The 53,573-nt window shown below is 69.1% G+C and carries 60 protein-coding genes and 1 rRNA gene (1 of these 61 running past the window's edge); 36 read left to right on the forward strand and 25 right to left on the reverse strand.

What is annotated here, in order from left to right; translation table 11 throughout:
- The first annotated feature begins 148 nt into the window (after positions 1-148).
- Positions 149-261, forward strand: a 5S ribosomal RNA gene (rrf, locus tag BM013_RS33410).
- A gap of 179 nt (positions 262-440) precedes the next feature.
- On the opposite strand, the gene BM013_RS33415 is transcribed toward rrf, so the two are convergent.
- From BM013_RS33415 to BM013_RS33440, 6 genes are all read right to left on the reverse strand, one after another.
- Positions 441-1,001, reverse strand: a complete 561-nt coding sequence (locus BM013_RS33415) for a ferritin-like domain-containing protein (protein WP_093133210.1) — start codon at positions 999-1,001, stop codon at positions 441-443.
- Positions 998-1,480, reverse strand: a complete 483-nt coding sequence (locus tag BM013_RS33420) for a hypothetical protein (RefSeq protein WP_256221817.1) — start codon at positions 1,478-1,480, stop codon at positions 998-1,000. Before BM013_RS33420 ends, BM013_RS33415 begins: the two co-directional genes overlap by 4 nt.
- Before the next feature lie 10 nt (positions 1,481-1,490).
- The gene (locus tag BM013_RS33425) at positions 1,491-1,874 is read right to left on the reverse strand and encodes a phage holin family protein (protein ID WP_093133215.1); all 384 of its coding nucleotides are present in this window, start codon (positions 1,872-1,874) and stop codon (positions 1,491-1,493) included.
- A gap of 38 nt (positions 1,875-1,912) precedes the next feature.
- Positions 1,913-2,287, reverse strand: a complete 375-nt coding sequence (locus BM013_RS33430; protein WP_093133217.1) for a hypothetical protein — start codon at positions 2,285-2,287, stop codon at positions 1,913-1,915.
- A 54-nt stretch (positions 2,288-2,341) separates the two neighbouring features.
- Positions 2,342-2,506 (reverse strand): DUF1328 domain-containing protein, encoded by a 165-nt coding sequence (locus tag BM013_RS33435; protein WP_093133218.1) that lies wholly within the window; start codon positions 2,504-2,506, stop codon positions 2,342-2,344.
- Positions 2,507-2,736: 230 nt separating this feature from the next.
- Positions 2,737-4,080 carry a CHASE3 domain-containing protein gene (locus tag BM013_RS33440; RefSeq protein WP_371269106.1) on the reverse strand — a complete coding sequence of 448 codons (1,344 nt, stop codon included), beginning with the start codon at positions 4,078-4,080 and terminating at the stop codon, positions 2,737-2,739.
- Positions 4,081-4,187: 107 nt separating this feature from the next.
- On the opposite strand from BM013_RS33440, the gene BM013_RS33445 reads away from it, so the two are divergent.
- Positions 4,188-4,820, forward strand: a complete 633-nt coding sequence (locus tag BM013_RS33445; RefSeq protein WP_007837167.1) for a response regulator — start codon at positions 4,188-4,190, stop codon at positions 4,818-4,820.
- Positions 4,821-4,893: 73 nt separating this feature from the next.
- Here the strand turns inward: BM013_RS33445 and BM013_RS33450 are convergent, their stop codons facing one another.
- Positions 4,894-5,283 (reverse strand): response regulator, encoded by a 390-nt coding sequence (locus BM013_RS33450; protein WP_093133491.1) that lies wholly within the window; start codon positions 5,281-5,283, stop codon positions 4,894-4,896.
- Between the two features lie 236 nt (positions 5,284-5,519).
- Between BM013_RS33450 and BM013_RS33455 the strand changes: the two genes are divergently transcribed.
- Positions 5,520-7,541: an AsmA family protein gene (locus tag BM013_RS33455; RefSeq protein WP_093133221.1), complete on the forward strand. Its 2,022-nt coding sequence runs from the start codon at positions 5,520-5,522 to the stop codon at positions 7,539-7,541.
- 15 nt (positions 7,542-7,556) lie between these two features.
- Here BM013_RS33455 and BM013_RS33460 read toward each other — a convergent pair whose 3' ends face one another.
- The 3 genes from BM013_RS33460 to gpmA all read right to left on the reverse strand — a co-directional run bounded on the left by BM013_RS33460 (position 7,557) and on the right by gpmA (position 10,616).
- Positions 7,557-8,315 carry a HesA/MoeB/ThiF family protein gene (locus BM013_RS33460; RefSeq protein ID WP_093133223.1) on the reverse strand — a complete coding sequence of 253 codons (759 nt, stop codon included), beginning with the start codon at positions 8,313-8,315 and terminating at the stop codon, positions 7,557-7,559.
- 11 nt (positions 8,316-8,326) lie between these two features.
- Entirely contained in the window at positions 8,327-9,769 is a 1,443-nt protein-coding gene (locus BM013_RS33465; RefSeq protein WP_093133494.1) for a S41 family peptidase, read from the reverse strand.
- 103 nt (positions 9,770-9,872) lie between these two features.
- Complete coding sequence (gpmA, locus tag BM013_RS33470) at positions 9,873-10,616, reverse strand: 2,3-diphosphoglycerate-dependent phosphoglycerate mutase (RefSeq protein WP_093133225.1); 744 nt, start codon at positions 10,614-10,616, stop codon at positions 9,873-9,875.
- A 105-nt stretch (positions 10,617-10,721) separates the two neighbouring features.
- Between gpmA and BM013_RS33475 the strand changes: the two genes are divergently transcribed.
- The 6 genes from BM013_RS33475 (at position 10,722) to nadA (ending at position 15,093) form a co-directional block, all read left to right on the forward strand.
- Positions 10,722-11,105, forward strand: coding sequence for a rhodanese-like domain-containing protein (locus BM013_RS33475; protein ID WP_371269123.1), 384 nt, complete (start codon positions 10,722-10,724; stop codon positions 11,103-11,105).
- A gap of 20 nt (positions 11,106-11,125) precedes the next feature.
- Positions 11,126-11,386 (forward strand): glutaredoxin 3, encoded by a 261-nt coding sequence (gene grxC, locus BM013_RS33480; protein ID WP_093133229.1) that lies wholly within the window; start codon positions 11,126-11,128, stop codon positions 11,384-11,386.
- 127 nt (positions 11,387-11,513) lie between these two features.
- Complete coding sequence (secB, locus tag BM013_RS33485; RefSeq protein ID WP_093133231.1) at positions 11,514-11,978, forward strand: protein-export chaperone SecB; 465 nt, start codon at positions 11,514-11,516, stop codon at positions 11,976-11,978.
- Between the two features lie 24 nt (positions 11,979-12,002).
- Entirely contained in the window at positions 12,003-13,046 is a 1,044-nt protein-coding gene (locus tag BM013_RS33490; protein ID WP_093133233.1) for an NAD(P)H-dependent glycerol-3-phosphate dehydrogenase, read from the forward strand.
- Between the two features lie 23 nt (positions 13,047-13,069).
- Complete coding sequence (nadC, locus tag BM013_RS33495; protein WP_093133235.1) at positions 13,070-13,942, forward strand: carboxylating nicotinate-nucleotide diphosphorylase; 873 nt, start codon at positions 13,070-13,072, stop codon at positions 13,940-13,942.
- A gap of 26 nt (positions 13,943-13,968) precedes the next feature.
- Positions 13,969-15,093 carry a quinolinate synthase NadA gene (nadA, locus tag BM013_RS33500; RefSeq protein ID WP_093133237.1) on the forward strand — a complete coding sequence of 375 codons (1,125 nt, stop codon included), beginning with the start codon at positions 13,969-13,971 and terminating at the stop codon, positions 15,091-15,093.
- A 123-nt stretch (positions 15,094-15,216) separates the two neighbouring features.
- Here the strand turns inward: nadA and BM013_RS33505 are convergent, their stop codons facing one another.
- The 7 genes from BM013_RS33505 to BM013_RS33535 form a co-directional block, all read right to left on the reverse strand.
- A complete protein-coding gene (locus BM013_RS33505; RefSeq protein WP_093133239.1) occupies positions 15,217-15,579 on the reverse strand; it encodes a 6-pyruvoyl trahydropterin synthase family protein in 363 nt (120 codons plus the stop codon).
- A 34-nt stretch (positions 15,580-15,613) separates the two neighbouring features.
- Positions 15,614-16,252, reverse strand: coding sequence for a 7-carboxy-7-deazaguanine synthase (gene queE / locus BM013_RS33510; RefSeq protein WP_093133241.1), 639 nt, complete (start codon positions 16,250-16,252; stop codon positions 15,614-15,616).
- Positions 16,253-16,259: 7 nt separating this feature from the next.
- A complete protein-coding gene (panC, locus tag BM013_RS33515; RefSeq protein WP_093133243.1) occupies positions 16,260-17,111 on the reverse strand; it encodes a pantoate--beta-alanine ligase in 852 nt (283 codons plus the stop codon).
- Positions 17,112-17,132: 21 nt separating this feature from the next.
- Positions 17,133-18,047 carry a 3-methyl-2-oxobutanoate hydroxymethyltransferase gene (panB, locus tag BM013_RS33520; RefSeq protein WP_093133245.1) on the reverse strand — a complete coding sequence of 305 codons (915 nt, stop codon included), beginning with the start codon at positions 18,045-18,047 and terminating at the stop codon, positions 17,133-17,135.
- 70 nt (positions 18,048-18,117) lie between these two features.
- Positions 18,118-19,698, reverse strand: a complete 1,581-nt coding sequence (nadB, locus tag BM013_RS33525; protein WP_093133247.1) for an L-aspartate oxidase — start codon at positions 19,696-19,698, stop codon at positions 18,118-18,120.
- Between the two features lie 33 nt (positions 19,699-19,731).
- Positions 19,732-20,568 carry a segregation and condensation protein A gene (locus BM013_RS33530; protein ID WP_093133249.1) on the reverse strand — a complete coding sequence of 279 codons (837 nt, stop codon included), beginning with the start codon at positions 20,566-20,568 and terminating at the stop codon, positions 19,732-19,734.
- Between the two features lie 75 nt (positions 20,569-20,643).
- Positions 20,644-20,850 carry a DUF3460 family protein gene (locus BM013_RS33535; protein WP_093133251.1) on the reverse strand — a complete coding sequence of 69 codons (207 nt, stop codon included), beginning with the start codon at positions 20,848-20,850 and terminating at the stop codon, positions 20,644-20,646.
- 69 nt (positions 20,851-20,919) lie between these two features.
- Between BM013_RS33535 and BM013_RS33540 the strand changes: the two genes are divergently transcribed.
- A complete protein-coding gene (locus BM013_RS33540; protein WP_093133253.1) occupies positions 20,920-21,396 on the forward strand; it encodes an outer membrane protein assembly factor BamE in 477 nt (158 codons plus the stop codon).
- 30 nt (positions 21,397-21,426) lie between these two features.
- Here the strand turns inward: BM013_RS33540 and BM013_RS33545 are convergent, their stop codons facing one another.
- Positions 21,427-22,374, reverse strand: a complete 948-nt coding sequence (locus BM013_RS33545; protein ID WP_177225640.1) for a LysR family transcriptional regulator — start codon at positions 22,372-22,374, stop codon at positions 21,427-21,429.
- A gap of 122 nt (positions 22,375-22,496) precedes the next feature.
- Here BM013_RS33545 and BM013_RS33550 point away from each other — a divergent pair, with 122 nt between their 5' ends.
- The 7 genes from BM013_RS33550 (at position 22,497) to BM013_RS33575 (ending at position 30,268) form a co-directional block, all read left to right on the forward strand.
- Positions 22,497-23,513: a Bug family tripartite tricarboxylate transporter substrate binding protein gene (locus BM013_RS33550; RefSeq protein ID WP_177225641.1), complete on the forward strand. Its 1,017-nt coding sequence runs from the start codon at positions 22,497-22,499 to the stop codon at positions 23,511-23,513.
- 9 nt (positions 23,514-23,522) lie between these two features.
- A complete protein-coding gene (locus BM013_RS33555; RefSeq protein ID WP_093133257.1) occupies positions 23,523-24,407 on the forward strand; it encodes an alpha/beta hydrolase in 885 nt (294 codons plus the stop codon).
- Between the two features lie 8 nt (positions 24,408-24,415).
- Positions 24,416-25,867, forward strand: coding sequence for an FAD-dependent oxidoreductase (locus tag BM013_RS33560; protein ID WP_093133259.1), 1,452 nt, complete (start codon positions 24,416-24,418; stop codon positions 25,865-25,867).
- Positions 25,864-26,694: a sugar phosphate isomerase/epimerase family protein gene (locus BM013_RS41460; protein ID WP_177225642.1), complete on the forward strand. Its 831-nt coding sequence runs from the start codon at positions 25,864-25,866 to the stop codon at positions 26,692-26,694. Before BM013_RS33560 ends, BM013_RS41460 begins: the two co-directional genes overlap by 4 nt.
- A complete protein-coding gene (locus BM013_RS33565) occupies positions 26,687-27,517 on the forward strand; it encodes a shikimate dehydrogenase family protein (protein ID WP_177225643.1) in 831 nt (276 codons plus the stop codon). Before BM013_RS41460 ends, BM013_RS33565 begins: the two co-directional genes overlap by 8 nt.
- Positions 27,514-28,407, forward strand: a complete 894-nt coding sequence (locus tag BM013_RS33570; protein ID WP_093133263.1) for an alpha/beta fold hydrolase — start codon at positions 27,514-27,516, stop codon at positions 28,405-28,407. Before BM013_RS33565 ends, BM013_RS33570 begins: the two co-directional genes overlap by 4 nt.
- Positions 28,408-28,543: 136 nt before the next feature.
- On the forward strand, positions 28,544-30,268 hold the full coding sequence (locus tag BM013_RS33575; protein WP_093133265.1) for a hydrogenase maturation protein: 1,725 nt from the start codon (positions 28,544-28,546) through the stop codon (positions 30,266-30,268).
- 28 nt (positions 30,269-30,296) lie between these two features.
- Here the strand turns inward: BM013_RS33575 and BM013_RS33580 are convergent, their stop codons facing one another.
- Together BM013_RS33580 and metG are read right to left on the reverse strand one after the other, a co-directional pair.
- The gene (locus BM013_RS33580) at positions 30,297-30,509 is read right to left on the reverse strand and encodes a hypothetical protein (protein ID WP_093133267.1); all 213 of its coding nucleotides are present in this window, start codon (positions 30,507-30,509) and stop codon (positions 30,297-30,299) included.
- A gap of 16 nt (positions 30,510-30,525) precedes the next feature.
- Positions 30,526-32,625: a methionine--tRNA ligase gene (gene metG, locus BM013_RS33585; protein WP_093133269.1), complete on the reverse strand. Its 2,100-nt coding sequence runs from the start codon at positions 32,623-32,625 to the stop codon at positions 30,526-30,528.
- Between the two features lie 89 nt (positions 32,626-32,714).
- Here metG and BM013_RS33590 point away from each other — a divergent pair, with 89 nt between their 5' ends.
- The 6 genes from BM013_RS33590 (at position 32,715) to BM013_RS33615 (ending at position 37,043) form a co-directional block, all read left to right on the forward strand.
- Positions 32,715-33,359, forward strand: a complete 645-nt coding sequence (locus BM013_RS33590; protein WP_093133271.1) for an LbetaH domain-containing protein — start codon at positions 32,715-32,717, stop codon at positions 33,357-33,359.
- A gap of 89 nt (positions 33,360-33,448) precedes the next feature.
- Positions 33,449-34,480 (forward strand): isocitrate/isopropylmalate dehydrogenase family protein, encoded by a 1,032-nt coding sequence (locus BM013_RS33595; protein WP_093133273.1) that lies wholly within the window; start codon positions 33,449-33,451, stop codon positions 34,478-34,480.
- 31 nt (positions 34,481-34,511) lie between these two features.
- Entirely contained in the window at positions 34,512-35,243 is a 732-nt protein-coding gene (locus BM013_RS33600) for a phosphodiester glycosidase family protein (RefSeq protein WP_093133275.1), read from the forward strand.
- Between the two features lie 53 nt (positions 35,244-35,296).
- Positions 35,297-35,983 (forward strand): YceH family protein, encoded by a 687-nt coding sequence (locus BM013_RS33605; RefSeq protein ID WP_093133276.1) that lies wholly within the window; start codon positions 35,297-35,299, stop codon positions 35,981-35,983.
- 57 nt (positions 35,984-36,040) lie between these two features.
- A complete protein-coding gene (locus tag BM013_RS33610) occupies positions 36,041-36,400 on the forward strand; it encodes a hypothetical protein (protein WP_093133278.1) in 360 nt (119 codons plus the stop codon).
- A gap of 136 nt (positions 36,401-36,536) precedes the next feature.
- Complete coding sequence (locus tag BM013_RS33615) at positions 36,537-37,043, forward strand: hypothetical protein (protein ID WP_093133280.1); 507 nt, start codon at positions 36,537-36,539, stop codon at positions 37,041-37,043.
- Here the strand turns inward: BM013_RS33615 and BM013_RS33620 are convergent.
- Positions 37,012-37,482 carry an Lrp/AsnC family transcriptional regulator gene (locus BM013_RS33620; protein ID WP_093133282.1) on the reverse strand — a complete coding sequence of 157 codons (471 nt, stop codon included), beginning with the start codon at positions 37,480-37,482 and terminating at the stop codon, positions 37,012-37,014. The genes BM013_RS33615 and BM013_RS33620 overlap by 32 nt on opposite strands.
- 120 nt (positions 37,483-37,602) lie before the next feature.
- Here BM013_RS33620 and BM013_RS33625 point away from each other — a divergent pair, with 120 nt between their 5' ends.
- The 3 genes from BM013_RS33625 (at position 37,603) to BM013_RS33635 (ending at position 41,941) form a co-directional block, all read left to right on the forward strand.
- Positions 37,603-38,772 carry a M20 aminoacylase family protein gene (locus tag BM013_RS33625; RefSeq protein WP_093133284.1) on the forward strand — a complete coding sequence of 390 codons (1,170 nt, stop codon included), beginning with the start codon at positions 37,603-37,605 and terminating at the stop codon, positions 38,770-38,772.
- Positions 38,773-38,801: 29 nt separating this feature from the next.
- Positions 38,802-40,043 carry a diaminopropionate ammonia-lyase gene (locus BM013_RS33630; RefSeq protein WP_093133286.1) on the forward strand — a complete coding sequence of 414 codons (1,242 nt, stop codon included), beginning with the start codon at positions 38,802-38,804 and terminating at the stop codon, positions 40,041-40,043.
- 65 nt (positions 40,044-40,108) lie between these two features.
- Positions 40,109-41,941, forward strand: coding sequence for an ATP-binding response regulator (locus BM013_RS33635; protein WP_093133288.1), 1,833 nt, complete (start codon positions 40,109-40,111; stop codon positions 41,939-41,941).
- Between the two features lie 37 nt (positions 41,942-41,978).
- Here the strand turns inward: BM013_RS33635 and BM013_RS33640 are convergent, their stop codons facing one another.
- A complete protein-coding gene (locus BM013_RS33640) occupies positions 41,979-43,175 on the reverse strand; it encodes a patatin-like phospholipase family protein (RefSeq protein ID WP_093133290.1) in 1,197 nt (398 codons plus the stop codon).
- Positions 43,176-43,273: 98 nt separating this feature from the next.
- On the opposite strand from BM013_RS33640, the gene apbC reads away from it, so the two are divergent.
- The 3 genes from apbC to BM013_RS33655 all read left to right on the forward strand — a co-directional run bounded on the left by apbC (position 43,274) and on the right by BM013_RS33655 (position 47,164).
- Entirely contained in the window at positions 43,274-44,365 is a 1,092-nt protein-coding gene (gene apbC, locus BM013_RS33645) for an iron-sulfur cluster carrier protein ApbC (protein ID WP_093133292.1), read from the forward strand.
- A 14-nt stretch (positions 44,366-44,379) separates the two neighbouring features.
- Complete coding sequence (locus BM013_RS33650) at positions 44,380-45,324, forward strand: LysR substrate-binding domain-containing protein (protein WP_093133294.1); 945 nt, start codon at positions 44,380-44,382, stop codon at positions 45,322-45,324.
- A gap of 142 nt (positions 45,325-45,466) precedes the next feature.
- Positions 45,467-47,164: an OFA family MFS transporter gene (locus BM013_RS33655; RefSeq protein WP_093133296.1), complete on the forward strand. Its 1,698-nt coding sequence runs from the start codon at positions 45,467-45,469 to the stop codon at positions 47,162-47,164.
- A gap of 24 nt (positions 47,165-47,188) precedes the next feature.
- Here the strand turns inward: BM013_RS33655 and BM013_RS33660 are convergent, their stop codons facing one another.
- Positions 47,189-47,773, reverse strand: coding sequence for a molybdopterin-binding protein (locus BM013_RS33660; protein ID WP_143098438.1), 585 nt, complete (start codon positions 47,771-47,773; stop codon positions 47,189-47,191).
- A 111-nt stretch (positions 47,774-47,884) separates the two neighbouring features.
- Here BM013_RS33660 and BM013_RS33665 point away from each other — a divergent pair, with 111 nt between their 5' ends.
- Positions 47,885-48,232, forward strand: coding sequence for a winged helix-turn-helix domain-containing protein (locus BM013_RS33665; protein WP_093133300.1), 348 nt, complete (start codon positions 47,885-47,887; stop codon positions 48,230-48,232).
- Positions 48,229-48,741, forward strand: coding sequence for a tRNA (N6-threonylcarbamoyladenosine(37)-N6)-methyltransferase TrmO (tsaA, locus tag BM013_RS33670; RefSeq protein WP_093133303.1), 513 nt, complete (start codon positions 48,229-48,231; stop codon positions 48,739-48,741). Before BM013_RS33665 ends, tsaA begins: the two co-directional genes overlap by 4 nt.
- Here tsaA and BM013_RS33675 read toward each other — a convergent pair.
- Positions 48,702-49,370, reverse strand: a complete 669-nt coding sequence (locus tag BM013_RS33675; protein ID WP_093133499.1) for a nitroreductase family protein — start codon at positions 49,368-49,370, stop codon at positions 48,702-48,704. The genes tsaA and BM013_RS33675 overlap by 40 nt on opposite strands.
- Positions 49,371-49,375: 5 nt before the next feature.
- Entirely contained in the window at positions 49,376-49,615 is a 240-nt protein-coding gene (locus tag BM013_RS33680; protein ID WP_093133305.1) for a hypothetical protein, read from the reverse strand.
- Positions 49,616-49,722: 107 nt separating this feature from the next.
- On the opposite strand from BM013_RS33680, the gene modB reads away from it, so the two are divergent.
- From modB to BM013_RS33705, 5 genes are all read left to right on the forward strand, one after another.
- Entirely contained in the window at positions 49,723-50,406 is a 684-nt protein-coding gene (modB, locus tag BM013_RS33685) for a molybdate ABC transporter permease subunit (RefSeq protein ID WP_093133308.1), read from the forward strand.
- 35 nt (positions 50,407-50,441) lie between these two features.
- The gene (gene modA / locus BM013_RS33690) at positions 50,442-51,191 is read left to right on the forward strand and encodes a molybdate ABC transporter substrate-binding protein (protein WP_093133310.1); all 750 of its coding nucleotides are present in this window, start codon (positions 50,442-50,444) and stop codon (positions 51,189-51,191) included.
- Complete coding sequence (locus BM013_RS33695) at positions 51,188-51,976, forward strand: ABC transporter ATP-binding protein (RefSeq protein ID WP_093133312.1); 789 nt, start codon at positions 51,188-51,190, stop codon at positions 51,974-51,976. The genes modA and BM013_RS33695 overlap by 4 nt, the downstream gene beginning before the upstream one ends.
- 68 nt (positions 51,977-52,044) lie before the next feature.
- A complete protein-coding gene (locus tag BM013_RS42010; protein ID WP_256221818.1) occupies positions 52,045-52,704 on the forward strand; it encodes a YlcI/YnfO family protein in 660 nt (219 codons plus the stop codon).
- A protein-coding gene (locus BM013_RS33705; protein WP_093133314.1) for an FdhF/YdeP family oxidoreductase crosses the window boundary here: on the forward strand, positions 52,701-53,573 show its 5' end (the start). It continues 1,476 nt past the right edge of the window; only the first 873 of its 2,349 coding nucleotides appear in the window; the start codon lies at positions 52,701-52,703; its stop codon lies off the right edge, out of view. The genes BM013_RS42010 and BM013_RS33705 overlap by 4 nt, the downstream gene beginning before the upstream one ends.

Below are 53,573 nucleotides of genomic sequence, written 5' to 3' on the forward strand. Positions count from 1 at the left end.
TGCTCGTGCGGCTTGACCCTATAACTTTGATCAGTCTGATCAAGGTGTTATGCCAAGTTGACGCATTCAAAATAATTCGCCAAAAGCTGATTCCAAACTCTATGAATTCGTTTGATTGATCACTTGATCAGTCAGACAACCCTTTATGCCTGATGACCATAGCGAGTTGGTACCACTCCTTCCCATCCCGAACAGGACAGTGAAACGACTCAGCGCCGATGATAGTGCGGGTTCCCGTGTGAAAGTAGGTCATCGTCAGGCTCTTACAGCCCAGAAAACCCCAGTCAGCATTGACTGGGGTTTTTTGCTTTGCGGGTACGGAAGCGAAAATAGAAGTGCATTGGAAATGGCGACAGGCCAATAACCAAACCGCACAACCAATAAAAAAGCCCGATGGACCATCCATCGGGCTTTTTTAGTTTGGAGCAACCGGCTAAATATCAGTGCCCAAGCCAATCCTTGAGCTCATCCGCATGTTCCTCTTCATCAGCAAGGATGTCCTCGAGCATGCGGCGGGTGGTCGGATCCTTGTCGCCGATCAGCGAGATCATCTGGCGGTACGACTCCACTGCAATGCGCTCCGCGATGAGGTTGGCGCGGACCATCGCCTGCAGGTCGGTCGATTCGTCATAGGAAGCGTGGCTGCGCTCCTGCAGGTGCGAAGGCGCAAAGTCGGGCTCACCACCCAGCTGCACGATGCGTTCGGCAATGCGGTCGGCGTGCCCCGACTCTTCATTGGCATGCACCAGGAATTCGTCCGCAATGGCGGGTGACTCCACACCGTTGGCAGTGAAGTAGTGGCGCTTGTAGCGCAGCACGCAGACCAGCTCGGTCGCCAGCGCGTCGTTCAGCAGCTTGACCACGTCGTCGCGCCAGGGGCCGTAGCTCGGCGTGACGGCGCCTTCGTCGAGGCTGTTGCGGGCGGCATCCAGGCCGCTCTGGTCGAGCACCAAGTGCTTGTGCTCCTGGGTTGCCTTGGAAGAAGAAACATCGGCTTTCATGGTGGGTCCTTTCGTGGGGGACTGGAGGTCTTCTGCATCAACGTAGTGACGATGTCTGCCACGTCGGATGTCTTGAGCACCGCTGCCAGCACGGCCGTGGCCGACAACAGGCGCCACGGCTTGACGAGCACCACCACCGCCCCGGTGGCCGCGGCGATCGCCATGAGCTTGGCTGGCTCCTTGCGCGCGTAGCGCTCGAGCAGCGGACGAGCCAACTGCCCGGCCGCGTGCGCGGGATGGCGCTGCCACCAGCGTTCCACCACATTGCGGCCGACGGAGAGCCAAACGTTCCCGCTGCCTTGGCGCCGGCGCGGGATTGCGTCCGAAGAATCGTGGGCATATTCCAGATCGTCGTCGCTCTCGTCGTAAGAGGACGGGTCCGCCGCAGCTTGGCGTGCGTACTCGCGGTCGTCCGCGCCGCCGTGAAGCTGTCGCACCAGCGCCCGACGAGAAAGAGACAGGCGCTGCTGTGGGGTCATAGGCGCCCGCTCAGCGCTGACCATGGTGACCTCCGGCTTCGTGCAAGGCTTGGAGGTCCGCGTCGAGTTGCGCACGCAGGTCGTCGAAACCGTGAGCGACATTCGGGCGCGCGGCGTACCAAGCGCAGATTGCCGCGATCACCACGGCAACGCCAGGCACGATCACCAGCACCCAGTGAAAGCTGCCGTGCAGCACACCGAGCAGCACGGCCACGCCGATGAGGCCCAGGGCCAGCATGGCGCTCGCTGCCGCCAGCACGCCCGCGACGATGCGGGCAACAATGCCGCGCCCCGCATGCGCAGTTTCCTGGCGGACGAGAGCGGCGTAATTGGCTAAGTGGTCAGCGACGAGTTCCGGATGCCCGAGCACCGTGGAAAAAATCGGATGAAGCATGGTGCCGGGAATCGGTGGAACAACAGGAACTCAGCGGATCAGTAGTCGTCCCGGCTGCGGCGGCTGGCCAGCACGATGAGCGCGGTGATGGCAGCGCCGGCAGCGGCCGCGATGAGCACCGAGCGCACCGGTTGGTCGGAGATGTAGCGGCCCGTCACGTCTGCGGCGGCCTCGAGGCGGCGTTGCGCGCGTGCGCTGGTGGTCGATGCTGCGTCCAGGCCGCGCTGAACAGCTTGCTGCACGCGGGCGGCCAGTTGTTCGACGGCCGGTTCTGCGTCACGGCGCAGTTCGCGGACCTTTTCGCCCGCCGCATTCACCGCGTTCTGTGCATAGGCGCGCGTGGATTCGACTGCTTCGTTGGCGGTCTGGCGTGCCTCGTCGGCGAGTTGCGAAGGGGTCTTGGTCGTGTTCATGTGAAAGTCCTTTACGGGAAGATGAAATGCGGGAGCCTGTTGATCGTAACGACGCTACTTGCGTCGTAGCAAGCCGGCAAGGAAGCTGGCAATCGCAAGGATGGCGAAGATCACGAAAAGGATCTTGGCGATGCCCACCGCGCTGGCGGCGATGCCGCTGAAGCCGAGCAACGCGGCGATCAGCGCAATGACCAGGAACACCACTGCGTAATGCAACATGCGGATCTCCTTCGAGGCTGCCCTCGTTGTGGTGAAGAAAAGGCCCTTCCGCCACCCCTTGCGGGGAGAACCGGATGGCACAGGTGCAACCTTAAATGGGGGCCTGCATGGGACCTGTCAGCGGTCGGGCGCGGGGTGCGTAGGAGATGGCCGAGTCACCCGGCACCAGGGTGTGCAGAAGTGCCGCGACCCTTGGCGACAGGGGCTGCGGGGCCGCGACAGGCAAGCGATCAGGCCGGCTTGACCACCGGCAGCATCGCACTCAGGCGCGTGCCCTTGCCGGGCGTGGACGCCACCGTGAGCTTGCCGCGCGCCGCCTCCACCCGGTGGCGCATGCCCGCCAGGCCGTGCGTGGACGGCCGCATGCGCTGCGTGTCGAAGCCCTTGCCGTTGTCCGCCACTTCCACGATCACGTGGTTCTCGTAGTTCTTCATCACGATGGTGGCTTCGCTCGCTTCGGCGTACTTGCCGATGTTGGTCAGGCTCTCCTGCACCATGCGGTAGATGGTGAGCTGGCGCGATTCGTCCATGGTCACCGGTTCCAGCGCCATCTCGATCTGCAGGCCCGAGCGCTCGGCGAACTCGCGGCCCAGGATCTCCAGCGACGCCACCAGCCCCAGGTTCGACAACGACGACGGCCGCAGGTCCTCGATGATGCGGCGCTTCAGCGCGATGCCGCTGTTCAGCAGCTCGGTCAAGTGCTGCAGCCGCTGGATCGCGTCGGGCGCGTCGGCCAGCCGCGACTTCAGGCGCGCCACATCGAGCTTGGCCGCAGTCAGCAGCGAGCCCAGTTCGTCGTGCAGTTCGCGCGCGAGGTAGCCGCGCTCGGTTTCGCGCACGTCCTGCAGGTGGGTGGCCAGCTCGGCCAGCGAGGCGGTGCGCTCGCGCACCTCGTCTTCGAGCGCATTGCGTTCGCGCTGCAGCGTCTCCTGCTGGCGTTCGCCGACCGAGCGCAGCGCGTGCGTCTGGCGCAGGTACAGGAAGAAGGCGATCAGCGCCGCCAGCGCGACGATGGCGGTGCCCACGCGCGCCAGTTGCAGCGAATGCAGCACCTGCCCCTGGCTCTCGTGCAGCGTGGTGTTGCTGATCTTCACCAGCTCGCCCGCGGTCGAGCGGATGGCGTCCATCTCCTCGCGGCCTACGTCGGTGGTGATCACGAACTTCCAGGCGTCTTCCTTGCCGTCCTGGCGCAGCCGCACGCTCATGTCCATCTCGGCCACCTTGCGCAGCACGTGCTTCGACAGCTCGGCCAGTTGCGTGAGTTCGGCGGGGCGACCGATATACAGCCGGCGCAGCGTGGCCAGATGGCCGTCGACCTGCTTGACCGCGTCGTCGTAGGGTTGCCTGTAGCTGACCTCGCCGGTCAGCAGGTAGCCTCGCTGTCCGGTCTCGGCGTCCAGCATGTTCTGCAGGATCTGGTTGAGCGCACCGCGAACCTGCTGTGCCTCGTCGATGTCGGCCAGGGCGCGGCTGGACTGCCGGTAGCCGGCCTCGTTGATGCCGACCAGCGCCAGCGCGGCCAGTGCCGCGAGCAGCAGGCTCACGGCCATTTTTGGAGGTGCTAACCAGTGCATGAAACTTTCAAGGATGCTTGCTGTGCAAGATCGTGAATAATTGACAACATTCAGGGACCCGGCATGTTGCGACCCGCATGTCCGCAACACAACGACGAAAGTAACAGATGATCAAAATTGGAATTGTGGACGACCACGCCATCGTGCGATCGGGCCTCCGGCAGTTCTTCTCCGAGCACGTGGACCTGCGCGTGGCGGGTGAAGCTGCCAGCGGGCGCGAAGCCATCGAACTGGTGCGCACCACGGAGCTGGACGTGCTGGTCATGGACCTTTCGATGCCCGGGCAAAGCGGTATCGACGCGCTCGCCATGATCCGCGCCAAGGCGCCGGACGTGGGCATCCTGATCCTGAGCGGCTATCCGGAAGAGCACTACGCGATGAACCTGATCCGTCAGGGCGCGAGCGGCTACCTCAACAAGGAATGCGATCCGATCGAGATCGTCAACGCCATCCGCACCATCTCGCTGGGCCGGCGCTACATCACGCCCGCCGTGGCCGAACTGCTGGCCCGCCAGCTCGACCGCAAGGACGACGCCGCACCGCACGAGCAGCTCTCGGAGCGCGAATTCCAGGTGTTCCTGAAGCTGGCCAAGGGCGAGACCGCCGGCGACATCGCCAAGACGCTGTCGCTGTCCGTGAAGACCGTGAGCACCTATCGCACGCGCCTGATGGAGAAGATGAACCTGTCCTCCAACAGCGACCTGACGTACTACGCGCTGAAGAACAAGCTGATCGATTGAGATCGGCCGGGCGGCAGGGGCAGGGGAGAGGCCCGGTGCGGCCTCTTCCCCGGCCGGCAGCCATCGCCTCGGGTCAGGAGCGCAATGCCCTGGCCTGCACGAGGCAGAAGTCGACCAGCGCGTCGATTTCGTTCGACTTGTCGAACACCGCGTCAACCCCGAACTCGGCGCAGCGGCGGCGGATGTCCGGTGTCGCATAGTTGCTGAGCACCACCACCTTCTGTGCCGGCTTGCGCTCCTGGCAGGCCTGGAGAATGCCCAGCCCGCTGCCCTGCTTGAGAAACAGGTCGACGATGACCAGGTCCCACTCGCCACCGTGGTCGCCGAGCCATGCGCGAGCGACGTTCTCGGTCTCGGCGAAACCGACGACCGTGGTACAGGTGAGCTCTTCCAGAGTGCCAATGAGGTTTTCACGGATCGTGAGGTTGTCTTCGACGACGTATGTCTGCAATCTGGAATCCATGCCGAACCGCGCTTCCTCTGTCGTTGGCAGGTGCATTCGCAGCGTCCCCGCATGGAAATGCCTGCACATGGACATTGAGGCCTTCCTGTTGCGCATCATGCAATCTTCGTGGGCCGCATGTTGTAGGCGGGTTCCGACGCATGCCCTTGCAAAGCGACTTCCGTAGGCAATGCCTCACGGTTTGTGCGGTGCATCGCCGACTCGGTGCAAGTGATTGAACGGTTAACAAGGACACCATGGCAACGAACACTCTCCGCACCCGGCCAGGCGCCTGGCCGCTATGGCAGAAGCTCCTGGCAGCGGTGGTGCTGCTGTTCGCGGCATTGGTCATCGGGCTGATCTTTTTCCCCTGGGACGTGCTTCGCGAGCCGCTGAACCGCTACGTCAGCGAGAAGACCGGGCGCAAGTTCGAGATCACGCGCAGGCTGGACGTCGGCCTCGGCTGGCGGCAGGCCACCGTGAAATTCGACGGCATCGAATTCGCCAACCCTTCCTGGGCACGCGACCCGTACTTGGTGAAGGCCGACCGCGCCGAGTTCGACATCCGCATCTGGCCACTGATCGCCAGCAAGATCGTGATCCCGCACCTGGCGCTGGTCTCGCCCACGGTGGGCTTGCAGATGGAAGCCGACGGCCGCCGCACCTGGGCGCTGGGCAAGGACACCTCCGACTCCGGAACGGTGCCCGACATCGGCCTGATCGAGATCGACACCGGGGCGGTCGACTTCCTCGCCAAGCACCTGGGCGTCGACATCCATGCCGACCTGAGCTACGACACCGGCCGCGGCGAGATGCCGCTCGACTACCGCATGAAGGGCCGCTACAAGGGTCAGCCGCTGACCGCCAGCGGGCGCGCGGGCAACGTGCTGCAGATCAACGCCAAGGGCGCGCCACCGTTCCCGATGGAGATCAACGCCGCCGCCGGCCAGACCAAGCTCAAGGCCGCCGGCACCGTGGCCGCGCTGTCGGACCTCGACGGCATCGACGCCACCTTCGAGATCAAGGGCCAGACCCTGGGCGCGCTGTTCCCGCTGCTGGGCATCGCGCTGCCGCAGACCTCGCCCTACGCGCTGAGCGGCAAGCTGGGCAAGCGCGGCAAGCTCTGGGAGGCCAATGGCCTGAAGGGCAAGCTGGGCCTCTCCGATATTTCCGGCGACATGAAATTCGACCAGGCCGGCAAGCTGCCGCACCTCGCGGGCAAGCTGCGGTCACGGGTCATGGACATGGACGACCTCGGTCCGCTGATCGGCCTGCCGCCCACGGCGCGCACGGCCAACACCATCGAGGGCGTGGCGCCGCCGCCGACCGTCACGCAGGTCAAGCGCCCGGGCGGCAAGGTGCTGCCCACCGCACCGCTGGACTTCGAGCGCCTGCGCGCCATGAACGCCGACGTCAAATACACGGCCGACAAGATCCAGAACGTGCGCGACATCCCGTTGGACAGCGGCAGCGTGCAGGTCAAGCTCGACAACGGCGTGCTCACGCTCGATCCGCTCGACCTGGGCGTGGCGGGTGGCAAGCTGGGCGGCGCGATCCGCATCGATGCCTCGAAGAATCCGGCGGACATCCGCGCCTCGCTCGACGTGCGCGCCATGAAGCTGGCCCGCCTCATCCCGAAGCTGGAGACCACGGGCAACAGCGTGGGGCGGCTGGACGGCCGCATCAACCTGTCGGGCTCGGGCAGCACCGTGGCCAACTGGCTGGGCGGCGTGTCGGGCGACGTGGCGATCATTTCGGGGCGCGGGCAGTTCGGCAACCTGCTGCCGGTGTTCGCGACGCTGGTGGGCGGCGACATCATCAAGTTCCTGCTGCGCGGCGACCGCAACGTCGAGTTGCGTTGCGCGGCCATCGCCTTCGACGTCAACAAGGGCCTGATGACCGGGCGCACGCTGGTGTTGGACACCACCAACGCGCTGTTCACGGCCACTGGGCAGGCCAACCTCGCCACCGAGTCGCTGGACTTCGTGGTCCGCCCGGAGCCCAAGAGCAAGAACATCCTGTCGATCCGCACGCCGCTGGTGGTGAGCGGCACCTTCGGCGCGCCGAAGGGCGGCGTGCAGATTGGACCCTTGGCCGAACGCGGCCTGGCGGCGCTGGCGCTGGGTGCCATCAATCCGCTGCTGGCTTTGGCCGCGACCATCGAGAACGGCCCGGGTGCGGACGCCGATTGCAAGGGCGTGCTGTCGGACGCGAACAGGCCCACGGCCGGCGCGGCGGCCAACGGCGCCGCCCGTGCCAAGGGTGCGAAGCAGCCTTGAGAAGCTTGAGAAACTTCAGACGCCCGGGCGTTGCGCGCAGACGCTGCAGTGCGGGTCGCGCGCCACGCGCAGCGTGTCGAACGAGGTGCTGCGCCCGTCGAACATCAGCAGCTTGCCTGCCAGCGACGGGCCGATGCCGGCCAGCAGCTTGAGCGCCTCGCTGGCCTGCAGCGTGCCGATGGTGCCCACCACGGGGCCGAACACGCCCAGCACCGCGCAACGCGTTTCCTCGAAGTCCGCGTCGGGCGGGAACAGGCAGGCGTAGCAGGGGGAGGCCGCATCGCGCGTGTCGTACACGCTCAGTTGCCCGTCGAAGCGGATCGCCGCGCCCGCCACCAGCGGCCTGGCATGCGCCACGCAGGCCTGGTTCACCGCCTGGCGGGTAACGAAGTTGTCGCAGCAGTCGACCACCACATCGGCCGCGGCGACCAGGCGCGACAGCAGCGCCTCGTCCGCGCGCACGGCGTGGGTCTCGACGGAAATCTGGGGATTGATGTCGCGCATGGCCTGCGCGGCGGACTCGACCTTGGCCAGCCCGACGCGCGCTTGCGTGTGGGCGACCTGGCGCTGGAGGTTGGTGAGATCGACCTCGTCGTCGTCGACCAGCGTGATGTGGCCGACCCCCGCTGCCGCGAGGTACAAGGCCACCGGCGAGCCCAGCCCGCCGGCGCCGATGACGAGAACCCGTCCGGCACTGACGCGCTCCTGCCCGTCGATGCCGAATTCCTCCAGAAGGATGTGGCGCGAGTAGCGCAGCAGCTCGCTATCTTCCATGCGCCACCGGATCAGTTTTCCTTCTTCTCTTCCTTGTTCTCGACGATCACCTGAGTCTTGCTGACCAGCACGGGCTGGCCCTTCAGGCGGTTGAGCGCCTGCACCAGCGGGAAGTCCTTGTCGGTGCCGAACTCGGGTGTCTTGCGGTCCTGCGGCGGCTTCTTGGCTTCTTCCTCGAGGCGCTTGCGGGCTTCGTCGCGGGCCTTTTCGCGTTCCGGGTCCTTGACTTCGGGGCCCTGGCCGCTGGCCAGGTGCTTCTCGAGGTCGGCCTCGCGCATGCGCAGGGCGGCGAACGGGCTGCCTTCGGCGCTTTCGTCGACCAGCACGTTGGGCACGATGCCCTTGGCCTGGATCGAGGTGCCGCTCGGCGTGTAGTAGCGCGCCGTGGTGATCTTCAGGCCGGTGTCGGGGCCGAGCGGGCGCACCGTCTGCACCGAGCCCTTGCCGAAGGTCTGGCTGCCCATGATGGTGGCGCGCTTGTGGTCCTGCAGTGCGCCGGCCACGATTTCGCTGGCCGAGGCCGAGCCTTCGTTCACCAGCACCACCAGCGGCACGTTCTTCAGCGCGGCAGGCAGGCTGCGCAGCGGGTCGCTGCCCGAACGGCGCTGGTAGAACTCCGGCGCCGCCTTGTAGACCGACTTGCTTTCGGCCAGTTGGCCGTCGGTGGTGACCACCGTGACGTTCTCCGGCAGGAAGGCCGACGACACCGCCACCGCCGCGTCGAGCAGGCCGCCCGGGTCGTTGCGCAGGTCGAGCACCAGGCCCTTCAGGTTCGGGTCTTCCTTGTACAGCTCGTCGATCTTCTTCACGAAGTCGTCGACGGTGCGTTCCTGGAACTGCGACAGGCGGATCCAGCCGTAGCCCGGCTCGATCATCTTGCCGCGTACCGACTGCGTGCGGATCTCTTCGCGCGTGATCGTCACGGGGAAGGTGCGGCTCTCGTCCTTGCGGAAGATGGTCAGCAGCACCTTGGTGTTGGCTTCGCCGCGCATGCGCTTGACCGCCTCGTTCAGCGACAGGCCGCGCACGGCGGTGTCGTCGATCTTGGTGATCAGGTCATTGGGCTTCAGGCCGGCGCGGAACGCCGGGGAGCCTTCGATGGGCGAGACGACCTTGATCAGGCCGTCTTCCTGCGAAATCTCGATGCCCACGCCGACGAACCGGCCGGTGGTGCCTTCCCGGAATTCCTTGAAGGACTTCTTGTCGAAGTACTGGGAATGCGGGTCGAGGCCGGCAACCATGCCGGAAATCGCGTCGGAGATGAGTTTTTTCTCGTCGACCGGCTCGACGTAGTCGCTCTTGACCATGCCGAAGACGGCAGCGAGCTGCTGCAATTCCTCGAGTGGCAGGGGCGCAAGCGAGCCGCGTGCGACTGTCTGCAGTGAAACGGTGGTCAGGACGCCTGCAACGGCGCCGGCGGCGACCCAGCCGGTGATCTTCAATTTCTGGCCCATCATGAGTGCTTGTCCTTGTCGGCGGCTGTCGAACCAATATACACAGCTTGGAAGCAATTTGCCTGCCGGGGTTCCACGAAGTGGCCGGCAGAAAGGGGTTTCTTCAGCCTTTACCTTGCGAAGCCACCGCGGCGGCGGCCTGTTCGGCAGCCGCGGCATCGCCGAGGTAGTAGTGGCGCAGGGGCTTCAGGTCGTCGTCGAGCTCGTAGACCAGCGGAATGCCGTTCGGGATGTTCAACCCGACGATGGCGTCGTCCGAGATGCCGTCCAGATACTTCACCAGCGCGCGGATCGAGTTGCCGTGGGCCGCCACCACCAGGCGGCGCCCGGTGCGGATGGCCGGTGCCATCGATTCGTTCCAGAACGGCAGCACGCGCGCGACCGTGTCCTTCAGGCATTCGGTCAGCGGGATCTGCTCGGGCGCCAGCTTGGCGTAGCGCACGTCGCCGCGCTCGCTGCGCGGGTCGTCCGCTTCCAGCGGCGGGGGCGGGGTGCCGTAGCTGCGGCGCCACACCAGCACCTGCTCGTCGCCGTACTTCTTGGCGGTCTCGGCCTTGTTCAGGCCCTGCAGGCCACCGTAGTGGCGTTCGTTCAGGCGCCACGAGTGCACCACCGGCAGCCAGGTGCGGTCGAGTTCGTCGAGCGTGTGCCACAGGGTGCGGGTGGCGCGCTTGAGCACGCTCGTGTAGGCGACGTCGAAGTCGTAGCCCTCGGCCTTGAGCAGCCGGCCGGCCTGCTTGGCCTGCTCCACGCCGGTCTCGGTCAGGTCGACATCGGTCCATCCAGTGAAGCGGTTTTCGAGATTCCAGGTGGATTCGCCGTGACGGATCAGTACCAGTTTGTGCATGAGGGAGGCCTTTGGCTGCGCTTGCGAAACCTCGCATTCTAAAATCCCCGGTTTGCCATTCAAGGAACCCCCGTGAAATTGATCGAATTCGTCACCGCGAACTGGATGCTGATCCTGATCGCGCTCAGCTCGGGAGCCATGCTGGCCTGGCCGCTGGTGCGGGGGGCGAGCGGCGGAACGCTCACGGCCCAGGGTGCCGTGCAGCTCATCAACCGCGAGCGCGCGGTGCTGGTCGACGTGCGCGAACCCGAGGAGTTCGCCACCGGCCACATGATCGGCGCGAAGAACGTGCCGCTGGCCCTGCTCGAGGAAAAGCTGGCCACCACCGTGAAGAACAAGAACGTGCCGCTGCTGCTGGTCTGCGCCACTGGCGCGCGCGCCCAGCGCGCCGTGGCCACTGCCAAGAAGCTCGGTTACGAGCAGGCCCAAGCCGTGGCCGGCGGACTCAAGGCCTGGAAAGACGCTAACCTGCCGGTTGAAAAAGCCTGAGTCTTCCCAAGGTAGAGAGCATGCAAGCCGTCAAGATGTACACCACCGCCGTCTGCCCGTACTGCACCCGTGCAAAGCAGATCCTGAAGTCCAAGGGTGTCGAGCAGATCGAAGAGATCCGCATCGACAGCGACCCGCAAGCGCGCGCCGCGATGATGGAGATCACCCAGCGCCGCACGGTGCCGCAGATATTCATCGGCGACACGCACGTCGGCGGCTGCGACGACCTGATCGCGCTGGACGGCCGCGGCGGCCTCGTCCCGCTGCTGCAGGCCGCCTGAAACACAAAGCAACCGGCGTCACGGGAGTGGTCCGGTCGCCGGGCGATAATCTTCAGCTCTTCCATCTGCAGCCCGCTGCGGGAACCTCTCCCCGGCGGGCATTGTTTTGATCCTCGAAAGTTCAGCCATGGCCGACCAGCAAGCCCAAGATCCCGTTTTCCAGATCCAGCGCGTCTACCTCAAGGACCTGTCGCTCGAGCAGCCCAATTCGCCCGCGATCCTGCTGGAACAAGAGCAGCCCACCGTCGACATCCAGCTCGGCGTGGACGCCCAGCCAGTCGCTGAAGGCATCTTCGAGATCACCGTGTCGGCCACTGTGCAGACCAAGATCCAGGACAAGACGGTGTTCCTGGTCGAAGCCAAGCAAGCCGGCATCTTCGAGATCCGCCACCTGCCCGAAGAGCAGATGGGCGCCATCCTCGGCATCGCCTGCCCGCAAATCGTGTACCCCTACCTGCGCGGCAACGTGGCCGACGTGATCCAGCGCGGCGGCTTCCCGCCTGTGCACCTCGCCGAAATCAACTTCCAGGCGATGTACGAACAGCAGCAAGCGCAGGCCGCCGGCCAGGCCGCTCCGACCCTCGCGCAGTAAACCGGCACGACGACGCCAACGCCGATGAAGATCTGCGTTCATGGCGCCGGTGCCTGGGGCACGGCCGTCGCAGTCAACGCGGCGGCCCGCCACGAGGTCACGCTCTGGGCGCGCGACGCCGCCCAGGCCGACGCCATGTCGGCCGCGCGTGAAAACACCCGCTACCTTCCCGGGCTGGCCCTGCCGGCCTCGCTTGCCGTGCGCGCGGGCGACATCGCCCTGGCGCAGGCCGGTGCCGACCTCGTCATCGTGGCCACCCCCATGGCGGCCCTGCGCGAACAGCTCGTCGCACTGCGCGGCACCACCGCGCAGGTGGCCTGGCTGTGCAAGGGCGTCGAGCCCGCGCTCGACACCTCCCCCGCATCCTTCGGCCTGCTTGCCCACGAGATATGGGCGCAGGTTGCTCCCGATTTGAGAGCGGGCGTGCTCAGCGGCCCCAGCTTCGCGCAAGAGGTCGCCGAAGGGCGCCCGACCGCGCTGGTGGCCGCCAGCCCGCACGCCAGCGTGCGCGACGCACTGGTCGACGCCTTCCACGGGCCCGCGCTGCGCGTCTACGCCAACGAGGACATCGTGGGCGTGGAAGTGGGCGGCGCGGTGAAGAACGTGCTCGCCATCGCCACCGGCCTGTGCGACGGCCTGGCGCTGGGCCTGAACGCCCGCGCGGCGCTCATCACCCGCGGCCTGGCCGAAATGACCCGCTTCGGCCTTGCGCTGGGTGCCCGCGCCGAGACCTTCATGGGCCTTTCGGGCCTGGGCGACCTGGTGCTGACCTCCACCGGCGACCTGTCGCGCAACCGCAAGGTCGGCCTGCTGCTGGCCCAGGGCCGCACGCTGGCCCAGGCCGTCGATTCGCTGGGCCACGTGGCCGAAGGCGTGTACTGCGCCCGCACCGTGGTGCAGCGCGCGCGCGGCCTCGGCATCGAGATGCCGATCGCCGAAGGCGTGGTCGCGCTGCTCGACGGCCGCGTGAGCCCGCAGGACGCCGTGGCCGCGCTGACCGGCCGCGACCCGGTGCCGGAATCGGTCCCGCCCGGCGCCGCGGCGGCTTCCCCTCGTCAATCCCCTTAAGAAATACAGAGACAAAGAGCGCCATGAGCCTTCGCTTTGATTTTTCAGCGTCGGCCGTGGCCGCGCTGGCCCTGTCCGACGCCACCCGCGCCCTGCAGGAAGACGTCGCCGACGGCGACCTCACCGCATCGCTGGTCGATGCCGACCGCACCGCCCGCGCCCGTGTGCTGGCGCGCGAAGCCGCCGTGGTGTGCGGCGCGCCCTGGGTCGAGGCCACGCTGCGGCAGCTCGACCCGAACGTGCGCATCCGGTGGCTCTGCGCCGAAGGCGAGCGCTGCGCGGCCGACCAGGCCGTGCTCGAGATCGAAGGCGCCGCCCGCGCGCTGCTGACGGCCGAGCGCACCTCGCTCAACTTCCTGCAGCTGCTCAGCGCGGTGGCCACCAAGACCGCGCTTTATTCCGACGCCGTTCGCGGCACGCGCGCGCGCATCGTCGACACGCGCAAGACCATTCCCGGCCTGCGCCTGGCGCAGAAGTACGCGGTGCGCACCGGCGGCGGCCTGAACCACCGCATCGGCCTGTACGACGCGGTGCTCATCAAGGAAAACCACATCGCCGCGGCCGGCGGCGTCGCTGCCGCCCTGCGCGCCGTGGCGCCGGTGGCGTCGCAGGCGGCCTTCGTTGAGGTCGAGGTCGAAACCCTGGCCCAGCTGCACGAGGCGCTGGAGGCCGGTGCGCGCATGGTGCTGCTCGACAACATGGACCTGCCCACGCTGCGCGAAGCCGTGCGCATCAACGACGCGGCAGGCGACGAACGCAAGGCCGTGCTCGAGATCTCGGGCGGCGTGACGCTCGACGGCCTGCGCGCCCTGGCCGAGACCGGTGTCGATCGCATCTCGGTCGGCGCGCTGACCAAGGACGTGAAGGCCATCGACTACTCGATGCGCTTCCAGTAAGAAAAAAAGAAGAAGAACTTTCCCCCATGACGACCGCTTCCGTCATCGACGTCGACTACGAACAGCCCGCCGACGCGCAGGCCGGCTCCGTCTGCGACACCCGCCACGCCTGGGCGCGCGTGCCGCCCGAGCCGTCACCCGACGAACGCACCGCGCTGAAAGAGCGCATCCGCCGCCTGCTGCGCGAACGCAATGCGGTGATGGTGTCGCACTTCTACGTGCATCCCGACCTGCAGGACCTGGCCGAGGAGACCGGCGGCATCGTGAGCGACTCGCTCGAAATGGCGCGCTTCGGCCGCGACCATGCCGCGCAGACGCTGGTGGTGTCGGGCGTACGCTTCATGGGCGAGACCTCGAAGATCCTGTCGCCCGAAAAGCGCGTGCTGATGCCCGACCTCGACGCGAACTGCTCGCTCGACCTGGGCTGCCCGGTCGAGCAGTTCAGCGCCTTCTGCGACCAGCACCCCGACCGCACCGTGGTGGTCTACGCCAACACCAGCGCGGCCGTGAAGGCGCGCGCCGACTGGCTCGTCACTTCGAGCTGCGCGCTCGACGTGGTGAACGCGCTGCACGCGGCGGGGCAGAAGATCCTCTGGGGCCCCGACCGCCACCTGGGCGACTACATCCAGCGCCAGACCGGCGCGGACATGGTGAGCTGGAACGGCGCCTGCATCGTGCACGACGAGTTCAAGGCGCTCGAGCTCGAGCTGCTCATGAAAGACCACCCCAAGGCCAAGGTGCTGGTGCACCCGGAGTCGCCGTCGGACGTCATTGCGCTGGCCCACGCGGTGGGTTCCACCTCGGCCATCCTGAACGCCGCGCAGCGCATGGACGCCACCGAATTCATCGTTGCCACCGACACCGGCATGCTGCACAAGCTGCGCACGCTGAACCCCGGCAAGACCTTCATCGAAGCGCCCACGGCCGGCAACGGCGGCACCTGCAAGAGCTGCGCGCATTGCCCGTGGATGGCGATGAACGGGCTGGTGGAGCTGGCGAACGCGCTGGAGACCGGCGCGGGCGAGATCCACGTCGACCCGGCGCTGGGTGTGCGGGCGCGCGTGCCGATCGACCGCATGCTGGCGTTCACGGCCGGGTTGAAGAACGGGCAGGCGCCGGGCACGCTGGTCGCAGGCATCGGCGCCGCCTGAGGTGTTGTTCCCTCTCCCTCTGGGAGAGGGTCAGGGTGAGGGCAGGGGCCTCGCAACATCGCGCAGCGCTGATCGCCGCTCTCCCTCACCCCAGCCCTCTCCCCAAGGGGAGAGGGAGCAAGATCAGAACTCCACGGTGCAGCTGTCCCCCAGCGCCTCGCGCCACACCCGCACCCGCGCCAGCGATTCCCGCAGATCCGGCAGCGCATCCGCAATGAACACGCACAGGTTCTCCAGCGTCGGCGGGTGCAGCCCCGGCACGTCGTCCAGCAGGTGATGGTCGAGCTGCTCGCGCACGTCGTCCAGGCGACGGCGCAGCAAGCCCAGGTCGATCACCATGCCCGTCTCGGGATCGCGTTCGCCCGTGAGCCACACCTCCGCGTGGTAGGTGTGGCCGTGGATACGGCGGCTGCCTTGGACTTCGATCTCGCGCTTCAGCGTGTGGGCGGCGTCGAAGAAAAAGCGTTGGCTGATGGTGAATCGCATCTTCAGGAAACTCAGGGAAAAAAGGTCAGCCGCCTCAGCGGATTCCGGTGATCTTGTGGGTCTGCACGCTCAGGCGCCATGCGGGCTGGCGCATGCATTCGGCAATGCACAGCTCGGTGTTCGCCAGCCGGTCGGGCCCGTCCATCGGCTGCAGGAAACGGTGCGTGAACTCGCCGGTGCGCGCCATCGTGTCCAGGTCGAACGCGGTCTGCGGCCACACCAGCTTCAGCTCCTGGCCGCGCTGCTGCACCCACGGCGCGCCGGCCTTGGGGCTGATGCACAGCCAGTCGATGCCCTCGGGCGCCTCGATGGTGCCGTTGCTCTCGACCGCAATGCGAAAGCGCCGCGCATGGAGCGCGTCGACCAGCGCCGCATCCACCTGCAGCAGCGGCTCGCCACCGGTCAGCACCACCAGGCGGTGGTCGGCATCGCTCGCCGGCCATTGCGCGGCGATGGTGTCGGCCAGCAGCTCGGCGGTCTTGAACTTGCCGCCCAGCGTGCCGTCGGTGCCGACGAAATCGGTGTCGCAGAAACGGCAGACGGCGGTGTCGCGGTCGCTCTCGCGGCCGCTCCACAGGTTGCAGCCGGCGAAGCGGCAGAACACCGCCGGCATGCCGGCCTGGCCGCCTTCGCCCTGCAGGGTGTAGAAGATTTCCTTGACGCTGTAGCTCATAAGACGCTCACGAGGCCGACACGGCCTCGATCTCCAGGTTGTCGATCAGCCGCGTGCTGCCCAGGCGCGCGGCGGCCAGTGCCACGAGCGGCTCGCCCTGCGAGCCGGGCGTGGGTTCCCGCAGGTCGGCGCGGCGTCGCAGCACCAGATAGTCCGGTTGCCAGCCGCGCTGCGCCAGCGTCTGCATGGCCCGCGCCTCGATCGCGGCCAGGTCGGTCTCGCCCGCGCGCACCGCCTCGGCCATGGCCCGGAGTGCCTTCGACAGCTGCACCGCCTCGGCGCGCTCTTCCTTGCTCAGGTAGCCGTTGCGCGACGACAGTGCCAGGCCGTCGTCGGCGCGGAAGGTCTCGCTGCCGGCGATCTCGATGGGCAGCGCGAACTGCCGCACCATGTGGCGGATCGTCATGAGCTGTTGGTAGTCCTTCTTGCCGAACACCGCCACGCGCGGCTGCACGCACTGGAAGAGCTTCATCACCACCGTGCACACGCCGATGAAGAAGCCGGGCCGGAAGTGCCCTTCGAGCATGTCGGCCAGCGCCGGGTCGGGGTGCACCTTGCAGGTCTGGGGCTCGGGGTAGAGCACTTTCTCGGTGGGCGCGAACAGCACGTCGCAGCCGGCCGCGCGCAGCTTCTCGCAGTCGCTGTCCCAGGTGCGCGGGTAGGTGTCAAAGTCTTCGTGCGGCAGGAACTGCAGCCGGTTCACGAAGATGCTGGCGACTGTGGCGTCGCCCAGCGTCCGGGCCTGCCTGATGAGCGCGATGTGGCCGTCGTGCAGGTTGCCCATGGTGGGCACGAAGGCGGGGCGCTTGCTGGCGGACAGGCGCCCGCGCAGTTCTTCGATGGTGGTGGCGATGTACATGGGAGTGGGTTCCTTGGGTCCTTACCAGGCGTGGAGCCGGTCGTCGGGAAAGCTGCCGTCCTTGACGGCCCGCACATAGGCCTGCAGCGCGGGCAGCACGCCCGGCGCATCGGCCATGAAGTTGCGCACGAACCTCGGCATCTTCCCGAGGTTGATGCCCAGCATGTCGTGCAACACCAGCACCTGGCCGGCGGTGGCCCGGCCGGCCCCGATGCCGATGGTGGCGCAGTGTTTCAGTTCGGCCGTGAGCTCGGCGGCCAGCGCGGCCGGCACCATCTCCAACACCAGCATGGCGGCGCCCGCGTCCTGCAGCGCACGGGCCTGCTGCCTGAGCAGCGCGCCGGCCTCGTCGCCCTTGCCCTGCACGCGGTAGCCGCCCAGCGCGTGCACCGTCTGCGGCGTCAGGCCGAGGTGGGCGCACACCGGAATGCCGCGCTCTACCAGGAAGCGCACCGTGTCGGTGGTCCAGCCGCCGCCTTCGAGCTTGACCATGTGCGCGCCGGCCTGCATCAGCACCGTGGCGCTGCGCAGCGCCTGCTCGCGCGACTCCTGGTAGCTGCCGAAGGGCAGGTCGGCAATGAGCCAGGCCGTGCCCTGCACGCGGCGCAGGCCGCGCGACACGCTGTCGGTGTGGTAGCGCATGGCCTCCAGGCTCACGCCCACCGTGCTGTTCAGGCCCTGGCAGACCATGCCGAGCGAGTCGCCGACCAGCAGGCAGTCGATGCCGGCCGCGTCGGCCATGGCCGCGAAGGTGGCGTCGTAGGCCGTGAGCATGGCGATCTTCTCGCCGCGCGCATGCATGTCGGCCAGGCGCGGCAGGCTCACGGGCTTGCGCGCCGCGGGCTGCGATACCGGCGGCAGCGTGCCGTAGGGCGAGGCCGATGGTGTTTCGGAGGGCGGGGTCGGGGTCAGGGTCGGGGTCGGGGTGTTCGACATGGTTGGGTTTCTCCCTGCGGGCGTCGGTGGCCGGGCATCCTTGAGTGAAAAACGGGAACGGGTGGGTCGATCAGCTGGCCGGCGGCGCCAGCACCGTGGGTGCTGTCGGCTCGGCGAGCGATGGATAGTCGCGGCTGAAATGCAGGCCACGGCTCTCGTGGCGGGCCTGCGCGGAGCGCACGATCAGCTCGGCCACCTGCACCAGGTTACGCAGTTCGAGCAGGTCGCGCGTGACGTGGAAGTTCGCGTAGAACTCCTGGATCTCGGCCTGCAGCAGCGCGATGCGATGGCTCGCGCGCTCCAGGCGCTTGTTGGTGCGCACGATGCCGACGTAGTCCCACATGAAGCGGCGCAGCTCGTCCCAGTTGTGGGAGATGACCACGGCCTCGTCGGCGTCGGTGACGCGGCTGTCGTCCCAGGCGGGCAGCGCGGCGCTCTCGCGCGCCGGCGCTTCGGCAATGGCGCTGGCCGCGGCGCGCGCGAACACCATGCACTCGACCAGCGAGTTGCTGGCCAGCCGGTTGGCGCCGTGCAGGCCCGTGCAGGCGGTCTCGCCGATGGCGTACAGGCCCGGGATGTCGGTGCGCCCGCTCAGGTCGCTGAGCACGCCGCCGCAGGTGTAGTGCGCGGCCGGCACCACGGGAATGGGCTCGCGCGTGATGTCGATGCCCAGCTCCAGGCAGCGCGCCAGGATGTTCGGAAAGTGTTCCTTCAGGAACGCGGCCGGCTGGTGCGAGATGTCGAGGTGCACGCAGTCCAGGCCGTGCTTCTTCATCTCGAAGTCGATGGCACGCGCCACCACGTCGCGCGGCGCGAGTTCGGCGCGCGCGTCGTGCGTGGGCATGAAGCGCGTGCCGCCGGCCGACTCGGGCAGCTTGAGCAGGCCGCCTTCGCCGCGCACCGCCTCGCTGATCAGGAACGACTTGGCATGCGGGTGGTACAGGCAGGTCGGGTGGAACTGGATGAACTCCATGTTCGACACCCGGCAGCCCGCGCGCCAGGCGGCGGCAATGCCGTCGCCGGTGGCGGTGTCGGGGTTGGTGGTGTACAGGTACACCTTGCCCGCGCCGCCCGTCGCCAGGATGGTGTGGGGCGCGCGGAAGGCCAGCACCTCGTCGGTCTCGTCGTCCAGCGCGTACAGGCCCATGCAGGCGGGGTCGCCGAGGCCGAGCTTGGTGCCCGTGACCAGGTCGACCAGCGTGTGGTGCTCGAACAGCGTGATGTTCGGCGTGCGGCGCACGCGCTCGATCAGCACCTGCTGCACCGCCGCGCCGGTGGCGTCGGTCACGTGCACGATGCGGCGCTGGCTGTGGCCGCCTTCGCGCGTCAGGTGCAGGCCGCCGTCTTCTTCAGAAAACGGCACGCCCAGCTCGCGCAGCCAGCCGATGGCCTCGGGCGCATGCTCGACCACGAAGCGCGTGGCCTCGGGGTCGCACAGGCCGGCGCCGGCCACCAGCGTGTCTTCGACGTGCGCGTCGAAGCTGTCGCCCGCCGCCAGCACCGCCGCGATGCCGCCCTGCGCCCAGGCGCTGGAGCCGTCGTTCAGCGCGCGCTTGGTCAGCACGGCCACGCGGTGCGTGGGGGCCAGGTGCAGCGCGGCCGACAGGCCGGCCAGACCGCTGCCGACGATGAGAACGTCGAAGTCGCGCACGGCTGAATTCACGGGGGGCAGGGACCGGTTGGATCAGGCCGGCGCGTAGGCCAGCCGGACGTAGATGGGGGCGAAGGCTTCCGCCTGCGTGATGTCGATCAGCGTCTCCTTCGCGAGCTCCAGCATCGCGATGAAGGTGACGATCAGCACCTGTGAGCCACGCGACGGGTCGAACAGCTTCTCGAACTCGACGAAGCGCTGCCCCTGCAGGTGGCGCAGCACGATGCTCATGTGCTCGCGCACGTTGAGCTCCTCGCGCGAGATCTTGTGGTGCTGCACGAGCTTGGCGCGCTTCATGATGTCGGCCCACGCGTCGCGCAGTTCGACCACGTCCACCTCGGGGAAGCGCGGCTTGAGCGACTGCTCGATGTAGACCTGCGCCTTCCAGAAGTCGCGCCCGTAGGTCGGCAGGGCGCTGATGGAGGCGGCCTGCAGCTTGGTCTGCTCGTACTCCATCAGGCGGCGAACCAGCTCGGCGCGCGGGTCTTCGGCCTCTTCGCCGTCGGCCACCTTCTTGGGCGGCAGCAGCATGCGCGACTTGATCTCGATCAGCATCGCGGCCATCAGCAGGTACTCGGCCGCCAGTTCCAGGTTGGTCTGGCGGATCTCGTCGACGTAGCTCAGGTACTGCCGCGTGAGCCCCGCCATCGGGATGTCGAGGATGTTGAAGTTCTGCTTGCGGATCAGGTACAGCAGCAAGTCCAGCGGGCCTTCGAAGGCCTCGAGGAACACCTGCAACGCCTCGGGCGGGATGTACAGGTCCTTCGGCATCGCGAACAGCGGCTCGCCATAGAGCCTCGCGAGCGCGACCTGGTCGACCACGTCGGGCATGGCGACCGTCAGCGTGCCGTTGTCCTCTTCGCCGCTCATTGGGTGTGCGCTATCAATTCAATAGCGACCGGCGTAATGCGGACGGGCGTGTCCTGCCAATTCGGCATCGACAGATTACTTGGATTGCGTCTGGTAGACGTAGGGCTGCATCGGCACGCGGGCTTCGCTGTACTCCTCGAGCAGGCTGCGGTCGAGGTGCTTGTCCCAGAGCAGGGCGCGGCCGGCGCGTTGCTCGGCTTCCAGCGTGGGCTTCTTTTCCTTCATCTGTTCGATGAAGTTGGTGATCTCGGAAGAGTAGTGGGGGCGATGGAAGATGGACATAGACTGGACCTTTATGGCGCGAATTTTACCGGGGACGGCATGACGCAACGGCGAGGGTGGCAGATCGGCATGGCAACGGCGTTTCTGGCGGCGGTCATCGGCCTTGCCGCATGCGACTCCAGGAACATTCGCGAGCTCGAGGAAGGCGTCTCCACCGAGGCCGACGTGCGCGCCCGTTTCGGCCCGCCCGAGAACATCTGGGACGGCCCCGACCAGGGCCGCGTGTTCGAGTACAACCGCCAGCCCGCGGGCCAGAAGAACTACATGATCACCATCGGCGCCGACGGCAAGATGAGCGCGCTGCGCCAGGTGCTCACGCCCGAGAACTTCGCCAGGGTGAAGCCCGGCCTGATGATGGAAGACCTGCGCAAGCTGCTCGGCAAGCCCGCCAAGGTCACGCCCTATGCGCTCAAGCGCGAGACCGAATGGGAATGGCGCTGGGTGCAGCCGCCGAATTCGCCGATGGTCTTCACCGCGACGCTGAACGACGACCAGCGCGTGGTGCGCAGCGGCTCCTCGCCCGACCGCGGCACCGAAGCGCCCTGAATTCCACCGGAGCCCCGCCCGCGCCGCGCCTCACTTGCGCAGCTTGTGGATCAGGAAGGCCTCCAGCAACTCCACCGCCTTGCGTCCCGGCAGCGGCACCGTGGCGAGCCACACCTCGGAGTCGGGCAGCGACGGCATGCCTTCCTTCGCGCCCAGGATCTTCAGCCGCTTCGAAATGGTGGCCTCGCGGAACACGCCCACCGCAATGCCCGCGCGCACGGCCGCCTCCAGCCCGGTGACGCTGGTGCTCGTGTAGGCGATGCGCCAGGGAATGCCCGCCCGGTCGAGCGCGTGCGTGGCCCAGTCGCGCAGCATCGCGCCTTCGGGGTTGAGCGCCAGCGGCAGCGGGCGCTGCAGGTGCGTGGCGGAAGCCGCGGTCGAGGCCCACACGATGCGCGACTTCGTCAGCCGCAGCCCCTCGCCCGAACCCACCGCGCCCACGCCGATCACCATGTCGTAGCGCGCGCCCAGCTCCGCGTGCATCACCGACGACACGCCGTGGTGCAGCTCCACATGGATGCGCGGATGCTGCCGGCAGAACTCCGCGATGAGCACCGGCAGCACGCGCGTGGCGTAGTGCTCGATCGAGCCGATGCGGATGCTGCCCGACACCTCCGCCTTGTCGACGGCCTTGTCGACGTCGTGGAACAGCTGGTCGTTCAGGCCCAGCATCTGGCGCGCCAGCGGCAGCAGCTGCAGGCCCTCGGGCGTGGGTGCGAGCTGGCGCGTGCCGCGCGCCACCAGCTGCACGCCGAGCTGCTCCTCGAGCCGGCGCAGCTGCATGCTCACGGCCGACTGCGTGCGCGACAGCGCCTTGGCGGCGGTGGTGAAGCTGCCGATGCGCACCACCGTGTCGAACACGCGCAGCAGGTCGATGTCCACCGTGTGGCTGCGTGGTGTGGCCGGTGTGGCCGGTGTGCCCGGCGTGGCCAGTGTGTGGGGTGAAGCAAGGACGGAGCGGGCGTTCCTGGCGGGCATGCGCGTCTTTCGGGGAGGTTCTGTCATCAAGAAACGTGATGGAAGAGATCAGAAATCATCACGTTTCGCGCTGAATTGTGGGCCAAGAATCCACCTCACAACACAGCAACCGGAGACAAGACATGCCCGATCCGATGGTTTCCCTCCTGCGGCGGCGCCGCCTGCTGCAGGGCGCGCTGGCCGCCTCGGTCGCGCCGGCGCTGGCCTTGCCGTCATTGCCCGCGCATGCCGCCGCACCCTGGCCGCAGAAAGCCGTGCGCCTGGTCGTCGGCTTCCCGCCGGGCTCCTCGCCCGACGCGCTGGCCCGCACCGTGGCCGACCCGCTGGCGCAGGCGCTGGGCCAGCCGGTCATCGTCGAGAACAAGGTCGGCGCGGCCGGCACCATCGGCGTCAACGCCGTGGCCAAGGCCACCGACGGCCACACCATCGGCCTGACCGGCAACGGCCCGCTCACCACCGCCAAGGCGCTGAACCCCGCCACGCCCTACGACGTGGCGCACGACCTGCGCCCCGTCTCCCTGGTGGCCAGCAGCCCCTTCGTGCTCACCGGCAGCATGGGCATGCCCGCCACCGACCTGCGCGGCCTGCTGGCGTATGCCAAGGCCCAGGGCGACCGCCTGAGCTACGGCTCGGTCGGGCCCGGCTCGGGCTCGCACCTGGCCATGGAACTGCTGAAGGCGCTCACCGGTCTGCAGGCCGTGCACGTGCCGTTCCCCGGCTTCCCGCAGGTGGCGACGGCGCTCATGGGCCAGCAGATCGAGCTGTCTTTCATGATCCCGTCGATCGCCGCGCCGCAGGCGAAGAGCGGGCGGCTTCGGCTGTACGGCGTGAGCACCGCCACGCCGTTCGCGGCCTTTGCGCAGGTGCCGCCGATCCAGCCCGCGCTGGGCGCGGGCAAGGCCTTCGACGTCGCTTCGTGGAATGCGATCTTCGGCCCGGCCAGCATGCCGCAGCCGGTGGCGCAGCGGCTGTCCGACGAGATCGCGCGCATCCTGAAGGCGCCCGACACGCGCCAGCGCCTGTTCGACCAGGGCTGGCAGGCCATCGGCAGCGCGCCCGACGCGCTGGCCCGCAAGATCGCGGAAGACACGGCGATGTGGGGCGACGTCATCAAGCGCACCGGCGCGCGCAGCGAGTAGGGGCGCCGCATGAAACGCAGGAACCTCTTTGCTCGCGCGGTGGGTGCGGCAGGCGTGATGGGCCTCCCCGCCACCGGTCTCGTGCCGGCCCGCGCCGCCGGGCCCGCGCGCGCCAACCCGCCCTCGACCTTCGTGCTTGTGCACGGCGCCTGGCATGGCGGCTGGTGCTGGGCGCGCGTGGCCTCGCGGCTGCGCGCCGCCGGCCACGCGGTGTTCACGCCCACGCTCACCGGGCTGGGCGAGCGCCGCCACCTCATTTCGCCGCAGGTCAACCTCGACACGCACATCGACGACATCGTCAACCTGCTGCAGTTCGAGGAGCTCGAGCGCGTGGTGCTGGTGGGCCACAGCTACGCGGGCATCGTGATCTCCGGCGTGGCCGACCGCGCCGCCGCGCACCTGCGCCAGCTGGTGTACCTCGATTCGCTGCTGCTCGAACCCGGCAAGAGCCTGTTCTCCGACTTCCCGCCGGCGGTGGTCGAGCAGCGCCTGAAGGCCATCCGCGACACCGGCGGCGGCGTGGGCGCGGCGGCCGCCTTGCCGCCCGCGGCCTTCGGCGTGAAAGACCCGGCCGACGCGGCCTGGGTCGCGCGCCACCTCACGCCGCAGCCCGTGGGCACCTACCTGCAGCCGCTGCTGCTGAAGGCGCCGCTGGGCAACGGCCTGCCCAGGACCTACATCGAATGCACCGGCGACCCGATCGCCACGCTCGAGCCCACCAAGGCGCGCGTGCGCGCCGACGCCGGCTGGCAGCTGCGCACGCTGGCCACCGGCCACGACGCGATGGTCACCGCGCCCGGGCCGCTCGCCGATCTGCTGGCCGAGCTCGCAGCACCGACGTCTTCCGCGTCGCCGTCCTCCTCCTCCTTCTCGTCCTCTTCTTCCTCTTCCTGAAAGCCCCCATGGGAACCCTCACCCCCGAAGAACGCCACTTCTTCCGCTCCGACGTCAACGCGCGCGACAGCGAACGCAAGCAGCGCCAGCCGCACGGCCACATCACCGAGCCGGCGCGCCAGGTGCCGGTGCACGAGCGCTGTGACGTGCTGGTGCTCGGCGGCGGCCCGTCGGGCGTGGCCGCCGCCGTGGCCGCCGCGCGCAGCGGAGCGCGCGTGGTGCTGCTGGAGCGCTACAACCACCTGGGCGGCCTGTCGACCGGCGGCCTGGTGATCTGGATCGACCGCATGAGCGACTGGTCGGGCCAGCACGTCATCCACGGCCTGGCGGCCGAGTTCATGGAGCGCCTGGGCCGCAACGCCATCGCCGGCCCGCCGCGCGAGGACTGGGGCTCGCGCGACACCGCCAAGGCCGACCACTGGGCCCTGCGCACCGCCGCGTTCCACGGCGTGGTCACGCACTCGCCCACCATCGACCCCGAGATGCTCAAGGGCGTGTACCACCAGATGGTGCGCGAGGCCGGCGTCGACCTGATCCTGCACGGCTGGATGGTCGCGCCCATCGCCGAAGAGGGCCAGGGCCGCGTGAAGGGCGCGGTGTTCGAGAGCAAGCAGGGCCGCCGCGCCATCCTCGCCAACGTGGTGGTCGACACCACGGGCGAGGGCGACCTGTACGCGGCGGCGGGCGCGGCGTTTTCGTCGGACATCGACGCGCACGACATCCACCACTGCATCAACACCTCGTGGCTGTTCGCGGGCGTGGACATGCGGCGCTGGCTCGACTTCCGCGCGCACGAGCCGCAGGCCTACTCGGCGCTGCTGGCGCGCGGGCGCGAGACGCTGGGCAGCTTCGAGAAACCCATCGTCTCGTGGCGCGACGACGTGGCCACCTTCCTCGGGCCGCGCAAGTCGGGCTTCAGCGCTCTGGACGTCGACGAGATGACGCAGGTCGAATGGGAGTCGCGCAAGAGCATGGCCGAGCACCTGGCCTTCTACCGCGCGCATGCGCCGGGCTTCGAGAACGCCTGGCTCATGCTGATGGCGCCGCAGATCGGCACGCGCCACGGCCGGCGCCTGGTGGGCGTGAAGAGCGTGCGGCGCGGCGCGTGGGACGCGGGCGCGGTGGAGGCCGACGAGGTGGGCATCAGCCCGAGCCCGTCGCCGAAGTTTCCGAACATCTCGGTGCCCTACGGCGCGCTGGTGCCCGAGAAGCTCGACGGCGTGCTCGCCGCCGGCAAGCACATCTCGTGCGACACCAACTCGCACGGCTTCATGCGCGAGATTCCGCAGTGCTGGCTCACGGGCCAGGCGGCAGGCACGGCGGCGGCGCTGGCGGCCGATGCGGGCGTGCTGCCGCGCGACGTGGACGTGAAGCGGCTGCAGGCCTTGCTGCTTGCGCAGGGCGTGCCGCTCAGGCAGGCTGCGCTGCAAGCCCCCGAAGCGCAGACTGCCGCCGCATGAACTTCCGCCTCTCGCTCGCCCATCTCGGCATGCTCGACGCCACGCCGCCGCGGCTGGTGGAGGCCGCGCATGCGGCGGGCTTCGGCGGCGTCGGCATCCGCTTGAGCCCCGCGCGCCTGGGCGAAGCGCCGTTCCCGATGGCCGTGGGCAGCGGCATGTTGCGCGAGACGCTGGCGCGCCTGCGCGACCTGGGGCTGCGCGTGCACGACATCGAGATCGTGCGCATCAAGCCCGGCTTCGACGCGGCGTCGCTGGCGGGCGTGCTCGCGTCGGCCGAGGCGCTGGGCGCGCGCTGCCTCATGGTCAACGTGGACGACAGCGACCCGGCGCGCGCGGGCGACGGCATGGCCGCGCTGGCCGAGCGCGCCCGCCCGCACGGGCTCGCACTGGGCGTCGAATTCATGGTCTACACCGCCGCGCGCTCGCTGCAGCAGGCGCAGCAGCTGGTCGCCGCGTCGAACAGCGACACGGCGCGCGTGGTGGTCGACGCGCTGCATTTCTTCCGCGCGGGCTGTGCCCCCGGTGACATGGACGGCGACAGGGGCGGCGCGCACATCGACCGCCATTTCATGCAGGTCAACGACGCGCTCGCGCAGCGCCACCCGGGCCTCTCGGCCGCGGAAGAGGGGCGCGCGCACCGCCTCTTTCCGGGCGAGGGCGAGCTGAAGGTGCACCGCCTGCTGGCGCAGCTCGCGCCCGATGCGCTGCTGTCGGTCGAAGCCCCCAGCGCGATCCGCATGGCCACGCTCGACCCGCTGGCGCGCGCCGCCGCGGCCTTTCGCGCCACTTCCGAATTCCTTCAAAGAAACGGCCATACCCATGCCTGACACCACCCCCGACCGGAACGGCCCGAACTGGAACGGTTTGAAGCTCGACGGCAACACCGCCGTGCTCGGCATCATCGGCGACCCCGTCGCGCAGGTGAAGGCGCCGCTGCCGCTCACGCAACTGCTGCAGCGCCGCGGCATCAACGCGGTGCTCGTGCCGCTGCACGTGCAGGCCGCCGACGTGCCGGCGCTGCTGCACACGCTGCTCGCGGTGCGCAACGTGGCGGGCCTGGTGGTCACCGTGCCGCACAAGCAGATCGTCGCGAACCTGCCGATCGAGACCTTGCGCGCCGCGCGCGAGGCGCAGGCGGTGAACGTCGTGCGCCGCAAGGCCGGCGCATGGCAGGGCGACCTGCTCGACGGCGCGGGCTTTCTGTCGGGGCTCGTGCGCAACGGCTTCGAGGTGAAGGGCCGCAGCGTGGGCCTTGCGGGCGCGGGCGGCGCGGGCAATGCGATCGCCTTCTCGCTGGCGGGCGCCGGTGCGGCGTCCATCGACGTGCACGACGCCGACAGTGCGAAGCGCGCGAACCTGGTCGAACGGCTGCGCGCGCTGGGCTACGCCGCCGGCACGTGGGACGGCGCGAGCCCGCGCGAGCTGCTCGTCAACGCCACGCCGGCCGGCATGCGCGAGGGCGATCCGCTGCCCATCGCCGCCTCGGCCATCCGCGCAGGCCACACGGTGGCCGACGTGATCATGGAGCCGCACACCACGCCGCTGCTCACGCTGGCGCAGCAGCAGGGCGCGCGCATCGTGCACGGCCGCCACATGATGGACGAGCAGCTGGAGCGCATGGCCGATTTCTTCGCCGAGGCGCTGCAATGAGCCGCGCGGCGTTCTTCCCCGGCTTCGCGGTGCACGACGTGGCGCTGCGCGACGCCGTCATCCACGCCGAAGTGGGCGGCAGCGGCCCGCCGCTGCTGCTGCTGCACGGCTATCCGCAGACGCACGTGGCCTGGCACCGCATCGCGCCCGTGCTGGCGCGGCACTTCACCGTGGTCGCGCCCGACCTGCGCGGCTACGGCGACAGCACAGGTCCGGCCGGCGATCCGCTGCACATCGGCCACAGCAAGCGCACGCTGGCGGCCGACAAGCTGGCGCTGATGCGCTCGCTGGGTTTCACGCGCTTCGCCGTCATGGGTCACGACCGCGGCGCGCGCGTGGGCTACCGGCTGTGCCTGGACACGCCCGAGGCGGTGAACTGCTTCGTCTCGCTCACGGTGGTGCCCACGCAAGCCATGTGGCAGCGCGCCGGCATGGCCTTCGGGCTCAAGGCCTTCCACTGGTACCTGTTCGCGCAGCCTTTCGACCTGCCCGAGCGCATGCTGCGCGCCGACCCGGCTTACTACCTCGACTGGGCGCTGCGCAACGCGGTGCAGAAGGTCGACGCCGTCACGCCCGAGGCGCTGGCCGAGTACCACCGCGCCTTTGCGAAGGAGTCGGTGCGCCACGCGATCGTGGAGGACTACCGCGCCGCGGCCTCCATCGACCTGCAGCACGACCGCGACGACATGGCGGCCGGGCGGCGCATCGCCTGTCCGGTGCAGGTGCTGTGGAGCGCGTCGAACGCCGCCAGGCCCGATCCGGTCGAGATCTGGAAGGACTGGGCCGACCAGGTGGAGGGCGGGACCATCGACTGCGGCCACCAGATGGCGGAAGAGGCGCCCGAGGAGGTGCTGGTGCACGTGCTGCCGTTCCTGCTGCGCCACGCCTGAACGGCGGGGTGTGATGGTCGCGTTGAACGGCGTTCCAGCCCGGTGAGGACTTTCGGTCGACTTATCCCATGCGAAGGATCCAGATACATTTTTGACATTGGTTGACATTTAGACACCAACATGACGAGGGCGTCCGATGCACATCCTGCTTGTCGCAAGCGCGTTCAACAGCCTGACGCAACGGGTGCTCGTCGAGCTTCACGACCGCGGCCACACCGCGGGCGTGACGCTGGCCCTCGGCAACGACGATGCCTTGCGCGAGGCCGTGCGCCGGCACGATCCGCAACTGCTCGTGGCGCCGATGCTGACCACCGCGATCCCCGAGGACGTGTGGCGCGCGCGCACCTGCCTCATCGTGCATCCCGGCCCGCCGGGCGACCGCGGAGCGTCGTCGCTCGACTGGGCGCTGCAGGCTGGCGCGCAGAGCTGGGGCGTCACCGTGCTCGAGGCCGTGGCCGGGATGGACGCGGGCGACGTCTGGGCGTGGTCGCCGCTGAAGGTGCCGCCGCTGGCCGGCAAGAGCGACCTCTACCGCGGCGAGGTGGCCGATGCCGCCGTCGATGCGGTGCTGCTCGCCGTGGAGCGCTTCGCCTCGGGCAAGTACAAGCCGCAACCGCAGGCGGCCACCGACCTGGCCGCGGGCTGGCGGCCTTTCATGAAGCAGGCGCAGCGGCGCATCGACTGGGCCGCCGACACCACCGAGGCGGTGCTGCGCCAGTTGCGCGCGGCCGACTCGCAGCCCGGCGTGCGCGACGAACTGCTGGGCATGCCGTGGTACCTGCACGGCGGCCACCCCGAGGACGAGCTGCGCGGTCCGCCGGGCGAGCTGATCGCCACCCGCGCCGGCGCCATCTGCCGTACCACCGTCGACGGCGCGGTGTGGATCCCGCAGCTGAGCCCCTGGCGCGAACCCGGCACCGGCGCCGGCTCGCTGTGGCCCAGCTACAAGCTGCCGGCCGTGCAGGCACTGGGCGACCTGCTGCGCGCCAGCGTGCCCGAGGTGCCCGCGCCGCTGCAATTGCCCGACACGCGCCGCACCTGGACCGAGATGCGCTACAGCGAGCACGGCGCGGTCGGCACGCTGAACTTCTCGTTTCCCGGTGGCGCCATGAGCACCGTGCAATGCCGGCGGCTGCTGAAGGCCTACCGCTTCGCGCTGACCCGGCCGACCGCCGTGCTGGTGCTGGGCGGCCTGCGCGACTTCTTCTCCAACGGCATCCACCTCAACGTGATCGAGGCCGCCGACGATCCGGCGGAGGAGTCGTGGGCCAACATCCATGCGATGAACGACCTCGTCGAGGCCGTGCTCACCACCACCGACCGGCTCACCGTGGCGGCGCTGGGCGGCAACGCGGCGGCCGGCGGCGTGATGCTCGCGCTGGCGGCCGACGAGGTGTGGTGCCGCGACGGCGCCGTGCTCAACCCGCACTACGCGCTGATGGGGCTGCACGGCTCCGAATACTGGACCTTCACGCTGCCGCGCCGCGTGGGCGCGGCCGAGGCGCAGCGCCTCACGCAGGCGGCGCTGCCCGTGAGCGCGCGGCGCGCGGTGCAGCTCGGCATGGCGCAGCGGGTGCTGCAGGCGGCACCGCAGGAGTTCGGCGACGAAGTCGCGCGGCTGGCCGCGGAGCTGGCGGCCGCGCCGGACCTGGCCGAGCGCATCGCGCGCAAGCAGGCCGCGCGCGAACAGGACGAGGCGGTGAAGCCGCTGCAGCGTTACCGGGATGAAGAGCTGTCGCACATGCGCCGCAATTTCTTCGACGCGCGCGAGCCGCATGCGGGCCTGCGCTCGGCTTTCGTGCGGAAGGAAAAGGCGCAGCACACGCCGCCGCACCTCGCGCGCCTGGGCCTGGCGGACTGAAGGCGCCGGGCCGGCGCGCGCCTGCGGTTTATTGGCTGTCGGGAATCACCGCGTCGGCCGCCGCGCCCACCGCCTTGCCGGCGATGCGCGCGGTGCCGATGGCCGCGTCCGCCGCCAGCCCGACCGCGCCGGCGCCCACGCTCACCGCGGTGCTGGCCACGGTCACGACCGCGCAGCCGCTCAAGAGCACCGACAGGGCGGGCAGGCAAAGCAGCAGAAGGGCGCGGCGCAGAGCGGTCATGGCGTGTCCTTGCAGGTCAGCGAACGCGCATGCCCGGCGTGGCGCCCGGCGTGGGTTCGAGCACGTGGATGCCGGGGTGCGCCTTCTCGTCGCCATGGCTGGCGGCCAGCACCATGCCTTCGCTCACGCCGAACTTCATCTTGCGTGGCGCGAGGTTGGCGACCAGCACGGTGAGCTTGCCCACGAGCTGCTCGGGCTGGTAGGCGGAGGCGATGCCGCTGAACACGTTCCGGGTCTTGCCTTCACCCGCGTCGAGCGTCAGGCGCAGCAGCTTGGTCGAGCCCTCGACCTTCTCGCAGGCCACGATCTTTGCGATGCGCAGGTCGATCTTGGCGAAGTCGTCGATGGTGATGGTGGGCGCGATGGCTTCACCGCCCGGCAGCGCCTGGGCTTGCACGGCGGCAGCAGGCGCAGCCGCGGCGGGCTCGGGCGCATCGAACAGCTTGTCGACCAGCTTGGCATCGGCGCGCTGCATCAGGTGCTTGTAGTCGCCGATCGCGTGGCCCACGGGCAGTGGCTGCGCCGCGTCGCCCCAGACCAGCGGCGAGATCTTCAGGAAGGCCTCGACGTTCACGGCCAGCGCCGGCAGCACCGGCTTCAGGTACAGCGTGAGCAGGCGGAAGGCCTCGATGCACACGGTGCACACGTCGTGCAGCCGCGCCTCGGCGCCTTCCTTCTTGGCCAGCTCCCAGGGCTTGTTCTGGTCGACGTACTCGTTCACCTTGTCGGCCAGCGCCATCACCTCGCGCAGCGCGCGGGCGTAGTCGCGGCCGTCGTACAGCGAGTGGATCTGCGGCGCGGCGTCGCGCAGCGCGAACAGCAGCGCGTCGCCGTCGGCCGACACCTCGCCCAGCTTGCCTGCGAAGCGCTTGCCGATGAAGCCCGCCGCGCGGCTGGCGATGTTGATGTACTTGCCCACGAGGTCGCTGTTGACGCGCGCCACGAAGTCCTCGGGGTTGAAGTCGATGTCCTCGTTGCGGCCGTTGAGCTTGGCGGCGATGTAGTAGCGCAGCCACTCGGGGTCCAGCCCGATCGACAGGTACTTCAGCGGGTCGATGCCGGTGCCGCGGCTCTTGCTCATCTTCTCGCCGCTCACCGTGAGGTGGCCGTGCACGTACACGGCGTCGGGCGCCTTGCGGCCGCTGAAATGCAGCATGGCGGGCCAGAACAGCGTGTGGAAGGTGATGATGTCCTTGCCGATGAAGTGCACCTGCTCCAGGTCGGGGTCGGCCATGTACTCGGTGTACGAGATGCCGTCGCCGCCCAGCTCGATGCAGCGCTTGTCCAGCAGGTTCTTCAGCGACGCCAAGTAGCCCACGGGCGCGTCCAGCCACACGTAGAAGTACTTGCCCGGTGCATCGGGGATCTCGATGCCGAAGTAGGGCGCATCGCGGCTGATGTCCCAGTCGCCGAGGCCGCCCTTGCCCTCGTCGTCCTTGTAGAGCCATTCGCGGATCTTGTTCTGCACTTCGCTCTGAACGTGGCCGGGGGCGGCGGTCCATTCCTTCAGGTAGGCCTCGCAGCGCGGGTCCGACAGCTTGAAGAAGAAGTGGTCCGAGCTGCGCAGCTCGGGCTTGGCGCCCGACAGGGCCGAGTAGGGGTTGATCAGCTCTGTGGGCGCGTACACGGCGCCGCACACCTCGCAGTTGTCGCCGTACTGGTCCTTGGCGTGGCAGTTCGGGCATTCGCCCTTGATGAAGCGGTCGGCCAGGAACATGCCCTTTTCGGGGTCGTAGAACTGCTCCACGCTCTTCGTGCTGATGAGGCCGGCGGCGCGCAGGTCGCGGTAGATGTCCTGGGCCAGCTGGTGGTTCTCGGGCGCGTCGGTCGAGTGCCAGTTGTCGAAGGAGATGAAGTAGCCGTCCAGGTAAGGCTTGCGGCCCGCGGCAATCTCGGCCACGAAGGCCTGCGGCGTCACGCCGGCCTTGTCGGCGGCGATGGTGATGGCCGCGCCGTGGGCGTCGTCGGCGCAGACGAAGTTGACCTCCGCGCCATTCATTCGCTGGTTCCGCACCCAGATGTCGGCCTGGATGTACTCCATCATGTGGCCGATATGGAACTTGCCGTTGGCGTACGGCAGGGCGGTGGTAACGAAGAGCTTGCGCGGGGCGGACATCGGGGAGGGCGCTTTCGGGAGTGGTCTGACGGAACCGGGCATTTTAGGTGGCCCGGTCGCTGCGTGGGTTTGATGGCAGCATCGCCCCCATGCCGCATGCCATCGACCTCCATGCCTACATTGCGGGAATCGCCTCGTCGCCGCTCGCACCGTGGGCCGCCTCGCTGCCCTGGGAGCTCCCGCCGCGCGCGCCCGAGATCGTGCGCGAACTGCTGGCCGCGCTGCCGGCCGACTACGCCATCGACGGCGAAGTGGCCGTGCACCGCAGCGCCCGCGTCGAGCCCGGCGCGGTGCTCAAGGGCCCGCTGATCCTCGGGCCCGGCTGTTTCGTGGCGGCCGGCGCCTACCTGCGCGGCGGCAACTGGGTGGATGCGCGCTGCAGCATCGGCCCCGGCGTGGAGCTGAAATCGTCCTTCGTGTTCGCGGGCACGGCGCTCGCGCACTTCAACTTCGTCGGCGACTCGGTGCTGGGCGCGGGCGTCAACATGGAGGCCGGCAGCATCGTCTGCAACCACCGCAACGAGCGCGCGGACAAGCAGATCTTCGTGCGCAGCGGGACAGGAGCGGGGGGCGGCGCATTGCAGCCGACCGGCTGCGAGAAATTCGGCGCGCTGATGGGCGACGGCGTGCGCATCGGTGCGAACGCGGTGATTGCGCCCGGCGCATTGCTGGCGCCGGGCCGCGTCGTCGGCCGCACGGCGCTGCTCGACCAGGAACTGCCCGGCCACGAATGAAGGGCCCTGAAAAGTGACCCACGCGAGCGCAGGGTGTCTTGTGCGCGACGTATGCTCCAGCCCCCGATACACAACGCGAGACGCCGCCGATGACCACTCCCATTCCCGCAACCCTGATCCCCGGTGATGGCATCGGCCCGGAAATCGTCGACGCCACGCTGGCCGCGCTCGACGCGCTGAAGGCGCCGTTCGAGTGGGACCGCCAGATCGCCGGCCTCGGCGGCGTGGTGGCCGCCGGCGACCCGCTGCCCGTGGCCACGCTGGACAGCATCCGCCGCACCCGCCTGGCCCTGAAGGGCCCGCTGGAAACGCCGTCGGGCGGCGGCTACCGCTCGTCGAACGTGCGGCTGCGCGAGGAGTTCCAGCTGTACGCCAACCTGCGCCCCGCGCGCACCATCGTTCCGGGCGGGCGCTTCGACAAGATCGACCTGGTGGTCGTGCGCGAGAACCTCGAGGGCCTGTACATCGGCCACGAGCACTACGTGCCGATCGACGGCGACCCGCACGCCGTGGCCATGGCCACCGGCATCAACACCCGCCAGGGCAGCCGCCGCCTGCTGGAGTACGCCTTCGAGACGGCCGTGGCCACGGGCCGCAAGAAGGTCACCATCGTGCACAAGGCCAACATCATGAAGGCGCTCACCGGCATCTTCCTGGAGACCGGCCTGGACCTGTACGAGAAGAAGTACAAGGGCAAGTTCGAGCTCGACACGGTCATCATCGACGCCTGCGCGATGAAGCTGGTGCTCAACCCCTGGCAGTTCGACATGCTGGTCACCACCAACCTGTTCGGCGACATCCTGTCCGACCTGGTGGCCGGGCTGGTCGGCGGCCTGGGCATGGCGCCGGGCGCCAACATCGGTGCCGACGCGGCGATCTTCGAGGCCGTGCACGGCTCCGCGCCCGACATCGCGGGCAAGGGCATCGCCAACCCCACCGCGCTGCTGCTGGCCGCCGCGCTCATGCTCGACCACGTCCGGCTGCCCGAGCTGGCTACGCGCCTGCGCACGGCCATCGACGAGACGCTGAACATCGACAAGGTGCGCACGGGCGACCTGGGCGGCACGGCCGGCACGGCGGCGTTCACGAAGGCGCTGGTCAGCCGCATCAACGGCGGCTGATCCGTCCGGGCGCACGGGCTGCGGGAGCTGCATGAAGAAGCACCTGCTGCGTGTTCTGTTCCTCGGCGCCTGTCTGTGTGCGGCGCTGGCCGCACCGGCCGCACCGGCGTCGGCCGACCCGCGCTTCACCGTGGTGAAGATCGACCTGCGCACCGAACGGCTCGAGCTGTTCTTGCGCGACGACGCGGGCGAGCCCTTCAAGCGCTTCGACCGGCTCGACGCCTGGCTCAAGGAGCGCCACCGCCAGCTGAGCTTCGCGGTGAACGCCGGCATGTACCACGAGGACTTCTCGCCGGTGGGCCTGCTGGTGCGCGAGGGCCGCGAGGAAGCGCCGCTCAACCTGGCCGACGGCGCGGGCAATTTCTTTTTGAAGCCCAACGGCGTGTTCCTCGTGTCGGACGCCGGGGCGCGCGTGGTCGAGTCGTCGGAGTACCCGGCGCTGGCCGCGGGCGTGCGCCTGGCCACGCAGTCGGGCCCACTGCTGCTGCGCCACGGCGTGGTGCACCCGGCCTTCATTCCGCACTCCGCGTCGCGCAAGATCCGCAACGGCGTCTGCGTCGGCGTGGAGGGCCACACGGCGGTCTTCGTGCTGAGCGAGACGCCGGTGAACTTCCACGAGTTCGCGCTGTACTTTCGCGACGTGCTCCACTGCCGCGATGCGCTCTACCTCGACGGCACCGTGTCGGCCCTGCATTCGACGGCGCTGGGCCGCAGCGACTTCGTGCGCGAGCTGGGGCCTATGCTCGGCGTTGCGCCGCCCTGATCGCGGCGCCCGTTTCCCGCGTCTTCATCCTTGATCTGTTCCCGAATCGAGCCATGTCCACACCGTTGCCTGTCCTGTCCCTTGTCGAAACCCGCGTTCTCGGCGTGCTCGCCGAAAAGCAGCGCACCGTGCCCGACAGCTACCCGCTGACGCTCAATTCGCTGGTGTCGGGCTGCAACCAGAAGACCAGCCGCAACCCGGTGCTGGAGCTCACCGAGTCGCAGGTGCAGGCCACCATCGACAGCCTGAAGGGCTACAGCCTGGTTGCCGAAACCAGCGGCGGGCGCGCCTTTCGCTACGAGCACAACATCGACCGCGTGCTGCGCATCCCGTCGCAGTCGGTCATCCTGCTCACCGTGCTGATGCTGCGCGGTCCGCAGACGGCCGGCGAGCTGCGCATTGCCTGCGACCGCATGCACAACTTCGCCGACATCTCGTCGGTCGAGGGTTTCCTCAACGAACTCGCCGAGCGCCAGGCCGGTGCGCTGGTGGTGAAGCTGGCCCGGTTGCCCGGCGCGCGCGAAAGCCGCTGGGCGCACCTGTTGAGCGGTGCGCCGGCGGAAGAGGTCGCGGGGCCGGGCAGCGGCGCGTCGGATGCGTCCTATGCGGCGCACGACGTGTCGCTGGGCGAAGTCGCGGCGCTGAAGGCCAACGTGGCGCGTCTCGAGGCCGAGGTGGCGTCGTTGAAGGCGCTGCTGGGGCGGGTGTGTTCGGAGCTGGGAATCTCGGCCGAAGGCTGACCGCCCGCTCGCGGCCATTTGCCAGCCGCGCAGAAGCTGCGGTATCTTGCGCAGCATATGACGCACACCTGCCCGCGCTGCAAACGACCCGGCATCGGCAACTTCGCCAAGCGCTGGTCCAGCCGCGCCGGGCCGGCCGAGTGCACGGTCTGCGGCGGGCTGTCGCATGTGCTGGCGAGTACCGGTGGCGGCATCTGGGCGGCTGGCGTCGTGATCCTCGTGGTGTCGCTGATCGGCGCGCTGGGGCTGCATTCGGCGCTGTTGTTCGCGAGCGGCGTGGTGCTCGCTGTGGCGCTGAACATCCGGGCCTGGAAGCGCGCGAAGATGTACCCCATCTCGGCGGAGTCCGCCTCCAGCGCCGGCAAGGTGCACTGGGCCATCGTGGGCGTCTACGCTTTTCTCGCGCTTTTCCAGTAGCCGCAGCAGTAGCCGCAGCAGTGGCAGCGGTGCCCGCGCGCTGGCATCTGCTCACACCATTTCACACGGTCTTCACGCTGAGCGCACATGGCGTCCCTAACGTCGGCCTCCATTGCGAACACCCTTGGAGCCCTGCATGGACAACGGACACACCGCCGCGTGGCGAGACCACGCGCCCTTCGACGACATCACCCGGCGCGCACTCGCCTGCCTTGCCGTGCTGGCCGGCATGGCGAGCCTGTACGCCTTCTTCTGGTGGGCCGCGTCGGCCACCGGCTTCTTCCTGTTCGACGGCTATCGCCACACCTGGCAAGGCCTGGGCACGGCGATCGCGTTTCGCGACATGGACACCGTCTACTACCTGTCGAGCTGGGTCGTCTCGGTGTTCGGCGGGCTGTTCGGCTGGGCGGCGCTCATCGCGTTCGCGGCCACCCACCGCCGCGGCTGGGACGCGGTGGCGCCGTGGATCAAGGCCGGCTGCGCCGTCGGCGTGGTGGCGGGGCTGGCCTTCGAGCCCGGCCGGCTGCTGGCGTTGGCGCCGGTCGTCTGCGCGGTGGTGTTGCTGCTGCGCTCGATGCTGATGCCGTCTGCCGCGGCGCGCGGCGCGGCGTTCAGCCCCCGGACACCGGCACGTCCAGGCTGAGCTTCACCGGGTCCATGGTGACCAGCGTGCGAAAGCGCTTCACGTTGTTGCTCTGGAAGAAAAGCTGCCGCGTGAGCGCCGTGTACTGCGCCATGTCGCGCACCACGAAGACCAGGATGAAGTCCCACTCGCCGGTCACGTAGTAGCACTGCTGCACTTGCGGGCAGTCCTTGAAGCTGCGCTTCATCGCGTCGAGCAGCTCGATCTGCTCGCTCTCGGTTTCCACCTCGGCCACGATGGTGAGCGGGTGGCCCAGCGCGGCCGGCGACAGCACCGCGCCGTAACGCTGGATCACGCCCTCGTCGCGCATGCGCTTGAGCCGCCGGTTCACGGCCGCCGTCGACAGGTGCACGCGCTCGCCGAGTTCGCTTTGCGGCACGCGGCTGTCGGCCTGGATCAGCTCCAGCAGGCGAAGGTCGAGGGCATCGAGAGGGGTCATGAAGGGCGGAGGTGAAGGGCGGAGGTGAAGGGCGGAGGTGAGGGGTGTCACGCAAAAACGTTGCGCCGAAGGGCACGATTTTGCGCACCTTTCCCGCGCCGTTGTCAATAGCATCTCGCCATGAATTCCCCAGACGCATCCCTGCGCGACACGCTCACCGGCTGGCGCCGCCAGTTGCACGCCATGCCCGAGACCGGCTTCGAGGAAGCGAAGACCTCGGCCTTCGTCGTGCGCGTGCTCAAGGCGCTCGGCCTCGAGGTGCACTCCGGCATCGGCGGCACCGGCCTCGTGGCCAACCTCAAGGTGGGCGCGGGCAAGGGCGTGATCGGCCTGCGTGCCGAGATGGACGCGCTGAACATCACCGAGTTGCCCGCCGACCGCCCCTACGCCTCGGCCACGCCCGGCAAGATGCACGCCTGCGGGCACGACGGCCACATGTCGATCGTGCTCGGCGCCGCGCAGTTGCTGCGCGAGCGGCAGGACTTCGACGGCACCGTGCGCTTCATCTTCCAGCCGGCCGAGGAGCACGGCCGCGGCGCCAAGGCAATGATGGACGACGGCCTGTTCGCGCGCTTTCCGGTCGACGAGCTGTACGGCCTGCACAACATGCCCGGCATGCGCGCCGGCACCATCGCCACGCGCGCGGGCGGCATCATGGCCAGCGAGGACAACTTCGTCATCCACATCAAGGGCCGCGGCACGCATGCCGCGCGGCCGCACATGGGCATCGACCCCATCGTCATCGGCGCGCAGGTGGTGCTGGCGCTGCAGACCATCGTCTCGCGCACGCTCGACCCGGGCGCGCAGGCGGTGGTGTCGTGCACCGAGTTCATCACCGACGGCATCCGCAACGCGATTCCGTCGAACGTGGTGATCAAGGGCGACACGCGCAGCTACGACCCCGAGGTGCAGCGCATGCTGGCCGCGCGCATGCGCGAGATCAGCGAGGGCCTCTGCCGCATGCACGGCGCCGAATGCGACTTCAGCTACACGCACGAGTTCGCGCCCACGGTGAACTGGGCGCAATGCGTGCCCACCGCGGTGGACGCCGCCACGGCCGTGGTGGGCGCGGGCAACGTCGACGCCAACGTGGCGCCGATGATGATTTCCGAAGACTTCGGCGCGTTCCTGAAGGCCGTGCCCGGCGCCTTCGTGTTTCTCGGCAACGGCGCCGAGGGCGAACCCGGCGGCACGCCGCTGCACAACGGCAGCTACGACTTCAACGACGCGGTGCTCGACACGGGCGCGCGCTACTTCGCGGAAATCGTCCGCCTGCGCCTGCCGCGCTGAACCCTCCTTCCATGCAAGTACAGAACCCCATGCCCGTCACCAACAAGAACGCCGTGCGCGCGGCCTATCCGCGCGAGCTGCAGGACATCCTGTGCATTGCCGAGGCACGGCGCACGCGCGACTGGCTCTCGGCCTGGCCGATGCTCGCGAAGGCGCCCACGCCGCTGTGGTCGCTGCCGGACACCGCGCAGGCGCTCGGCGTGGCCGGCGTGTGCGTGAAGGACGAGTCGAAGCGTTCGACGCTCGGCAGCTTCAAGGCGCTGGGCGCACCGGCCGCGCTGGTGCGGCTGGTGATGCGTGCGCACCCCGCATGGGACCCGAAGGCCGTGCTGCTCGGCGCTTGCGCCGACGCGTTGCGCGGGCTGGTCGTCATCAGCGCCACCGACGGCAACCACGGGCGCGCGCTGGCCGCGGCCGCCCAGGGCGCGGGCGTGCGCTGCGTGATCGTGCTGCACAAGCACGTGAGCCCCGAGCGCGAGAGCGCCATCGCCGCCTTCGGCGCGGACATCGTGCGCATCGAGGGCAACTACGACGCGTCGGTCGCGCACGCCGCGGCGCTGGCGCAGGCCCACGGCTGGCAGGTGGTGTCGGACACCTCGTACGCCGGCTACGAAGACATTCCGCGCGACGTCATGCAGGGCTACGGGGCGCTGGTCGACGAGATCGTGGAACAAGCGGCCGAACAGGCTGGCCCACCGTTCACGCACGTCGTCCTGCAGGGGGGTGTCGGCGGCCTGGCCGCGGGCGTGGCCAGCTATTTCTGGGAACTGTCGGGCGAGCAGCGCCCCACGTTCATCGTGGTCGAACCGCGCCAGGCCGACTGCCTCATGCAAAGCGCGCTCAGCGGCCGGCCCGCGAACGCCACGGGCACCGTCGATTCGGTGATGGCCGGCTTGGCCTGCGGCGAGACCTCGCCCCTGGCCTGGCGCTTCCTGCAACCGTCGATCGACCTGTTCATGACCATCGAGGACGGCGACGCCATCGACGCCATGCGCCGGCTGGCCCGGGGCTCGGCGCGCGACGTGCCGATCGAGAGCGGTGAATCCGGCGCCGCCGGCCTGGCCGCGCTGCGCGTGCTGGCACTGTCGGACGCGGCGCGTGCGCAGGCGGGCCTCGACGCCCGTTCCCGCGTGCTGCTGATCAGCACCGAGGGCGCGACGGCCCCGTCGGTGTACCGCGAGCTGGCCGGCGTGGACGCCGACGACGTGCGGCGCCGGCAGGGCGAATGGGGCATGACTTATGGCACTGTCGCGCCCCCGGTGCGCCGATAGCATGGGCGGGTGACCTCCCGCCGCTTCCTCCCTCCGCAGTGCCCCGGCTCGCGCCGTGCCGGGCCATGACGCCGGCCGCGGGCGAAACGACCGCCCACGCCCACACCCGCACCCACGACCACGCCGACGACCGCGCACTCGGCCAGCGCGTGCTGCGCGAGCACGTGGCCTCGGTGTATGCCTCGCGGCGGGTGTCGATCGCCGCGCACATGGCTTTCGCGGTGGCGCTCGGAGCCATGTTCTACCTGCAGCACGGTGCGGCATGGGCGCTGTTCTGGATGGTGCTGATCGTCGCGGTCGACCTGTATGTGCTGTTCTCGCCGGGCTGGCACCCGGGCATTCCCGCCGCCGGGAGCGCGCACTGGGCGCGCCGCTACACGTGGCAGGTGACGCTGGTCAGCGCAGCGACCGCACCCGCGCCGCTGTTCGTCGTGTCGAGCCAGCACCCGGCCATCACCACGCTGCTGGTGGTGGTCATCATGAGCAGCTGGACCCGCGCCATGCAGGCGCTGTGGCCGCTGAAGCCCGCGCTGTTCGGCTACGGCCTGCCGATGATGCTCGGGCTCATCGTGGCGCTGGCCTGGCAGGGCGATGCGCTGCACCTGTTCCTGGCGGCCTTCGGCGCGGCGCACCTGGGCCTCACGCTGCGCACGGGCATCCAGCAGAACCGCATCCTCACCGACGCGCTGATGCTGCGCTTCGAGAACGAGGCGCTGGCCGCGCGCCTGGGCCACCAGATTGCCGCCACCGAGAGCGCCAGCGCCGAGAAGACCCGCTTCCTGGGCACCGCCAGCCACGACCTGCGCCAGCCGCTGCATGCCATTGCGCTGTTCGGCGCCGCGCTGCGCAACGAACTGCGCGACCGGCCCGAGGGCCAGAACGCCGAGCGCCTGATGCGCGCCGTCGATGCGCTGGGCATGTCGCTGGACACCATGCTCGACGTGTCCCGGCTCGACGCCGGCGTGGTCATGCCCGTGGTGCACCCGGTGCAGCTCGACGCGTTGTTCCTGCGGCTGAACTTCACCTTCGGCCCGCTCGCCGAGCAGAAGGCATTGCAGCTGCGCGTGCGCGCCAGCCGCCTGTGGGTGCGCAGCGACCCCGAGCTGCTGCACCGCATGCTGTCGAACCTGGTCGACAACGCGCTCAAGTACACCGCGCGCGGCGGCGTGACGGTGATGGCGCGCGAACGCGCAGACGCCGTGTGGATCGAGGTGCGCGACACCGGCATGGGCATCGCGCCCGAGCAGTCGGGCCGCATCTTCGAGGAGTTCTACCAGGTGGGCAACCCGGGGCGCGACCGCTCGCGGGGGCTGGGCATCGGCCTGTCGATCGTGCAGCGGCTGTCGCGGCTGCTCGCGCACCCGGTGCGGCTGCAGTCGCGCTTCGGGCGCGGCACGCATTTCCGGGTGGTGGTGCCGGCGGCCGCGCCGCAGGCGGGCGCGGCTGCCAGCGCACTGACCGAAGCCGCCGCGCGGCCGCCGCCCGCCGGCGTGCTCGCGGGCCTGCCGCGGCGCGTGCTGCTGATCGACGACGAGGCCGACATCCGCGCCGCCATGACCGGCCTGCTGCGCTTTCATGCGATCGATGTGCGCACCGTGGCCGACGAGGCCGGCGCCGTGGACGAACTGGCGCGCGCCGAGGCCGAGCAGCAGCCCTTCGACATGCTGCTGTGCGACTACCGGCTGGCCGACGGCGCCGACGGGCTCGATGCCGGGCTGCGCCTGCAGCAGCGGCTGGACGGGCGCGTGCCGCTGCTGCTGGTGACCGGCGAGACCGCGCCGCACCGGCTGCAGCGCGTGCGCGAGTCCGGCGTGCCGGTGCTGTTCAAGCCGGTGGTGGCCGAGACGCTGCTGCGAACGATGTCGACGCTGGTGTCGGCGCAGGGCGCCGCGCGCTGAAGGCGAAGCTGAAGGTGCAGGCCGAAGCGAGGGCCGGTCAGGCCGCGTTCCAGCCGAAGAAGCGCAGCACCTCGTCGTGCTGCTTCATCGCGTCGGCGCGGCCCAGCGCCATCAGCTCGCGCGTGTAGGCCGCCTCGAACAGCAGGTAGCTGGCCAGCGCGCCGCCCTTCACGTCGGCCGCCACCTTGGAGCCGCCCAGCAGGTGGCGCACCGCGCCGGGCAGGGCGTCGACATGGCGCGCCGCGATCACGTCCAGCCGTTCCGAGGGCGAGATCACCAGCAGGTCGAGCGGGCGCAGCGAGCTCGACGCGCGCACCTCTTCGGGAATCAGCCCCAGCGTGTGGTTGATGCGGCGCAGGCGCTCGATGTCCACCGCCAGCGCGTCCAGGAAGATGCTCGAGAGCGCATGGCCCGCGATCTGCGCCATGGTCGGGTAGCCGCTGTGGGTGTTGGGCGCGTCGGTGTCGCGCGGCTCGTGCATGCGGCCCGCGCCGATCACCAGGATGCGCTGCGCGCCCAGGTGGATGGCCGCCGCGATGGGGGCCGACTGCCGCATCGAGCCGTCGCCGAAGTACTCGGTGTGGCCCTGCATCGGCAGCGCCGTGGCCGGGAACACGAAGGGAATGGCCGAGGAGGCCATCAGGTGCTGGTGCGTGATGCGGTCGCGCACCGACAGCCGCTGCGAGCGCACCCACGGCTCCATCGGCACGGCCGCCTCGAAGAAGGTCACGTGCTCGCCCGAGCTGTAGCTCGACGCCGTCACGGCCAGCGCCTGCACGTGGCCCTGCTGCATGAGCTGCGGCAGCCGCTCCAGCGGCACCATGCGCTGCAGCAACTCGGCCAGCGGCGTGTTGTCGAGCAGCGACTTCGGCTTGATGCGCATCCAGTTGGCCGCGAAGCGCCCCAGGCCCAGCAGCATGCGCCAGCGCGCGCCGCTGCCGATGACCGAGAGCGAATCGGCGCGGTACACCTGCTCGGCGCGAAACCGGCCCCACACCTCGGCGATGTGCGCCACCACGTGGTCGAAGTTGTCGCTGCCGCAGGCCAGAGCGGCCGCGTTGATGGCGCCGGCCGAGGTGCCGGTGATCACGTGAAAGGGGTTGCCGGTGCCGGTGACCGCGGGGCCGGCGGCGCGCCGGATTTCGGCAATGGCTTCCAGCACGCCGACCTGGTAGGCGGCCCGGGCGCCGCCTCCGGTGAGCAGGAGGCCGGTGACGGGGCTTGTCTCTGTCATTCTTTTGTTCGTTGTCAGGCTTGTCGGGCTATTGAGGGGGCCGCGCGGTGCGGCCCCGGAGAGCCCCTTAGACTACCGGCCATTCAGGAGTTTGATCAATGGCACTCACCCCAGAAGGGCTCATGGACGCGCTCAAGGCCGTCGCAGACCCTAACACCGGCAAGGAATTCGTGGCGAGCCGGTCGCTCAAGAACCTGCAGATCTCGGAAAGCGACGTCTCGTTCGACCTCGAACTGGGCTACCCCGCCAGGAGCCAGCACGCGGCCATCCGCAAGTCGCTGGTGGCGGCCGCCAAGGCGGTTCCGGGCGTGGAGAACGTGTCGGTCAACATCGTCACCAAGGTCATCAGCCACGCGGTGCAGCGCGGCGTGCAGCTGATGCCCAACGTGAAGAACATCATCGCGGTGGCCTCGGGCAAGGGCGGCGTGGGCAAGAGCACCACGGCGGCCAACCTGGCGCTGGCGCTGGCCTCCGAGGGCGCCACCGTGGGCCTGCTGGACGCCGACATCTACGGCCCGAGCCAGCCCATGATGATGGGCATCGAAGGCCGCCCCGCCAGCGCCGACGGCAAGACCATGGAGCCCATGGAGCGCCACGGCGTGCAGGTGATGTCGATCGGCTTCCTGGTCGACGCCGACCAGGCCATGATCTGGCGCGGCCCCATGGCCACCCAGGCGCTGGAGCAGCTGCTGCGCCAGACCAACTGGAAAGACCTGGACTACCTGATCGTCGACATGCCCCCGGGCACCGGCGACATCCAGCTCACGCTGAGCCAGCGCGTGCCGATGACGGGCGCGGTGATCGTCACCACGCCGCAGGACATCGCGCTGCTCGACGCCAAGAAGGGCATCAAGATGTTCGAGAAGGTCGGCGTGCCGATCCTGGGCATCGTGGAGAACATGGCGGTGCACATCTGCTCGAATTGCGGCCATGCCGAACACATCTTCGGCGCGGACGGCGGCAAGAAGATGGCCGCCGAGTACCAGATGGAATACCTGGGCGCGCTGCCGCTGGACATCAAGATCCGCCTGCAGGCCGACAGCGGCGCGCCCACCGTGGTGTCCGACCCCGAAGGCGACGTGGCCGGCATCTACAAGGCCGTGGCGCGCCGCGTGGCCGTGGGCATCGCCGAGAAGGCGAAGGACTTCTCGGCCAAGTTCCCGACGATCTCGATCAGCAAGAACACCTAGAGAGCAAGCGGAGAATGAACCTGCTCGCCTCGATGCGCTACCTGGTGGCGCTGAACGAGCACAAGCATTTCGGCCGCGCGGCGCAGGCCTGCCACATCACGCAGCCTGCGCTGTCCAACGCGCTGCGTGCGCTGGAGAGCGAGTTCGGCGTGGTCATCGTCAAGCGTGCCCGCGTCTACGTCGGCCTCACGCACGAAGGCGAACGCGTGCTGGCCACGGCGCAACGCATGCTGCGCGACAACGAGGTGCTGCTGCAGGAGCTGCGCAGCGAGGCGGGCGACCCGCACGGGCGCCTGCGCATGGCGGCCGTGCCCACGGCCGTTCCCATGCTCTCGCGCTTCGCGGCCCTGCTGCAGCAGCGGCATCCGGGCATCGTGCCGGCCGTGCTGTCGATGAGTTCGCAAGACCTCGAGATGGGGCTGGAGAGCCTCTCGATCGACCTGGCGCTGGGCTACACCGAGCGCATGCACCTGCCGGGCATCAAGCTCACGGCGTGGCCGCAGAGCATCGAGCATTACTTTCTGCTGCGCCGCGCGAAGAAGCCGTCGGCCGACCAGTTGCGCATCGGCAAGCCCATGACCTGGGCCGAGGCCGGACGGCTGCCGCTGTGCCTGCTCACGCCCGACATGCACAACCGCGCCATCGTCGACCAGGCGCTGCGCGAGGCCGGCGTGCCGGCGGCGCCGGCCATCGAGACCAACTCGGTGCTGGCGCTGGCGCTGGCGGTGAGCGTGGGCACGGTCAGCAGCGTGCTGCCCGGCGGCATGGTGGCCGCCGTGCGCAGCCACCGCGAACTGGAGGCGCTGCCGCTGGTGGCGCCCGAGGTGCGCACCCCCATCGGCTTCATGACGCAGGACGGCGTGCGCGCCTCGCGCGCGCTCGAGGCCGCGCTGGCCTTCATGGACACGCCCGAGTGGCAGGCGCAGGTGCAGCAGCACAGCGGCACGCTCGGAGCGTGAAGCAACGCCCCGAAAAAGGGGCTCCATTTACTTATTGAATCGGGCCATGCGCTGTTCGAATTTGACGGCGCATGAAGCGCTCACTCACACTCCGCGGCCCGGATTCAGCAAAAAGTTACACATCCGGTAATCAAGGAGATTTATGGCAGGCTCATCTGCAGGCGTTCTCGAGGGAGATCGCATCAACGGAGGCGGGGTGCAGCAGCAACCCGGCTTCCTGGACAAGGAACGCATCATCGCGGGCCCCGGCTTCAACCGCTGGCTGGTGCCCCCGGCCGCGCTGGCCATCCACCTTTGCATCGGCATGGCCTACGGCTTCTCGGTGTTCTGGCTGCCGCTGTCGAAGGCGCTCGGCACGGCCGGCACCGGCGCACAGGCCTGCGCCAAGGACATGAGCTTCTTCGCCGAGCTCTTCGCCACCACCTGCGACTGGCGCGTGGCCACGCTCGGCTGGATGTACACGCTGTTCTTCGTGTTCCTCGGCTGCTCGGCGGCCCTGTGGGGCGGCTGGCTCGAACGCGCCGGCCCGCGCAAGGCCGGCGTGGTGTCCGCGCTGTGCTGGTGCGGCGGCATGCTGCTGTCGGCGCTGGGCATTCACCTGCACCAGTTCTGGCTGATGATCCTCGGCTCGGGCGTGATCGGCGGCATCGGCCTGGGGCTGGGCTACATCTCGCCGGTGAGCACGCTGATCAAGTGGTTCCCCGACCGCCGCGGCATGGCCACCGGCATGGCCATCATGGGCTTCGGCGGCGGCGCGATGATCGGCTCGCCGCTGGCCGTGGACCTCATGAAGCGCTTCAGCACGGCCACCGACGTGGGCGTGATGCAGACCTTCGTGATCATGGCGCTCGGCTACTTCGTCTTCATGATGGCCGGCGCGCTCGGCTACCGCGTGCCGCCCTCGGGCTGGAAGCCCGAAGGCTGGACGCCGCCCCCGGCGCAAACCAGCAACACCATGATCACGCAGCGCCACGTGCACGTGAAGAAGGTCTGGGGCATTCCCCAGTTCTGGCTCGTGTGGCTGGTGCTGTGCATGAACGTGAGCGCCGGTATCGGCGTGATCGGCATGGCCTCGCCAATGCTGCAGGAAGTGTTCGGCGGCGCGCTGATCGACCTGCCGGCCAGGTACGGCCAGCTCGACAAGGCGCAGCTCGCGGCCATCGCGGTGGTGGCGGGCGGCTTCACGGCGCTGCTGTCGCTGTTCAACATCGGCGGGCGCTTCGTGTGGGCCAGCATGTCGGACAAGCTGGGCCGCAAGCTCACCTACACGGTGTTCTTCGTGCTCGGCGCCATCCTGTACGCGAGCATTCCCTCGTCGGCCGGCGCGGGCAGCAAGCTGCTGTTCGTGGGCGCCTGCTGCGTGATCGTGTCGATGTACGGCGGTGGCTTTGCCACGGTGCCGGCCTACCTGGCCGACCTGTTCGGCACGCAGTTCGTGGGCGCCATCCATGGCCGCCTGCTCACCGCGTGGGCCACGGCCGGCATCCTGGGCCCGGTGGTGGTGAACTACATGCGCGAGTACCAGCTGGGCCTGGGCCTGCCGCGCGAGCAGGTCTACAACCAGACCATGTACATCCTGGTGGGCATGCTGGTGATCGGCTTCATCGCCAACCTGCTGGTGCGCCCGGTGGCCGACAAGCACTTCATGACCGACGCCGAACTGGCCGTCGAGAAGAAGCTGGCGCACGAGAAGGCCTCGGCGGCCGAAGTGGGCAGCGGCTCGGGCCGCGCCGACGCGGTGAGCCCGCTGGTGGTGGCGCTGGCCTGGGTGGCCGTGGGCATTCCGCTGGCCTGGGGCGTCTACAAGACGCTGGTGAGCGCGGCGAAGTTCTTCAACTGATCCGCCAGCCTATCCCTTGAGGGATCACCGGCCCGAAGGCTGCGCCGCGAAGACTTCGATCGCGGCCAGCCGGGCCACCGAACGGCCCGGCTTCAGGTCGCCGGCCATCACCAGCCGCGCCATGCCGTTGCGACCCAGCGGCATGCCGTTCAGGCTGTAGGCAACCAGCGCCACGCGGTTGCCGGATTCGGGTGCGATCTCCGCCAGCGAGACCACCGCGCGGTAGCCGTCGCTGCCGACCACCACCGCATACATCGACAGCACCGGGTTGCGCGCCGCGGTGTCGGGCCTCAGGCCGACCGACGCGTCGTTCAGCAAGGTCCACAGGCTCACGCCCGTGTAGCTGTTGCCGCCGGCCGTCTGCGTGACGGCGGGCATGGCCTGCAGCGCGGCGAGGTCGAAGGTGGCGCGCCTGCCGACGGCGCCCGAGACGGTGAAGGAGGGCGAGACGGCTTCGTTCGCGGCGGGCGCTCCGGGCGCGGCATGCGGCGCCATCGGGGTCATCGGGGCGGTGGACGGCGCGGCTGGGGCAGGCGGACTTGAAGCGCAACCCGCAAGCAGCGCCAACACGATGCCGGTCACGGCCAGGAACAGGGTGCGGTCTTTCACTGGAACTCCTCGTTTCCCCGAAGCGGGTGCGTCGTATTCATTCTTGCATAGCGACCCGGCCTGCCGCGGGCGGACAATGGCGGCCCGCATTGGTTTACGCTTCGCGCCAACATGAAATCCAAAGTCCAGTTTCGCCTGCGCATCTATAGGGACGAGACCATCGCCATCGGCCCCGGCAAGATCGCTGTGCTCGAAGCCGTGGCCGAGACCGGCTCGATTTCCGCGGCCGCCCGGCTGCTCGGCATGTCGTACCGGCGCGCCTGGATGCTGATCGACGAGATGAACCAGACGCTGGCCTCGCCCGCCGTGAACACCGCCGCCGGCGGTTCGCGCGGCGGCGGCACGGCGCTCACGCCGGTGGGCGAAGAGATCGTCAAGCACTACCGCGCCATCGAAAACGCCGCGCGGCTGGCCGCCGCGGCCGACATCCGCGCGCTCACGCGCCTGCTCGCGCCATGAGCTCCGACACCGCCGAAACCACCGGCGCACCTGACGTGGTGAGCCGCCCGGTCGGCATCGTGCGCAGCCGCTTCACGGAGGCCACCGGCATGCCGATCCAGACGGCCGGCGCGCCGGAAGAAAAAGGCCGCCTCGAGGTGTTCGCCGAGTTCGCGCCGGGCCTGCGCGACATCGAGGGCTTCGACTACCTGATCCTCGTCACCCACCTGCACCAGTGCGCGCACGAGCGGCTGGAGGTGGTGCCCTTTCTCGACAACACCTCGCACGGCGTGTTCGCGACGCGCGCACCGGCGCGGCCGAACCGGCTGGGCCTGTCGATCGTGCGGCTGGAATCGGTGGAAGGCACCACGCTGCACTTCAGCGGCAACGACATGATGGACGGCACGCCCGTGCTCGACATCAAGCCCTACGTGCCGAAGTTCGACGTGCGCGAGACCGAGCGCGTCGGCTGGTTCGGCGCCAGGCTCGATCAGCTGCCGCGCACCCGCTCCGACGGCCGGATGGGCTGAGCGGGCAGGGTGGGCAGGGCGCCGGCCTGCGGCTCCTGCCATCCCTGCCAGCACGACCACACGCTCTGCGAGAGCACCTCGCGCGCCTGTGGCGGCGCCTCCTTCACGCTGCCGATGCTGATGAAGCCCACCAGGTACTCGCCCGGCAGCACGCCCACCTGCCGCGCCAGCGTCTCGTCGAAGCAGCGTTCGCCGCTCAGCACGATGGCGCCGTAGCCCAGCTGGTGCGCGGCGCTCAGCAGGTTGCCCAGCGCGGCGCCCGCGCTCAGCCACTGTTCGCGCGCCGGGATCTTGCTGCGCTCGCGCGGCGACACCACGAAGCCCAGCAGCAGGGGCGCGCGCGTGGCGTGTTCGCGTGCGCGCTTCAGGTCGGCGGGGCCGGCCAGCGGATCGCGCCGCAACTTCTCCTGCTCGAAGCACCAGGCCAGCGCCTCGCGGTTCTGCGGCCTGAACTCGATCACGCGCCACGGATGCAGGCCGCCGTGGTCGGGCGCGCGCAGGCCGGCCTGGAGGATGGCGTCGAGCTCGTCGGGGTTGGGGCCGGGCTGCTGCAGGCGCCGCGGCGACACGGAGCGCCGGGTCAGCAGGACTTCGAGGATGCGCTGCGCACCCGTCATGTGCCGCCACATGCGCGTCACTGCTCCCGCTGGTCGACCCACGCCGCCTGCCGGCGCAGCACTTCGCCGATGTCGTCGGCGTCGGCCTGCGCCACGAAGAAGGACTGGCTCGCGCCGTCGGGCGCGGTGATCGACAGCACGAAACCCGCGGCGTCCATCGACCGCTCGATGCGCCATTCCTGCACCGGCGTCGCGTGGCGAAGCTCCGGCCTGCCGGAGATCGAACGGACAACGGTGTCGTGGGCGGATGCGCGCATGGGGGAACGTCTCCTACGCTGTATCCCGCAGTATATGGAGACTCCTCCATCTGCGCACCCCCGTGAGAACCTTGAGCCTCACCATGTAACAATCCCGCCGTATTCTCATGAACACGACGAACTCGCTCATCGCTTCCACCGACTGGTTTCCGCTGGTGCTGTCGCTCAAGGTCGCGGCCGTGGCGACCTTGCTGGCACTGGTGGTCGGCGTGGCGCTGGGCTGGGTGTTCGCGCGCAAGCGCTTCTTCGGGCGCACCGTGCTCGAGGCCATATTCATGCTGCCGCTGGTGCTGCCGCCGACCGTGATCGGCTACGCCATCCTGGTGGCGGCCGGGCGCCGCAGCCCGCTGGGCGCGTGGCTGCGCGAGCACCTCGACTACACCATCATCTTCAGCTGGCACGGCGCCGTGGTGGCCTCGGCCGTGGTGGCGCTGCCGCTGGTGCTCAAGTCGGCCAGCGCGGCATTCTCGGGCGTCGACCGCTCGCTCGAGGCCGCGGCCAGCACGCTGCGGCAATCGCCTTTTTCCGTGTTCCTGCGCGTCACGCTGCCGCTGGCCTGGCCCGGCATCCTGGCCGGCACGCTGCTGGCCTTCGCGCGCGCCATGGGCGAGTTCGGCGCGTCGCTGATGGTGGCGGGCTCCATTCCCAAGCAGACCCAGACGCTGTCGATGGCCATCTACGACGCGGTGCAGGCCGGCCACGACGACCTCGCGCTGCTGCTGGTCGTGGTCACCTCGCTGCTGTCGGTCACCGTGCTGGTGCTGTCGAACCGCTTCTTTTCCCTTCGCTGATTCCGTTTCAACAAACAAGCAATCTGGAGTTCTCCATGCGCCCGTTCCGCCTCCTGTCGTTGGTTCTTGCTCTCGCCCTGCCGCTGGCCGCCGGCGCGCAGCAGATCACCGTGTCCGCCGCCGCCAGCCTGACCGATGCGTTCAAGGAAATCGGTCCCAGGTTCGAGGCCGCCAAGTCGGGCGCCACGGTGCGCTTCAACTTCGCCGCCTCGGGCGTGCTGCTGCAGCAGATCGGCCAGGGCGCGCCCGTGGACGTGTTCGCCAGCGCCGACCAGGACACCATGAACCGCGGCGTCGAGCAGAAGCTGATCGACACCGCCACCCGCAAGGACTTCGTCACCAACAGCCTGGTGCTCGTCGAGCCCGCCAAGGACGCGGTGGGCCTGAAGACGCTGCAGGACCTGGGCGGCGCCAACGTCAAGAAGATCGCCGTGGGCAAGGTCGCGACCGTGCCGGTCGGGCGCTACACCAAGCAGGTGCTGGACGGCGCCAACCTCTGGACCACGCTCGAGCCCAAGTTCGTGCAGGCCGACAGCGTGCGCCAGGTGCTCGACTACGTGAGCCGCGGCGAGGTCGAGGCCGGCTTCGTCTACCGCACCGACGCGGCCGTGGCCGGCGACAAGGTGAAGATCGCCTTCACGCCCACCGGCCACACGCCCGTGACGTACCCGATCGCCGTGGTGGCCGACAGCAAGCAGAAGGCGCTGGCCGGCGAGTTCGTCAGCTTCCTCGCGACCCCCGCCGCGCAGGAAGTGCTCACGCGCTACGGTTTCGGCAAACCATGATCGACGTCGATCTGAAGCTCTCGGTGAAGGACGGGGCTCGCCGCTTCGACCTGGCCGTGCGCTTTCAGACCGACGTGCCTTTCGCCGCGCTCTACGGTCCGTCGGGCGCGGGCAAGTCGCTCACGCTGCAGGCCATTGCGGGCCTGCTGCATCCGGCGTCGGGCCATGTGAGGCTCGACGGCCGCACGCTGTACGACTCGGCGCGGCGCATCGACGTGCCCGCGCCGGCACGGCGCGTGGGCTACCTGTTCCAGGACTACGCGCTGTTCCCGCACCTGAGCGTGCGCGAGAACGTGGCCTTCGGGCTGACCGCGTGGCACCGCCGCAAGCCGCCCGCCAAGGACGCCGAGCGCGTGCAGGCGCTGCTCGAGAGCTTCGGGCTCGCGGCGCTGGCCGACAGCCGCCCGCAGAACCTGTCGGGCGGCCAGCAGCAGCGCGTGGCGCTGGCCCGCGCGCTGGCCTGCGAGCCGCAGGTGCTGCTGCTCGACGAGCCCTTCGCCGCGCTCAACCCGATGCTGCGCACCGAACTGCGCAACGAGCTTGCCCAGGTGCGCAAGCAGTGGGGCATTCCGGTGCTGATGATCACGCACGACATCGAGGACGTGCTCGCGCTGGCCGACGTGGCCTTCGTCTACCGCGACGGCCAGGTGGTGCGCGAGATCGACCTGCACGACGCGCAGAGCCGCGACTTCGCGCTGCGCGACGTCGCCGGCGTGCAGGAGGTCGAAGACACGCCGCTGCGCAGCAAGTTGCGCGGGCTGCTGATGCAGGACGCGCGCGGCTGACCACTGGCCGCTGACCACTGGCCGCCGGCTTTGGGTTGTTTGCATCGCATAAGCGATGCACTTTGGCGATGAAAAGCGCCACCATTCCTCCCGTTCGCGTGGAGCCCGAATTCCGGGGCGAAGTCGAGCGCGTGCTCGGCGAGGGTGAATCCCTGTCCCAGTTCGTCGAGGCCGCGGTGCGCGCCTGTGTCCTGCAGCGCAAGAGCCAGGCCGAATTCGTTGCGCGCGGCATGGCTTCACTGGCCGGCGCCCGCGGCGGCGGCGACCATGCCGATGCAGGCGAGGTGATGCATCGCCTCGAAAAGCAAACTCGAATCGGCAAGGAAGCGCCAGAACGCGGCGCGCCGGTGAGCTGCGCGGTCCGGTTCACGCGCCAGGCGGCCGAAGACATCGAGCGGCTGTACGACTTCGTGCGCGAGCGGGAACTGGCGAGAGACGGCGACCTGGCGTTGGCCGAGCGCACCCTCGAGGCGATCGGAAACGGCATGGCCGCGTTGCGCTTTTCACCGTTCACTTGCCGCAAGGCGGGCGACAACCCGCGCCGTGATCTCCCGCAGCACCTTGCACGGCACCCCTGCCGCGGGCACATTTGCCGGCACGTCTTCGGCCACCACGCTGATCGGCCCCGGGGCGGGCCCCGCAAAAGCCCCTTCATTTCCGTTTTGAATCACCGCATGTGCCGATCCAATTTGACTGCGGCATCCGGGGGGCGAACACTCCCGGCATGAGCGAGCAGAAGATCGAGTTTTACAAGGGCCCCGCCGGCGGCTGGGGCGCGTTGCGCAGCGTCACGAATGCGCTGTTGCGCCAGGACATTCCCATCAAGGGCGCGAAGACGCTGCTCTCGGCCAACCAGCCCGACGGCTTCGACTGCCCCGGCTGCGCCTGGCCCGACCGCAACCATGCCTCGACCTTCGAGTTCTGCGAGAACGGCGTGAAGGCCGTGGCCGCCGAGGCCACCGCGCGCCGCGCCGGCCCGGAGCTGTTTGCGAAACACACCGTGGCCGAGCTGGCCCAGCAAAGCGACTTCTGGCTCGAGGACCAGGGCCGCCTCACGCACCCCATGGCCTACGACGCGGCCAGCGACCGGTACGTGCCCATCGAATGGGACGCCGCCTTCGAGCGCATCGCGCTGCACCTGAACGCGTTGCCCGACCCGAACCAGGCGATCTTCTACACCTCGGGCCGCGCCAGCAACGAGGCTGCGTTCCTGTACCAGCTGTTCGTGCGCGAGTACGGCACCAACAACTTTCCCGACTGCTCGAACATGTGCCACGAGCCCAGCGGCAGCGGCATGCGCCCGCAGATCGGCGTGGGCAAGGGCACGGTCACGCTGGAAGACTTCGAGAAGGCCGACGCCATCTTCATCTTCGGCCAGAACCCCGGCACCAACCACCCGCGCATGCTCGGCGAGCTGCGGATGGCCTCCAAGCGCGGCGCGCGCATCGTGAGCTTCAACCCGCTGCGCGAGCGCGGGCTGGAGCGTTTCGCCGATCCGCAGGACAAGCTCGAGATGGCCACCATGGGTTCCACGCCCATCAGCACGCACTACTTCCAGCTGCGCGTGGGCGGCGACTTCTCCGCGGTCAAGGGGATG

Origin of the sequence: Variovorax sp. OK605 (assembly GCF_900115445.1) — a bacterium.
In the GTDB taxonomy this organism is placed as follows: Bacteria; Pseudomonadota; Gammaproteobacteria; order Burkholderiales; family Burkholderiaceae_C; genus Variovorax.

Coding starts and splice junctions, on each gene's coding strand:
- BM013_RS33550 (WP_177225641.1), top strand. CDS start 22,497: ATGCCCGATCCGATGGTTTCCCTCCTGCGGCGGCGCCGCCTGCTGCAG.
- BM013_RS33695 (WP_093133312.1), top strand. CDS start 51,188: ATGATCGACGTCGATCTGAAGCTCTCGGTGAAGGACGGGGCTCGCCGC.
- BM013_RS33560 (WP_093133259.1), top strand. CDS start 24,416: ATGGGAACCCTCACCCCCGAAGAACGCCACTTCTTCCGCTCCGACGTC.
- BM013_RS33460 (WP_093133223.1), bottom strand. CDS start 8,315: ATGGAAGATAGCGAGCTGCTGCGCTACTCGCGCCACATCCTTCTGGAG.
- BM013_RS33490 (WP_093133233.1), top strand. CDS start 12,003: ATGAAGATCTGCGTTCATGGCGCCGGTGCCTGGGGCACGGCCGTCGCA.
- BM013_RS33655 (WP_093133296.1), top strand. CDS start 45,467: ATGGCAGGCTCATCTGCAGGCGTTCTCGAGGGAGATCGCATCAACGGA.
- queE (WP_093133241.1), bottom strand. CDS start 16,252: ATGAGCTACAGCGTCAAGGAAATCTTCTACACCCTGCAGGGCGAAGGC.
- BM013_RS33595 (WP_093133273.1), top strand. CDS start 33,449: ATGACCACTCCCATTCCCGCAACCCTGATCCCCGGTGATGGCATCGGC.
- BM013_RS33635 (WP_093133288.1), top strand. CDS start 40,109: ATGACGCCGGCCGCGGGCGAAACGACCGCCCACGCCCACACCCGCACC.
- BM013_RS33415 (WP_093133210.1), bottom strand. CDS start 1,001: ATGAAAGCCGATGTTTCTTCTTCCAAGGCAACCCAGGAGCACAAGCAC.
- BM013_RS33580 (WP_093133267.1), bottom strand. CDS start 30,509: ATGACCGCTCTGCGCCGCGCCCTTCTGCTGCTTTGCCTGCCCGCCCTG.
- BM013_RS42010 (WP_256221818.1), top strand. CDS start 52,045: ATGAAAAGCGCCACCATTCCTCCCGTTCGCGTGGAGCCCGAATTCCGG.
- BM013_RS33455 (WP_093133221.1), top strand. CDS start 5,520: ATGGCAACGAACACTCTCCGCACCCGGCCAGGCGCCTGGCCGCTATGG.
- modB (WP_093133308.1), top strand. CDS start 49,723: ATGAACACGACGAACTCGCTCATCGCTTCCACCGACTGGTTTCCGCTG.
- BM013_RS33650 (WP_093133294.1), top strand. CDS start 44,380: ATGAACCTGCTCGCCTCGATGCGCTACCTGGTGGCGCTGAACGAGCAC.
- BM013_RS33450 (WP_093133491.1), bottom strand. CDS start 5,283: ATGGATTCCAGATTGCAGACATACGTCGTCGAAGACAACCTCACGATC.
- BM013_RS33535 (WP_093133251.1), bottom strand. CDS start 20,850: ATGTCCATCTTCCATCGCCCCCACTACTCTTCCGAGATCACCAACTTC.
- BM013_RS33590 (WP_093133271.1), top strand. CDS start 32,715: ATGCCGCATGCCATCGACCTCCATGCCTACATTGCGGGAATCGCCTCG.
- BM013_RS33565 (WP_177225643.1), top strand. CDS start 26,687: ATGCCTGACACCACCCCCGACCGGAACGGCCCGAACTGGAACGGTTTG.
- BM013_RS33430 (WP_093133217.1), bottom strand. CDS start 2,287: ATGAACACGACCAAGACCCCTTCGCAACTCGCCGACGAGGCACGCCAG.
- nadA (WP_093133237.1), top strand. CDS start 13,969: ATGACGACCGCTTCCGTCATCGACGTCGACTACGAACAGCCCGCCGAC.
- BM013_RS33530 (WP_093133249.1), bottom strand. CDS start 20,568: ATGAGCGGCGAAGAGGACAACGGCACGCTGACGGTCGCCATGCCCGAC.
- BM013_RS33545 (WP_177225640.1), bottom strand. CDS start 22,374: ATGCCCGCCAGGAACGCCCGCTCCGTCCTTGCTTCACCCCACACACTG.
- BM013_RS33605 (WP_093133276.1), top strand. CDS start 35,297: ATGTCCACACCGTTGCCTGTCCTGTCCCTTGTCGAAACCCGCGTTCTC.
- BM013_RS33570 (WP_093133263.1), top strand. CDS start 27,514: ATGAGCCGCGCGGCGTTCTTCCCCGGCTTCGCGGTGCACGACGTGGCG.
- nadC (WP_093133235.1), top strand. CDS start 13,070: ATGAGCCTTCGCTTTGATTTTTCAGCGTCGGCCGTGGCCGCGCTGGCC.
- tsaA (WP_093133303.1), top strand. CDS start 48,229: ATGAGCTCCGACACCGCCGAAACCACCGGCGCACCTGACGTGGTGAGC.
- BM013_RS33640 (WP_093133290.1), bottom strand. CDS start 43,175: ATGACAGAGACAAGCCCCGTCACCGGCCTCCTGCTCACCGGAGGCGGC.
- panB (WP_093133245.1), bottom strand. CDS start 18,047: ATGTCGAACACCCCGACCCCGACCCTGACCCCGACCCCGCCCTCCGAA.
- BM013_RS33665 (WP_093133300.1), top strand. CDS start 47,885: ATGAAATCCAAAGTCCAGTTTCGCCTGCGCATCTATAGGGACGAGACC.
- BM013_RS33610 (WP_093133278.1), top strand. CDS start 36,041: ATGACGCACACCTGCCCGCGCTGCAAACGACCCGGCATCGGCAACTTC.
- metG (WP_093133269.1), bottom strand. CDS start 32,625: ATGTCCGCCCCGCGCAAGCTCTTCGTTACCACCGCCCTGCCGTACGCC.
- panC (WP_093133243.1), bottom strand. CDS start 17,111: ATGTACATCGCCACCACCATCGAAGAACTGCGCGGGCGCCTGTCCGCC.
- BM013_RS33555 (WP_093133257.1), top strand. CDS start 23,523: ATGAAACGCAGGAACCTCTTTGCTCGCGCGGTGGGTGCGGCAGGCGTG.
- BM013_RS33420 (WP_256221817.1), bottom strand. CDS start 1,480: ATGACCCCACAGCAGCGCCTGTCTCTTTCTCGTCGGGCGCTGGTGCGA.
- BM013_RS33575 (WP_093133265.1), top strand. CDS start 28,544: ATGCACATCCTGCTTGTCGCAAGCGCGTTCAACAGCCTGACGCAACGG.
- secB (WP_093133231.1), top strand. CDS start 11,514: ATGGCCGACCAGCAAGCCCAAGATCCCGTTTTCCAGATCCAGCGCGTC.
- BM013_RS33540 (WP_093133253.1), top strand. CDS start 20,920: ATGGCAACGGCGTTTCTGGCGGCGGTCATCGGCCTTGCCGCATGCGAC.
- BM013_RS33465 (WP_093133494.1), bottom strand. CDS start 9,769: ATGGGCCAGAAATTGAAGATCACCGGCTGGGTCGCCGCCGGCGCCGTT.
- BM013_RS33630 (WP_093133286.1), top strand. CDS start 38,802: ATGCCCGTCACCAACAAGAACGCCGTGCGCGCGGCCTATCCGCGCGAG.
- BM013_RS33600 (WP_093133275.1), top strand. CDS start 34,512: ATGAAGAAGCACCTGCTGCGTGTTCTGTTCCTCGGCGCCTGTCTGTGT.
- BM013_RS33445 (WP_007837167.1), top strand. CDS start 4,188: ATGATCAAAATTGGAATTGTGGACGACCACGCCATCGTGCGATCGGGC.
- BM013_RS33505 (WP_093133239.1), bottom strand. CDS start 15,579: ATGCGATTCACCATCAGCCAACGCTTTTTCTTCGACGCCGCCCACACG.
- BM013_RS41460 (WP_177225642.1), top strand. CDS start 25,864: ATGAACTTCCGCCTCTCGCTCGCCCATCTCGGCATGCTCGACGCCACG.
- BM013_RS33435 (WP_093133218.1), bottom strand. CDS start 2,506: ATGTTGCATTACGCAGTGGTGTTCCTGGTCATTGCGCTGATCGCCGCG.
- BM013_RS33615 (WP_093133280.1), top strand. CDS start 36,537: ATGGACAACGGACACACCGCCGCGTGGCGAGACCACGCGCCCTTCGAC.
- BM013_RS33425 (WP_093133215.1), bottom strand. CDS start 1,874: ATGCTTCATCCGATTTTTTCCACGGTGCTCGGGCATCCGGAACTCGTC.
- BM013_RS33620 (WP_093133282.1), bottom strand. CDS start 37,482: ATGACCCCTCTCGATGCCCTCGACCTTCGCCTGCTGGAGCTGATCCAG.
- apbC (WP_093133292.1), top strand. CDS start 43,274: ATGGCACTCACCCCAGAAGGGCTCATGGACGCGCTCAAGGCCGTCGCA.
- modA (WP_093133310.1), top strand. CDS start 50,442: ATGCGCCCGTTCCGCCTCCTGTCGTTGGTTCTTGCTCTCGCCCTGCCG.
- BM013_RS33440 (WP_371269106.1), bottom strand. CDS start 4,080: ATGCACTGGTTAGCACCTCCAAAAATGGCCGTGAGCCTGCTGCTCGCG.
- BM013_RS33475 (WP_371269123.1), top strand. CDS start 10,722: ATGCTGATCCTGATCGCGCTCAGCTCGGGAGCCATGCTGGCCTGGCCG.
- BM013_RS33680 (WP_093133305.1), bottom strand. CDS start 49,615: ATGCGCGCATCCGCCCACGACACCGTTGTCCGTTCGATCTCCGGCAGG.
- BM013_RS33625 (WP_093133284.1), top strand. CDS start 37,603: ATGAATTCCCCAGACGCATCCCTGCGCGACACGCTCACCGGCTGGCGC.
- BM013_RS33675 (WP_093133499.1), bottom strand. CDS start 49,370: ATGTGGCGGCACATGACGGGTGCGCAGCGCATCCTCGAAGTCCTGCTG.
- gpmA (WP_093133225.1), bottom strand. CDS start 10,616: ATGCACAAACTGGTACTGATCCGTCACGGCGAATCCACCTGGAATCTC.
- grxC (WP_093133229.1), top strand. CDS start 11,126: ATGCAAGCCGTCAAGATGTACACCACCGCCGTCTGCCCGTACTGCACC.